Here is a 57,671-nt window from a genome sequence, read left to right as displayed (position 1 = left end):
GCCCAACATGAAATCCGCGCGCTGCCAGGTCAGCAGCGATGTCGCTAGCGCCCCGAGGTAGGCCGCGCTCGCGATTCCGACATGGCGCCGCGAGGGCATCGTCGCCAGATACCCGAAGAAGGCCACGTCGAGCACTGAGGCGAGGACCGCGATTGGAAGCGGAAGAGGCGACTGGTAGTTCAGTCGTACTTCGTAGAATCCGGAGCTTCCGACGAAGCTCGCGAGTGCCAGCGATTGCAGCGCGTAGCTCGGCACCGCGAAAGCGAGAAGGACGATCGCCGTGGTTCGGAGAGGTCGGATCCGTGCCGGATCATCTCGACTCATCGTGGTCTTGGGCGCGCGGGCGAGAAGTGCGACCGCCATTGCACCGAGCATCATCCCCAGACACGCGACGAAGATCGCTGCAATCGAGTAGGACACAATCGCTGGGTCCCGAAAGTTGGTCCCGAGTATCCCGACTGCCCGCCCTTCGCTTCCGAATACTGCGGCGATGACCATTCTCCCGACGAGGAAGACGACCATACATGCGACGAAAGCCCCGAGCGCGTATCGCGTGTCCAGACCTGACAGAACCCAGATGCCGATGGACAGAATGAGTGCCAGCAGCGCTCCGAGTAATGGGAGTGGCTCGTTCGCCATCCATGCGAACGCCGCAGCGACACTCGCTAGCAGAACGAGCAGCCACACCACCGCGTTCGATACCATCCGGGAGTTGCTGACAGGGCTAGCCCCGCTCGATGGCACGAGCGCAGCCCTCATGTCATTCCCGCGATCTCATGCGCAAAGCTCCGATAGTTGGAATCTGCGTTCCAGTTTTCCTCCCATGCCGCCCGCGACGCGTGCGCCACCGCCGCATACTGAGAATCAGTGAGCGCGAAGAGCGCGAGAAGACGGTCAGCCAATACGGATCCGTCAGCGCCCGCCGCGACGAGCCCCTGGAACATGTCGGCCGTGATCAATTCGCGTGTCCCACCTACATCGGTGGCCACGACCGGGAGGCCAACGCTCATCGCCTCCATAATCGAGACAGGCACGCCCTCGCTCGAAGACGCATTGACGAACACCGTCGCACGATTACCGGCGTACCATTGGCGGACCTCGATATTGCTCAGATGTCCGAGGAACGCGCAAAACTCCTGAAGCTTGAGCCTCTCCACATGTCGAGTGAGGCGGTCAACGTCGGACTGCTTTCCACCTCCGATGTGAGTCCATACCACGTCGTGCCCCGCGGAACGCAGGATCCCAACGGCATCGGCGATGACGTCGAGGCGCTTGAGCCCGCGGACCGTCGAACAGGTGACGATCCTCAACTGCTCACGGGAGGCACGCACGCTCGCAGTGACCGCTGGCGATCCGAGGCGTCGAGTCTGGACCTTTCGCGCGAATGCGGGATATCGGGCTCGAAGGTAGTTCGAAGCGGAATCGGCGACTGGGTAGACGTGGTCCGCCCCCTCGAGCAGACTCTCGCGCATCGGCAGGTAGTTCAACCTCGAGGCGGAGACATTGACGTCGTACCCGTGAGCCCTCGAGACGAGGATGGCGCGCCCGCGGAATGTCTGGTTCTTGAGTGCGACCCCGATTCGCGCGGTCACGTAGAACCAGTAGCTGTAGATGACGATCGAAGAGCCCACCGGAATTCGACCAGCCATCAACGCGCGCTCGATCTGCTCGAAAGCACCGAGAGCACGCCCCTCGAAGTACCGGTCGTACGCCGAGCGCAGAGGATGTCGTACCGGCCCAAAGCGTCGATCACGATGCCGCGGAGCAGAGTCGGGCCGGAGAAGCGCGCGCATCTTCGCGGTTCGCGACAATCCGAGATCAAGATCTAGGACATCCACTCCGACCGGGAGCGAACGCGTTGTCGTCATCCCCGCCGTCTTCATCGTCGGCACTACGACCACCTGGTCGAAGTGCTCGGCGAGTACTTCGATCTCCGCCTCCAGGTATTCCTCGCCCTTGAAGTAGGGAAAGTAGTTCGTGAGAAGGATCAGTGTAGAAGACATTTCGCCTATCAGTTCTGGTTGACGTTCTCCGCGCGCGCCACAGTCTTGATCGTCGTGAACACGATCTGCAGATCAAGCTTCAGAGATACATTCTCGACGTAGTAGGTGTCGAGTCGGATTCTGTCGTCACGAGTCGCTCGGTTCCTCAGCTTGGCTTGACTCAGACCGGTGAGTCCGGGTCGGACCCTGAACTTTTGGCGGAAGGCATCGGAGTATGTGTGTTCGTTCCCCAGTGGGCTTGGCCTCGGACCGATGAAACTCATCTCGCCTCGGAGAACGTTGATGATCTGAGGAAGCTCATCGAGGCTGCTGCCGCGAAGGAATCTGCCGAGGCGAGTGACACGTGAATCTGTTGAGGCGTTGAACGTCGATCCATCGGGATTCCGGATGTCGGGCGCCGCGACGTGCATCGTGCGGAACTTGAACATGCTGAACTCGCGCATGTGCAGACCGAGCCGATTCGACCTGTAGAAGACCGGTCCTCGGTCATCCAATTTGATCGCGATTGCGATAACTGCCGCAGCGACACCGAGCAATGGCAAGAGCGCGATGGCAAGCAGCACGTCCGCCGCGCGCTTAATAATCGATCGGTACATCCCCGCCCCTTCGACGCATACCCTCGGAGATCGCGCTCATCGCCTCGAGCATGGAAATCCTCGAGACGAAGTCGATCTCCGAGGCGGCCCTTGCAACGTTCATCACAGAACTCTTTATTCCTTCAGTCGCCGTAGAGTCAGCCATGACAGTCCCGGCCCGGCTACGGAATCCTTCATTGACTGCCATCGCGACATCGAGATTCGTCAATCCCACGCCCGATCCGATGTTCAACGTACCGCGAACGCGCCGCTGCGCGAGGCTGAGCCTGATCGCCCTGGCCGCCTCGCCTGCGTAGAGGAAGTCGCGCTCGGCGATGGCCGGTGCGTTCAACGGCAGTGGCAGCTTGTTGTACGCCAAGCGCATAAAGCGGTTGATCATGTAGTTGTTGTGTTCGCCCTCGCCGAACAAGTGAGCAAGCCTCAGGTTAACGCAGGCGTCAAAATCGACCGCGCGTCTCTCGACGAGAAACTCCCCGGCGAGCTTCATGATTCCGTAGTACGAGTTCGGATGAGGCTTGACGGATTCAGGCCAAGGCAACGATCCACCCGTGCCGTAGACCGAAATGGACGACGCGTTGACAAACGCCCGAACTCCGGCATCCGCCGCGGCGTCGAGCACTTTCGAGACGAGCAACGTATTCGCCAACTGCGGTTCCACTCCGCCCATCGGGCTTCGCTGCGCAGCGAGGTTGACCACCGCGTCGCATGCGGAGAAGGTCCGGGTCAGGTCGGCGGGATCGTCAGGTAAGCGAAGCCAATCAGAGTTCGTGGTCTCGGGTCGATTCCGCGAGAGCACAATCATGTCCAGGCCATGCCTCGAAAGCTCGGATTGGAGGTGGCGCCCGAGGAGCCCGGTCCCTCCGACGATCGCAATCAGAGGTGAGCTCATTCCGGCACCGCGGATATCGAGTAACCGATCTTCTCGAAGCGCCCGTTCACCGAACGGATCTCGTCGCCCTGATTGTAGTAGGTGCCTCCGAGCGGCCCTCCCACCCAACCTGAATAGTCGGCGCTCCCCCCGGTCGGTTGACAGATGAAGTCGAGCCGGTGCGGGTGTGCTTTGGTCGGCTCGAAATCTCGCACGGACGGCTGCCGTCCATCGATGGTGTGCTCGATCGCGATCGAAAGCAGGTCGACGCCCGTAGCCGCCCGGATCAGTCTCCAAAGGTGGCAGCCGTCGAGTCGCGGCGCCACTTCCACGAGACGAGGGCGCCCGCCTGAGAGCTTGACCTGCGCGTAGACCGAGCCATGTTCGATGTTCATTCGATCAACGACCGTCTGCAGCAGAGCATGGACTTCCGACTCAAGTTCGGAAGATGCCCACACCGACGGCCACCGATGCGCGCTCACCAATCCGACGAACGCCGGCCACGTCTCCCTGTCTGACACTGCAGTGAACACGACACGCCCATCGACGACATAGCCGTTGGCAGACAGTTCTGGTCCGTCGAGGTATTCCTCCAGAATCGCGTGCCCGTCTCGGCTCGCCGCTTGGGCGGCAGCCACCGATTCTCGCAGGGACTCTCTGTCCTCAGCCAGCGCGATCGCGCGCTGCCCCTGCGCAGATGCGGGTTTCACGAAGACCGGCAACTGGGCCGTTTCGAGCCGTGCCAGATCCCCCGGACCGATCACCTCGAATCCGACCCCAGCCTGCGACGACGCAAGCCTCTCACGCATCCGCCCTTTCGAATTGCAAAGCTCAGCGGTGATCGAACTCACCAGTGTCGGCAGCTCCAATTGTTCGCTCACGTCGGCAGCAACGATCCCGGCGATATCTGAACCGACTGAGACAACGGCGTCGGCCTCGACCGATCTCGCAAGCCCTACGACCGCCTCTCGATCCGAGAAATCGAGAATGCAAGAGTCGGTGGCCAGCCTCATCGCAGGCCCTTCCGATGCCGCGCAAACCACTGTCCGGTGGCCCAATCGGCTCGCTTCCCGCACGAGATCCGACTGCACGGCCGAAGCGCCGAGTACAAGTAGCGTCTTCACGAGATCTGGTTTATCGCGTTGCGGAAGGACTCGATCACATGGTCGACCTGTTCGTCGGCCATCGCTGAGAACAACGGCAGCGTCACCTCATTCGAGTATCGTTCGTGGGCCTTTGGAAAGTCCGCGATATCGAACCCCATGCGCCGATACGCGGTGAGCGTCGGCAGAGGTTTGTAGTGAACATTCGATGAAACGCCTCGTTCGGCAAGCAGTGATATCAACTCGTTCCTTTGCTCTACGCCGCGACCGGCCAGGTCGATCATGTAGAGGTGCAGGCTGGATTCACCGTCCGCCGTGGAGTGCGGGAGCGGCGCCACATCGAGATCCGCGAAGCCCGAGTCGTACGACAGGGCGACTGCACGTCGCCGTTCGAGCATCTCGGGATAGCGTCTCAGTTGCGACCGTCCGAGCGCAGCCATTATGTCCGTCATGTTGGCCTTATACCCGGGCAACTCGACGTCGTACTCCCAACCTCCGTTCCTCGCCTTCGCGAAGGCATCCTTCGATTGCCCATGGAGCGAGAGCAGCATGAAGTCACGGTACAGGGCTTCATTGTCGAGGCCGAGATCCGCTCGCCATGTGACGGCGCCGCCTTCTGCGGTAATCAAGTTCTTCACGGCGTGGAAGGAGAAACTCGTGAAATCCGCGACCGCTCCGCTCGTCTGCCCGCGCCGTGTCGCGCCGAACGAGTGCGCACCATCTGCGATGATCGCTATCCGCCCCAGAACTTCCTGCACTCGACCTTTGGGCAGGAACGATCGACGAGCGGATTCGGCGACACTGCGCAGACGGTCGTAGTCGCTGACGACACCGCCGACGTCGACGCCGATTACCGCCTTGGTGCTGGGCGTGATGGCCCGAGCCACGGCATCGGCATCGATGCCGTACCCGTCCGCCGCGATATCCACGAGGACGATGCGCGCACCGACGTGGTGGATGACGCTCGCAGTGGCCGTATAGGTGTATGCAGTGGTGATCACGTCGTCGCCCGGCCCAACTCCGAGCACTCGCAGCGTGAGTTCAAGAGCGGCAGTCGCAGAGTTCAGCACGACGGCGCGGTCGGTGCCGCACGCCCCAGCAATCTCCTGCTCGAACATCTTCGCTTGCGGGCCGGTTGTGACCCACCCGGACCGAAGAACTGCACTTACCGCGGCGATATCCTCTTCATTGATGTCTGGCGGCGAAAACGGGACATTGATCACTTTCGTTCCTCTCCCCGACGAACCTCGATAACGGCGGTCTGGTTATCGCGTGGGCTGCCTGCCATGCGTGCCATCCAACCGTCGAAGTCGAGCCGGTCGGGAGGGATGCTGTCGACTCGAGCGTGTGAGATCTTCGGGTGCAGCGGACGGGCGGTCGCCTCCGACGCGCCGATGAGCTCTTCGTGGAGCTTCTCGCCTTCCCTCAAGCCCGTGAACACGATATCGATGTCTCGTCCCGACATCTGGATCATCCGTTTGGCAACATCGAGGATGCGCACCGGCTCGCCCATGTCGAGAATGAGGACCTCTCCGGGCGAACCGATCCCACCTGCCTGGACGACAAGCTGGCACGCCTCCGGGATGGTCATGAAGTAGCGGGTCACATCCGGGTGCGTCACGGTCACGGGTCGACCGGCTTGAATCAGCGCGGTGAAGGTAGGCAGCATCGAGCCACGGCTCCCGATCACATTCCCGAAACGCACGGAGAGATAGCGGAGCGAAGTCTCAGCTGACATCCACGCGGTGAGCTTCTCAGCGACTCGCTTGGAGTGGCCCAACACGCTGGTCGGGTTGGCCGCCTTGTCCGTCGAGATGTTGACGAAGGTCGCCACGCCAACAGATCTCGCCGCCTTCAGGACGTTGAGGGTACCGAGCACGTTGGTCTTCCAAGCTTCCTCCGGATACTGCTCCAGCATGGGGAGATGCTTGAGCGCAGCGGCGTGGAATACGACCTCCGGCGTTCGCTCCTCGAAAACGGCATTCAGCGCCACTACGTCACGGATGTCCGCAAGCACGACGTCTCGCGTGTCGAGCAGCCCATGACCGAATGCACCCAACTGTGCGGCCTGCAAACCGGTCTCGTCGCGATCGAGCATGATGAGTTCCGCGGGCTCATACTTGACGATCTGTCGGCAGAGCTCAGAGCCGATCGATCCTCCTGCGCCTGTGACAAGCACGCACTTGCCCCGGAGATATCCGGCGATCGAGGCGACATCGGTGTCGACAGGGTGACGGCCGATCAGATCCTCGATCGAGAGATCCCGCAGGTCAGCGACGCTGCGTTCCCCCGAGAGGATCTCGTCGAGGCGCGGCAACACCTTGACTCGGAGGCCGAGGCGCTGTCCCTCGAAGTTGACGCGCTGCATGAGCTCCGTGTCCGCGCGACCGATCGCCACCACGAGAACCGAGGCATTCGTCGATTCCACCGCGCTCTGGAGGTCTTCGAATCTGCCTCTCACCGACACGCCCGAACGGCGGGTATTTCGCAAACCGGGTGCATCGTCGAGGTAGGCGACCGGAAGATACCGCGACTCGGTATCCGTCAGCATCCGCCGTGCGATGGTAGTGCCGAGGTAGCCCGCTCCATAAATGATCACCCGCTCGGCGTCGGCTCCTGGTCGCTGCCTGTGCTCGACGTACAGCCGCTTCAGGTATCTCACAGCGAACATGAGAACGAGCGCGATCGGTGCCGCGATGAGAATCGTGCTGCGAGGCAGGCCCAACGCCTCCCCGAATATCAGCACAGGTACCGCGAGTATCAGGGAGACGACGAGTACTGCACCGCTCAATGCCCGTACTTCGTCGAACGTCGTATACGTGAACCGCCCGTGGTAGAGCGAGAACATCCAGCCGATCACCCATTGCAGCACGACCGCGCCGGAAATGAAGAGCAGCGTCGAGACGATGGCGATCGAGTCGACTCTGAACTCATAGCGAAAGACCTGTGCGAGAAGGATCGCGACCGCCCACGCTGCGGCATCCAAGCCATACTGCGTGCCGAATCGTACGGACTTCATCTCGTAGCCACTTTCCATCAGCCTTCGATCCTTGCTGCTGATCACAGCCACGAACCCCCACCATCATCACTCCGTGCGAGCACATCGCCCACCCACATCCACACCGAGCCGTCGTCGCCCGACGCCACGGCCACTCCCCCGGCGCTGACGGAGGACTCGAGGCACGCCCCGCCGGCGCCCGCGGCGAGTGAGCCGCCATCCGCCGCCAACTCGACGAGTTGGGCCCCGGCGCATCCGTCGACATTCGCGACCGCGACCCGGTAGCCCGCGCCGCCGGCGGTGATCGCAACCGCGCCCGACACCGGCACCGCAGCGCCCCAGCTCGCCCCGGCGTCAGCCGTCGCGTGCACGGTCGCGTCGTCGCAGAGCACGGCCGCGGATGTCTCGTCGATCGCCGCGAGCTGAACGACGACGCCGCACGGGGCGGCGACGTCGCCGGCGGGCGAGTGCACGACGGCGCGGTCGGCCGGGTCGACGTACCACGACGCGACGAGCTCGTCGGGCGCGGGCTCCCAGGCCTCGCCGCCGGTGAACGTGCGCTCGTACTGAGGCGCGCACCCCTCTGCCGCGAGGCCGATCAGACCGATGAACGCGTCGCCGCCGGGCACGATGCGCTGCACAGCCGAGACGCCGGGCGCCTCGAACGCCTCCCAGTTCGCGCCACCGTCTTCGGTGACCTCGATCGTCGTCGGGTCGGGGCAGGTCGTGCTCGCCGCACGCACCGCCAGAGCGCCGTCGAGGGCGCCGAGCACGCGAGCGGGCACCGCGACCTTCGGCGCGGCCTCGGCAGGTTCGAATGCGGGCGTCTCGACCGGCGGTGTCGACGGGGCGGTCGCCGACGTGCTCGCCCCGGGCGTGCTCCCGGCGTTCTCGACGCCGCGGTTCTCACCGAGCGCGAACAGCACGAGCGCGAACACCACGACGCCGAGTGCGACGAGGCCGACGACCGACCACACCCGTCGCCCACTGCGCCCGTGGTGGTCGGGTCGTCGTGCTGATTTCGCCATGATGACCGCCTACCCGCGCTGCGCCGCTCGCACGAACAGGTCGACCGTCGCCTGCACGGCCGGCACGAGCTGCGATGCGGAGGTCTCGTAGACCGCGTCTGACTGGCGGTACGGGTCGATCACGTCGGCGTCGTCGGGGTTGTCGAGGGGCGCGACGACACCGCGGAGGGATGCGGCGGCGATGACGGCGGCACGGAGGCGGGCGTCGACCGCGGCAGATTCGGTTTCGACAGGCATGGTTTCGACGGGATCGACCAGCGGGAGCAGCGAGAGCGCGTCGTCGAGATCTTCGTCGGTCACGGCCGCCGCGAGGTGCGCGAACTCGCGCAGCGTGAACGCCTTGCGCGTCGCGGCAGGCACGTGCTCGACGATCGCACGTCGGTGCTCGCGGGCGAGACCGAGCACGAGATCGGCCCCGCGGATCAGCTGCTCATCGAGCTGGCGGGCGCGGTGCGCCGAGGCATCCGTCGCACCGAAGCGTGCCGAGAGCGCAGCGGCCTGGGCAGGCATGCCCGAGTCGACCATCGCGATCGTGCCGGCGCTCGACACCTCGACGCCCGGAATCTGCGCGAGCCCGGCGCGCAGCAACTGCTCGGCCAGCGGCGAGCGGCAGATATTGCCAGAGCAGACAGTGAGGATGCGGAAGGTCACGCGCTTCTCCTGCCGCGGTCGCGGGTGGCCTCGTCGATCTCTTCGAGGTCGTGGGTCATGCCGTACGTGTACGCGCCGTAGCCGTAGCTGTCGGGCCCCTTCGTCGGCAGCATCGTGACGATGACGCCGAGCAGGCGGCTGCCGATCGCCTCGAGCGAGCGCACCGCACCCGCGAGCTCCTGCTTCTTCGTGGCACCCGATGCCGCGACGAGGATCGCACCGCCGGTGAGCTTCGAGACCACCGCAGCGTCGGTGACGAGCAGCAGGGGCGGTGCGTCGATGAGCACGTAGTCGAACTGCGCGGTCAGCTGCTCGAGCAGGCGCGCCATCGCCGCAGAGCCGAGCAGCTCGCTCGGATTCGGCGGAATGCGGCCGGCGGGCAGCACGAAGAGCTTTCCGCGACCCCACTTCTGCAGCACGTCGACGATCTCGGCGCGGCCGATGAGCACATCGGTGAGGCCGACACCGCCCTCGATGCCCATGTAGTCGGCCACCTTCGGCAGGCGCAGGTCGCCGTCGATGAGGGCAACCTTCGCGCCCGTCTCGGAGAGCGAGATCGCGAGGTTCGCCGTCGTGGTCGATTTGCCCTCGCCGGGCCCCGCGCTCGAGATGACGAAGCTGCGCGGGCCGCCCTCGACGTTCACGAACTGGAGGTTCGTGCGAAGGCTGCGGAACGACTCGGCGCGCGGGTTGCGCGGGTCGGCGTGCACGATGAGCGGGCGCTTCTTGGCCTCGGGGTCGAGCGCGATGCCGCCGAGCAGCGGCTTGTCGGTCACCTGCGCGATGTCGTGCAGCGAGTGGATGCGGGTGTCGAGCACACTGCGCAGCACCGCGATGCCGATACCGAGGGCCAGGCCGATGAGCGCGCCGAGCGCGATGTTCAGCGGCACGTTCGGGCTCGACGGCTTCGCCGGTACGACGGCCGGCTGGATCGTCTCGATCTTGACGAGGCTCGCCCCCTCGCCTTCGGGCTTCTCGAGGTCGTTCACGACGACGTCGGCGAAATGCGCGCCGACCGCGTTCGCGATCTCGGCGGCCTGCTCGGGGTCGTTCTCGGTCACGGTGATGTCGATCAGCACGGTGTTGAGCGGCGAACTGGCGACGACATGCGGCGCGAGCTCACCGGCTGTCATGTCGAGACCGAGCTCGGCGATCACCGGGTCGAGCACGATCGCGCTGTTCACGACATCGACGTAGCTGGTCACCGCCTGACGGGCGAACGTCGTGCCCTGCACGAGTTCACCGGTCGCCGACCCTTCGCCGGCGCGCACCGAGACGTAGAGCTCGGTCGTGGCCTCGTACTTCGGCGCCACCACGATCGAGTAGGCGGCCGCAGCGCCGACGCCGAGGAGCAGACAGACGAGGATGAGCACCCAGCTCTTGTGCAGAATGCGCACATAGTCTCGTAGCTCCACGACGGCCTTTCATTCGATGAAGGGTCGCGGTGCGCCCCCTGGCAATTCAGTGTTGCATGCGGGCACATCGATTCTGGCCCGTCACGACACGCGAGTGAGCGACTCCCCCGAGATTGCACGGCTGAGCCGAATCGCTGCGCCCCCAAACTGGGGTAATTCTAGCCGCCCCGAGGTCGACGCTCCACGCACGGACTCGCCCACGAGACATCCGGTCAGTGACGCCCGTTGAGCACGCCGCCCGACTCCTGCAGGTAGCAGACACCGCAGAGCGACTCGTACTCGACCTCGACGCCGTCGATCGCGACCTGCTCGCCGTCGAAGATGTACCGCCCGTCGACGCTGCGTCCGTTGAAGATCGCCTTGCGCCCGCACCGGCAGATCGTCTTCAGCTCTTCGAGCGAGTGCGAGACCTCGAGGAGGCGTCGGCTGCCGGGGAACGCGACGGTCTGGAAGTCGGTGCGAATACCGTACGCGAGCACCGGGATGCCGTCGATCAGCGCGATGCGGAGGAGGTCGTCGACCTGCTCGGACGAGAGGAATTGCGCCTCGTCGACGAGCAGGCAGCTCACGTCACGGCCCGACTCCTCGAGCACGTGCGTGCGCAGCCCCTCGAACCTGAGCCGCACCGGGGCATCCGGTTCGATGACGAAGTCGACCGCGCGCACGACGCCGAGGCGCGAGACGATGCCGTGGTCGCCCTTCGTGTCGACCGCGGGCTTCGCGAGAAGCACCCGGTGCCCGCGCTCTTCATAGTTGAACGCCGCCTGGAGCAATGCCGTCGACTTGCCGGAGTTCATCGCGCCGTAGCGGAAGTACAGTTTCGCCATCTACTCGAGGAACCCGTCTTCGGCAGCGCGACGAATCAGCTCGGCCTTGCGGCTCGCAGGCCGGCCGACCTTCGCGTACTTCTCGCGCACCCGGCGCAGGTAGGTCTTCGCGGTCTCGTAGCCGACGTCCATGCGCTGGGCGACCTCGAGGGTGCTGAGCCCCTGGGCGTAGTAGCGCAGCGCCTTCTCTTCGGCGGGGCTGAGGTGCACGCCCGACATCGTCGCGACCGCGCCGTCCGCGCCGGGTTCACCGGCGCGGCGGGCACCGAGTCGGGATGCCTGCCGCGGCAGCCGCTCGCCGCGCATGACGCGGCGCGCATAGTCGACGAGCACCTCGGCGGGGAGGGTCTTCGAGACGAAGCCGGCCGCCCCCGCAGCCATGCTGCGCTCACGCGAGTCGTCGTCGTCGAGCGCGGTCACCACGATCACCCGCGCTCGTGCGGCACGGCACGCCCTGATGCGCGACTCGATCGACACCCCGTCGGGGAGCTGGAGGTCCATCAGGACGATGTCGACCGGAAACTCGGGGCTGCGCACGAGATCCATCCACGAGGTCGCGGTGACGACCACGTCGAAATCGGCCGCGCGGTCGACGAACCACCGCGCGAGACTGTCGACGATCAGACTGTGGTCGTCGAGGATCGCGAGCCGGTGTCGATGCACCGGGAGTGCGTCAGTCGATGACATATCTCAGCTCCACACGTACATTCTCTCGCGTCGAAACCGATTCGGCACCCAAGGAAACTGCGCGCGCCACGGCGATGAACCGATCGAGGTCGCGCTTGGCGGGTGGACGCTCGGCCGGGACGGCCGAAATCACGATGCGACCGCCGTCGAGGTCGGTCCGGAGCGAGACCCCGACTCGTTCGGAGCGCGACGGTTCGGCCAGCCAGGTGATGAGCGCCGTGAGCGCCGAACGCTGGTCGTCGGCGAGCAGGTCTGCGGCTCCGGAGGGGTCGTCGACGAAGGTCTCGATTCCGCGCGCCAGCCGGAGACTGGTCGCGAGATCGTCGAGCCAGGTCGATTCGAGCCCGGCCCGCAGGGCGCGGCGCAGTTCTTCTGCGAGCTCGCGGGCCCGGTCGGCCTCGGCGACCGAGATGCGTTCGGCGGTCATGACCCCGGCGAGGAACGGGAGCACCTCGCGCCCGAGCACCGAGACCCGGCTCTGCTGCACCGAGCGCGCGATCCCGGCGCGCAGCTCCGTGTCGCGCTGGAGTGCCGCGCGGTTCGCCTCCCGCTGCCAGCCGAGGGTCTCGGCGATGATCGCATGCGCGTAGCCGGCCGCGGCCGCGGAGAGCGCGACGACCGGCGCCGCGTTCACCGCGACCAGGGCACCGACCGGCGCATCCGCCGCGACGTAGCTCGACGCGCCGACGACGAGGATCGACAGCACGATGGAGGCGAGCACTCCGGCGAGGGCGAGCGACACCCAGGTGCAGTACGGCGCCACCGAGAGGATGAGCATACCGATCACGACGGGCCCGAAGTCGTCGTAGAGGTAGCGGTTGGCGCCTACGGTGCTGGTGTATTCGGCGATCGCAGCGCCGACGGCGAGGGTGACCACGATCCAGAGACGCTCGGCGGTGAACGGTGCCCGCGACGGCGCCGCCGAGATCGCGGCGACGACACCCGCCGCCGCCACGAGCAGGATCGCGATGATCGCCGCGAGGGGCGAGACGACCTCGCCGCGATGAACCCAGGTGAGCGCGACCGCGCTGCCCACGGCGAGCGCGGCTCCGATGACGACGATCGGGGCCGCCGTGATGCCGCCGATCGGGTCGGCCTCCTGCTGCGTCAGTCGCATCATGCTCCACCCTCGGGCACCGTGAGCACGATGGTGGTGCCGATGCCCTTCGTCGACCACAGGCGAACGGTGCCGTCCTGCTGGTCGATGCGGGCACGGATCGAGGTGCGCAGCCCGATGCGGTCGTCGGGCACCTCGCGTTCGTCGAATCCGACCCCGCTGTCCATCACCGCGATCGTGACCTCGCCACCGCCGAGCCCGAGCGCGAGTTCGGCCTCGTCGACACCGGCGTGGCGAGCGACGTTGATGAGGCACTGGGCGACGGCTGCGTCGAGCGCTTCGGCACGACCCGGGCCGAGCACGTGCAGGATGTCGGGGTCACCGGTGACGCGCACGTCGAGGCCGGCATTCGCCGCCGCGGCGAATGCCTGCGCGAGCATCGTCGCTCCGTCGGGGCGCGGCTCCGCCGGCACGGGAACCGTCCGTGAACGGGTCGCCCCGCCGACGACGCCACGCCGCCCGAACCGCCCCTTCCCGGCCGCGCCGTTCGGAGCGGATTCGTCGACGGCAGCGGCTCGGCGGAGGCCGCCGCGATCACTCGCCGTCGCCTGCCCGGCGTGGTCGATCGCCCAGTCCCTGCCCACGATGAGTCCGAGATCCTGGCGGATGCCGGCGCGCAGCCGATCGTCGACCGTGCCCGACCCGGCCGCGGCGATCGCGATGAGGTGGCTCAGCGCGGTGTCGTGCAGCCTCGCGGTCGCCCGCAGCTCGTAATCGTGTCGGATGGCGAGTTCGCGGGTCTGCTGGCTCGCACGATGCAGCCCGGTCTCCTGCCGGGGGTCGGAACGACGAGAGACGCCGTCGAAGATGCGGACCACGAGCAGGATGCCGAACGCCGCAGCCGCCGCAGTGCTCGGTGCGTAGGCGCCGCCGACCAGCGCGACCCCGAGGAACGCCGCCGCCTCGCCGAGCGCGTAGCCGAGCGAGGCCCAGACGATCGCGATGAGCGATCCGCTGCCGGCGCCCCCGACGAGCAGGAGCGCGATCCTCGGGAGCGCGAGCAGCGCATTGTTGGTCGATTCGAAACCCCCGGGCTCCATGACGAGCATCGTGAAGGCGATCGTCACCCCGGTGCCGACGACGAGCGCGAGCACCGTCAGCGTGACGGAGGGGAACAGTGCGACGGCCCCGAACGCGAGCGCCATCACCGTGGCGAGCGCAGCGCCCGTCCACCCGGCGGGCTGGTCGCCGACGGTCGCGACGATGATGCTCACGACGATCATGATCGCCAGGCAGGCGAACGCGGCGCAGTGCCCGGCGAACGCGAGTGCTCGACTCAGGCTGTCGCGCGCGAGGTGCCCCGGCAACCCCAGGCTCATCGTGAACCTCCACTCGCGAGCAATGCCCGATCTTCGCGAGCCGATCGGACTCAGCGAATTATCTCAGTCCGGCGGGATCTCGCGCATCTTCATGCACCGAGGACGCGACGTTTCGCTCTCGACGGCTCAGAAGAGGGTCGCCGGGTCGGAGGGTGCGCCGAGCGAACCGAGTTCGGGAGCGATCTCTCTCGCGCCCGGCCTCGTCCACCGACCCCGCGACTCGGCCGTCGACCGGATTCCGCCGGTGACCGGGTCTTCGCGGCCCCGTTCGAGCCCGTGGGCCCGGATCAGCGGATGGACCCGCTGCGCCAGCCAGCGCCGATACTCTTTCGGCGGGTAGGCGTTGTTGCCGTAGTACATCGACCGGTACTTCGGTACCAGCTCGGGGTGCTCGCGTTCGAGCCACTGCATGAACCACGGCTTCACCGAGCCGCGGAGGTGGAGCGCCGAGTACAGCACGCTCGTCGCCCCGGCGGCCTTCACCTGGCGCAGCGCCTCGTCGAGGTGAGCCCGCGTGTCGGTGAGGAAGGGCAGCACGGGCATGAGGAATACGGCGCAGTCGAGCCCGGCCTCGCGCACGGCCGCCACGGTCGCGAGTCTCGCCTTCGTCGACGGCGTACCGGGTTCGAGCGACTGCTGGAGGTCGTGGTCGTGGATCGCGATCGACATCGCGACATCGACCGGCACGTGCTCGGCGGCGACCGCGACGAGCGGGAGGTCGCGGCGCAGCAGCGTGCCCTTCGTGAGGATGCTGAACGGGGTGCCGCTCGTCGCGAGCGCATCGATGATGCCCGGCATGAGCTCGTACCGCCCCTCGGCCCGCTGGTACGGGTCGGTGTTCGTGCCGAGCGCGACCGGCTCGTGCCGCCACGAAGGCCGCGCGAGCTCACGTCGCAGCACCTCGGCGACGTTCACCTTCACGATGATCTGCCGGTCGAAGTCATCGCCCGCGTCGAGGTCGAGGTAGCTGTGCGTCGGCCGAGCGAAGCAATAGACGCATGCGTGGCTGCAGCCCCGATACGGGTTGATCGTCCACCCGAAGGGCATCATCGATTGGCCGGGCACCCGGTTCAGCGCCGACTTCGCGAGCACTTCGTGGAAGGTGACGCCGGCGAACTCGGGCGTCTGCACCGAGCGCACGAGGTTGTTGAGCTTCGCGAGCCCGGGCAACGCGTCGGCCTGGTCGACCCCCAGTTCTTGCCCGCTCCACCGCACACATTCATTCGAACATATCTTCGAAGATCGCGCAAGCAGCACACCGGCCGCGACCCGGCGACGGGGATGCCTCGAGGCGCGCCCCGAGGCATCCCCGCCCTACCCGGCGACCGCTGCGGGCACTGCAGCGCCCGCATGCAACTCGAGCCGCTCGCCCGCCCAGCGCCGGCGCAGCCAGCGGTCGTGACTCGCGATGACCACCGCGCCGGGGTAGCCGCCGAGCGCCTCCTCGAGTTCGGTTGCGAGCGCGAGCGACAGGTGGTTCGTCGGCTCGTCGAGGAGGAACACGTGCGGGGGCCGCGCGAGCACGAGTGCGAGTGCGAGCCGGCGCTGCTGCCCCACCGAGAGCGCGCCGACGGGCCGCTCTAGGTCGCGCGGTGCGAGGAGCCCGAGGCCCGAGAGCGGCACCTGCTCGGCGCGACGTTCACCGAGGACGCGCTCGTACGTCGCCCGCGGCGTCGCCGTGGGATCGACGAACCTGACGTCCTGTTCGAGCAGTTGCACCCGCAGGCCCTTGCGCCGGTGCACCACGCCGCGGTCGGCCGCGAGCGAACCCGCGAGCACGCCGAGCAGCGTCGACTTGCCCGCGCCGTTCGCCCCCGTCACGAGCAGTCGCGAGACCGGCTCGATTTGGAGCCGTTCGAGCCTCAGGCGTCCCGCGACCTCGAGGTCGTCGAGCTGCACGAGGAGCCCGGCCGACTCCTCGAGCGCGTGCGACCCCGAGGGGATTCCGGCGAACTCGAGCGGCGACGGCGGCTTGCGCAGCTGTTCGCGCTCGAGCGTCGCGAGCCGCTGCTCGGCGTTGCGCAGCCGGCGCGCGACCGTGCGAGCGACGTTCTCGCCCTTGAAGTGCCTGATGAACTTGTCGTTGTCCGTCGCCGCACGCCCGTGCGCGACACTGCGCGCCGACCCGCCGAGCGAAGCACGCAACTGCCGGAGCTCCTCCTGCTCGTCGTCGTACCGGCGCTGCCAGCGCACCCGCTCCTCGGCCTTCACCTCGAGGAACTCGCTGAAACCGCCGCCGAAGACCGTGCCGCCGAGGGTGGCGCCCGAGCGGGCACCGTCACCCGACGCGGCGCCAGCCGACGCCGACGCCGCGAGCGCCCCCTGGCGCCCGGGGTCGAGGTCGATGAGGCCCGTCGCCGCGCGATCGAGGAACGCGCGGTCGTGGCTCGCGAACACGACCGGCCCGGCGAACGCGCGCAGGCGAGCCTCGAGGAACTCGGCCGCTGCGTCGTCGAGGTGGTTGGTCGGCTCATCGAGGAGCAACGCATCGGGAGCCGAGAGCAGCAGCGCCGCGAGCGCGAATCGCGAACGCTGCCCGCCCGAGAGCTCGTCGATGCGGCGCCCGCGGCCGAGCCCGGCGACGCCGAGCCCGTCGAGCAGCTCGTCGCGGCGAGCCTCTGCGGTCCAGATCTCGGCGCGCTCGGCGGCGTCGAGGGCGGCCGCGAAGCGGGTCGCCGCCGCGTCCTGCGCCTCGGCGGCCGGCCGGTCGCCGGCATCGGCACCCGCGGCACCTGCCCCGAGCGCCGCAGCCGCTGCGTCGAATTCGCGTTCGATGGCGCGCACCTCGGCGAGGGCGGCCTCGAGCACGAGGTCGACGCGGTCGTCGGGCGCGAACGGCAGCTCCTGCGCGAGCAGGCCGGTTCGCCGGGGGCGGGAGATCCGCCCCGCGACGGTCGCGCCGGCGAGCGGCTCGTCGGTCGAGGCATCCGTGTCGTGGGCCGCGGCGAGGAGCCGCAGCAGCGTCGACTTGCCGACGCCGTTCTCGCCGATGAGGCCCAGGCGGTCGCCCGGGGCGACCGCGAAGCCGAGCTCGGCGAAGATGCGCCGGTCGGGGTAGGCGACGGAGAGCCCGTCGGCCCGAAGATGGTTGGAGTAGGAGAGGTGTACGGCCAAGGGGTCCGCCCTTCGCGAGTGCTCCCGAACGGCCGCCGGATGCCACGGCGACGACGCGGTCCGATCGGTGCACCGTCGGTGCCGGGGCGACGTCGAATTCGACCCGGCCCGCGTGTTCGCTGCGGATGCGGCGACCGTTCGGGAGCGGAGTGGATCCCACCGGGCATTGCCGGGCGTGGGTGCACAAGAGCGCTGTCGCGATCAGCACGGGTCGATCAGGACCGTGTGCACACCCGACGTCAACGGCGCCTCAGGCGCGGGACGAGGGGGTGTACTCACTTCATAGCGTGTACGACCGTAGCAGGGCCCGGCCCGAGAGCGCAAGCCGCCGCCCGTGCGCGCCCGCCCGCGCCCGCCCGCCGCTCCCGCTCGATCGCGCGTCAGGCGGTGAGCCCGAGGACCCCCGCGGTCGCCTTCAGCGAGGCCTCGGCGGCGGCCGGGTCGGCCGAGAGCGCGGTGCCGTAGCTCGGGATCATCTCGCGGAGCTTCGGTTCCCACTCGGCGAAGCGATCGGGGAAGCAGCGCGAGAGCACGTCGAGCATGATCGGCGCCGCGGTCGACGCACCGGGCGAGGCTCCGAGCAGGCCGGCGATCGTGCCGTCGGCGCCCGTGATCACCTCGGTGCCGAACTGCAGGATGCCGCCCTTCTCAGGGTCTTTCTTCATGACCTGCACGCGCTGACCGGCGGTGATGAGCTCCCAGTCCTCGGTCTTGGCCGTGGGCATGAACTCGCGCAGCGCCTGCATCTTCTTCTCGCGGTTCGCCATGAGCTCGCCGACCAGGTACTTCACGAGGTCGAAGTTCTTGAGGCCGACCTGGATCATCGGCCCGAGGTTGTGCAGGCGGATCGAGAAGGGCAGGTCGAACCAGGTGCTCGTCTTCAGGAACTTCGGTGTGAAACCGGCGTACGGGCCGAACAGCAGCGCCGTCTCGCCGTCGACGACGCGCGTGTCGAGGTGCGGCACCGACATCGGGGGCGCCCCGACCGCGGCCTTGCCGTAGACCTTCGCCTGGTGCTGGGCGACGACCTTCGGGTTCGTGGTGCGCAGGAACTGGCCCGAGATCGGGAAGCCGCCGAACCCCTTGATCTCGGGGATGCCCGAGTGCTGCAGCAGGGCGAGCGCGCCGCCGCCGGCGCCGACGAACACGAAACGCGCGCGCACCGTCTTCGGCGTGTTGCCGACGGTGTGGCGCAGCTTCAGCCGCCAACTGCCGTTCTTCAGGCGCTTGAGGCCGGTCACGTGGTGGTTCGTCTGGATCGATGCGCCGCGGTCGGCCATGTCGGCCATCAGGTACTTCGTGAGGGCGCCGAAGTCGACGTCGGTGCCCGCGGCGATGCGGGTCGCGGCGACGCGCGCCTTCGGATGCCGCTTCTTCGCGAGGAGCGGGGTCCACTCGGCGATGCGCTCGAGGTCTTCGGTGTACTCGAGGTCTGGGAAGAGCGGCTCGTCCTTCAGCACGGCGACCCGCTTGCGCAGGTATTCGATGTTCGCCTTGCCGCGTACGAAGGTCATGTGCGGGGTCGAGTTGATGAAGTTGTGCGGTTCGGGGAGGGCGCCGTGCTCGACGAGGTACGCCCAGTACTGCCGGCTGATCTGGAACTGCTCGTTGATGGAGACCGCCTTGGCGGCGCTCACGGTGCCGTCGGCGTTCTCGGGCATGTAGTTCAGCTCGCAGAGCGCGGCGTGGCCCGTGCCCGCGTTGTTCCAGGCGTTCGAGGACTCCTGCGCGACCTCGCCCAGGCGTTCGTAGACTCGGATCGACCAGTCGGGCTGCAACTGGGAGATGAGGGAGCCGAGCGTCGCGCTCATGATGCCCCCGCCGATCAGAACGACGTCGACGGTTTCCTCTGAATTCACGGGTTCCAGTGTAGATGGGCTTCGAGGGTGCCCTTGACCGGGCCGTTTTCGCGGATGCCTCGGGGCAGCCCGGCTCGATCAGCCCAGCTGCGGAAGACCGCGCTCGTCGAGCGGCCAGCCGGGGTTGTGCGCCAGCTCCCAGAGGTTGCCGTCGGGGTCGGCGACGTAGCCGCTGTACCCGCCCCACTCGGTCGCCGCGGCCGCCTTCGCGATCGAACCGCCCGCGAGCACCCAGTCGCCGACGGCGTCGTCGACCTCGTCGCGCGAGGCGAGGTTGATCGCCAGGGCGACCGCCCTGAACGCGGGCGCATTCGCATGGAACGTCGGCAGCGCCGCGTCCTTCGCGAGCTCGGCCGTCTCCCAGAGGGCGATGACGCCGCCCGGCGTGGCGAAGAAGGTGACCTCGCCGGCGACCGAGGAACGCGCCTCGCGCCAGCCCAGACGATGGTAGAACGCGGTGGCCGTCTCGACGTCGGCGACGCCGAGTGTCACGAGTGAGAACCGCTGCGGGATGACCATGATGTGAGCGTACGCCCACCCGCCGACGCCGTGGCCTCGACTTCGGCGCGCGCCCGCGCGAGCGCGGTCGCCCCGGCACCCACCGCGTCGAGCGCGAGCAGCGCCGCGCCGACCACCGGAGCGGCCTCGACGATCGAGAGTCGCGCGAGCGGGGCAGCATCCGCGAGACGCTCCCGGATGCCACGGAGCAGGCGTTCGTCGCCTGCACGGGCGATTCCGCCGCCGAGCACGACGGGCACCTCGCGGTCGAGCAGTTCGAGCCGGGTGAGGCTCGCTCTGGCGAACGCCGCGAGCTCCTCGGCCTGCCGGTCGACGAGCGAGACGGCGACGGCGTCGCCCTCCGCGGCCGCCGCGAAGATCGCCGGGGCGAACGAGGTCAGCTCCGAGGCATCCCGCCGGCCGAAGTGGATCGCCTCGATCAGTTCACCGACCGAGGCGACGCCGAGCCGGCGCACGATCTCGTCGACGAGCAGCGTCGCCGGCCCGCGACCGTCGACGGCGCGCGCGGCGTGCCAGAGCGCCGCCTCGCCGAGGCCCGCGCCGCCGCCCCAATCGCCCGAGAGCGGGCCGAGCGAGGGGAAGCGCACGGTCGTGCCGTCGGCGCGGAGGCCGATCGCGTTGACGCCGGTGCCGCAGACGATCGCGACCGCGTCGGGCGCGTCGGTGCCGGCACGGAGGAGCGCGTAGAGGTCGTTGGCGACGACGGCGCCCGTCGACCACGCGAAGCCCGAGATCGCCGCGATGTACTGCTCGATCTCGACGGCGAGGTCGAGTCCTGAGAGGTAGAGGCCGGCGTGCATCACCGCGTGCTCCCCCGCGACCTCGCGTACGATCCCGTCGACGAGCGCGACGGAGGCGTCGAGTCCCTCGAAGTGCGGGCTGGCCCCCGACGCACGTGCATACGCGACGAGTTCGCCGTCGAGGGTCAGGGCGACGGCGTCGGTCTTCGAACCGCCGCCGTCGACCGCCACCACCACAGGGCTCGCCGAGGAGACCTGCGCGCGCGTACCGGGGATGCCGGGCGCGAGGGGCGGACCGGGGGCGCCGGGCAGATCGTTCAGCTCGGCCGCCTCGATCGCGCCGGTCACGCCCACTCCAGGAAGCGCGCGTTCTCGGCCATCAGCAGATCGGTCAGGCGCTCGGCCCGCTCGTGCTGCAGCACGAGCGGGTGCGCGCGCATCGCCCGCAGCACCCGGTCGCGACCGCCGTGCACCGCCGCGTCGAGGGCGAGCCGCTCGTACCCGGCGACCGCCGCGATGAGCCCAGCCAGCTCGCTCGCGAGCGGTGCGACCGGTTCCGCGACGAATCCCCCGTCGCGGAACACGGCCGGCACCTCGATGACGTGGTCGTCCGGGAGGAACGGCAGCACGCCATCGTTTCGGAGGTTGACCACGCGAGCCCGGTCGACGCCGCCCTGCATGGCGGCGAGCAACTCGATGGCCGCCTCCGAGTAGAACGCCCCGCCGCGGCCGTCGAGCGCCGCGGGCTTCTCGTGCCGAGACTCGTCGGCGTAGACGTCGAGCAGCTCGCGCTCGATCGCGCGCACCGCCTCGGCGCGGCTCGGCTCGGCGAGCTGCTCGCGCAGCACCTCGTCGTGGGCGTAGTAGTAGCGCAGGTAGTACGAGGGCACGACGCCGAGCTGCATGAGCAGTTCGGGCGCGAGGTGCACCTCGCCCGCGAGGGTGTCGAGATGGTCGGCGAGGAGGCCCGGCAGCTTGTCTTCGCCGCCGACCGTCACGCTGCGCTCCCACGTCAGGTGGTTGAGGCCGACATGACCGAGCTGCACCTCGTCGTGCCCGACGCCGAAGAGCTTCGCGTAGCGCCGCTGGAACCCGATGGCGACGTTGCACAGCCCGACCGCGCGATGCCCGTGTTCGAGGAGGGCCCGCGTCACGATGCCGACGGGGTTCGTGAAGTCGACGATCCAGGCGTCGGGCTTCGCATGCTCGCGCACGGCCTCGGCGATGCGCAGCGCGACCGGCACGGTGCGCAGGGCCTTCGCGAGGCCACCGGGGCCGGTCGTCTCCTGCCCGATGCACTGCACCTCGTGCGGCCAGGTCTCGTCGGCGTGCCGGGCGTCCTGCCCGCCGACGCGCAGCTGGATGAGCACCGCATCGACGTCGTCGACGCCCGCGACGAGCTCGGTCGTGCCGATGACCCGGGCCGGGTGGCCGGCGTGCGCGAGCATGCGCCGGGCCATGCCGCCGACGAGGGTGAGCCGCTCGGCGTCGGGGTCGACGAGACGGATCTCCTCGAGCGGGAGCGTGTCGCGGAGGCGCGCGAAGCCGTCGATGAGTTCGGGCGTGTAGGTCGATCCACCGCCGACGATGGCGAGCTTCATGGGTCCTCATTTCGTGTGGTGCATTGTGCGTGGTGCGTGCGTCTTCGGGCGCGGTCGAGCCGCGCGGTCGAGCGCCGCGGGCGGGCGCGCGCGGGTTCGGCCGAATGGCCCGGGCGGCCGGTGTCCGTCGGAGTGGGACGGGCGGTCGGGATGCCTCGGCCGGCCCCACCCCGGCCGGTGCGACGGCTTACGCAGCCGGGGTGATGCCGGCCTCGAGTCGCGTGCGGATCTGCTCGACGAGCAGTTGTCGGGCGCCGAGCAGCACCGGTTGCTCACCGGTGCCGCTCGTGGCGACGACGAGCTTCGGGTGTGCGCCGGTGTCGACCCGCTCGCCGACGAGGGCGGCGAGCCGCTCGCCGCCGGCGACGCCCGTCGGCCCGCCGAGCACGACCAGCGCCGGGTCGAGCACGGTCAGCAGCGGCTCGATCGCGAGCGCCGTGCGTGCCGCCACGGCGTCGAGCGCGGCTTCGTCTCCCGCGAGGCGCGGGAGCACCTCGGCCAGGCGCTCGCCGGGCTCGGCGCCGAGCAGCTCGGCGACGGCGCACCCCCCGAGGAGCTCGGTGAGGTCGTGCGCCGCTGGATCGAGCCGTGCGGCGCTGCGCGCGACCTCGAGGTAGCCGATCTCACCGGCGCCGCCCGAGGCGCCGCGGTGCACGACACCGCCGAGCACGATGCCGACGCCGAGTCCCTCGCCGATCCAGAACTGCACGAAGCTCGACGCGCCCTGGGCGACACCGGTGGCGCGCTCGGCCATCGCGGCGAGGTTGACGTCGTTGTCGAGCACGACGTCGAGACCGAGCGCTTCCTCGATGCGTCGGCGGGCACCGACCGCGGGCCAGCCGGGCAGGGTGTCGGTGTGCGACAGCTCGTCGCCCTCGACGAACACGGCGGCCTGCACGCCGACGGCGGCGAGCGTGACCGAGCCGAAATCGACCCCGGCCGCCTCGCACGCCGCTCCGACGGCCCGCTCGACGTCGCCCTCGGGACTGCGCCCGTCGACCCCCGCGGGGAGTTCGACGATGGGGTGGTCGGTGTCGGCGGCGTCGACCAAGACCGAGTGGATCGCCCTGCCCGAGATGCTCACGGCGACGCCGGTCAGCCGATCGGTGCGCACGCCGTAGCTCATGGCGTTCGGGCCCCGCCCACCCGAGACGACGCCCGCCTCGCCGATCAACCCCACCCGTTCGAGCCGGGTGATCATCTGGCCCGCGGTGGGCTTCGAGACCCCCGATTGCGCGCCGAGCTGGCTGCGGGTGAGCGGGCCGTGCTCGAGCAGCAGGCGGAACGCCGCACGGTCGTTGTGCGCGGCCAACCAGGTCGGCGTGCCGGCATCGCTCTGGTTCATCGTGACTCCCTCCACGCCTCAGCCTATCTGAAAAGGTTATTTACCAAAAAGATCCTGCTCATTCGGCGCGCCGCACCTCGTCGCGCAGCGCACCGTGCCGTTCCGGGTCGGCGGCGGCCTCGAGCAGCCGCATGGTGTATTCGTGCTGCGGGTTCAGGATGACTTCATCGGCCGGCCCGCGCTCGACGATGTCACCCCGGTACATCACCAGGATCTCGTCGGAGAAGTGCCGTGCCGTCGCGAGGTCGTGCGTGATGTAGAGCACCCCGAGCTGCGCCTCGCGCTGGAGCTCGGCGAGCAGGTTCAGCACGCCCAGCCGGATCGAGACGTCGAGCATCGACACCGGCTCGTCGGCGATGATGAACCGCGCCCCCGGCGCGAGGGCGCGGGCGATCGCGACACGCTGCCGCTGGCCGCCCGAGAGCTCGTGCGGGCGTCGCTCGAGGTACCGGGTCGCGGGTTCGAGCTGCACGCGCTCGAGCAGCTCCTCGACGCGGGAGGCGACCTCGGCTCGACCGAGCCCCGGGTGGTGCAGGCGGATCGGCCGCTCGAGGTGGTGCGAGATCGAGTGGAACGGGTTCAACGAGGCGAACGGGTCCTGGAAGACCATCTGCACCTCGCTGCGATACCGCTCGAGGGCCCGGCCCCTGCTGCCGCTCGGCGCCCCGTCGATGAAGACGCCGCCGGAGCTCGGCGCCTCGAGCTTGGCCAGCATCCGCGCGATGGTCGACTTGCCCGAGCCCGACTCGCCCACCAGGGCGATCGTCCTGCCCGCCTCGACGGTGAACGAGATGTCCTTCACCGCGTGCAGCATGCTGACCTTCAGCCCGCTGCGCAGGCGGAAGTCCTTCACGAGGTTCCGCGCCTCGAGCGACCCGCCCTGCCCCTGCGCGCGGGCCTCGCCCGTGGCATCCGCCGACGGCATGATCGTAGCGCTCATGACGCGACCTCCTGGTTCGCACCGGTGCCGCGGAGGAACCCGCCGCGGTCACCGCGCAGGCTGGGGAAGCTCGACAGCAGCCGCTTCGTGTACTCGTGCTGCGGGTCGCGGTAGACCGATTCGGCGGTGCCGAGCTCGACGATCTCGCCACGGAGCATCACCGCGATGCGGTCGCTGATCTCGATCAGCAGCGGCAGGTCGTGCGTGATGAAGATCACCGCGAAGCCCAGGCGTTCGCGCAGCCGCATGATCTCGCGGATGATGCCGCGCTGCACGACCACGTCGAGCGCCGTCGTCGGCTCGTCCATGATCATGACCTGCGGGTCGAGCGCCAGCGCCATCGCGATCATCACGCGCTGGCGCATGCCGCCGGAGAGCTCGTGCGGGAAGCTCGAGATGCGATCGGGATCGACGCCGACGAGCTCGAGGAGCTCGCGGCTGCGGGCGAGCCGCTCGGCCTTCTTCATGCCGGGCCGATGCGTGCGGAGCACGTCGTCGAGCTGCGCCCGCACGTTGAGCACCGGGTTCAGCGAGTTCATCGCCCCCTGGAACACCATCGACACCTTGCTCCAGCGGAACGCGCGGAGCCGTTCGTCGGAGAGCGAGACCACGTCGATGTCGTCGCCGTCGCGATCGTGGAAGACGATCTCGCCCGAGGTCTGCAGCGCCGGGGGCTTCAGCAGACGGTTGAGCCCGTACGCGAGGGTCGTCTTGCCGCAGCCCGACTCCCCCGCGAGACCGAGGATCTCGCCGCGGTGGAGCGTCAGCGTGACGTCGCGCACGGCCTGCACCGGCGGGTCGACCTCGTACTCGATCGAGACGCCGCGTGCGGTGAGCACCGGCTCGCCGAATCGGGCGGATGCCTCGGGCGCGGTCATGCGCTGATCCCCTCTGCGGTGGTGGTGGTGGCGGTCGGGAGCCCCGGGCCGGCGATGCCCCGCCCGGCCTTCGCGGCCTTGCGCTGACGACGCGCGTTCTCGGGGGCGATGCGGAGCTTCGGATTGATGATCTCGTCGATCGAGAAGTTGATGAGCGCGAGCCCGCAGCCGAGCAGCGCGATCAGGAGCCCCGGCGGCACGAACCACCACCAGGCGCCCGTGCCGAGGGCCTGCCCGGTCTGCGCGTCGTTCAGGATGGTGCCCCAGGTGATCGAGTCGGTCGCGCCGAGCCCCAGGTAGGAGAGCCCCGCCTCGCCGAGGATCGCGAAGATGATCGCGAAGAGGAACTGGGCTGCGAGCAGCGGCAGCAGGTTCGGCAGCACCTCGACGAGGATGACGCGGGGTGCGCGCTCACCCGCGACGCGGGCCGCCGAGACGTAGTCGCGCGAGCGGAGCGACCGGGTCTGCGCCCGCAGCACCACCGCCGACCCGGCCCAGCTCGTGATGCCGAGCACGAAGGCCACGAGCAGCCAGCTGCGCGCCGGGAAGTAGGTCGCGATGACCATGACGAGCGGCAGCCCCGGGATCACGAGCATGATGTTCGTGACGAGCGACAGCGTCTCGTCGCCCCACCCGCCGAGATAGCCCGCGAGGATGCCGAACACGATCGAGAGCCCGAGCGCGATGAGCCCCGCGATCACCCCCACCATGAGGGAGCCCTGGGTGCCCTGCGCGAGCTGCGCGAGCACGTCGTAGCCGAGCTTCGTCGTGCCGAGCAGGTGCTCGGGCGACGGCGGCTGAAGTGAGGGGTTGTCGCTGTCGCGCGGGTCCTGGGTGAACCAGGGGCCGGCGACGCCGAAGGCGACGATCGCGGTGAGCAGGCCGAGGCCGATCGCGAGCTTTCCCGACCAGCGCGGCATCAGCGCGCGGATTCCCCGGCGCGAGGACTGCCGTGGCATCCGCTGCCCCGCCCCTTCGACGGCGGCGCTCGCGACCGTCAGCGGCGTGATGACCTCCGCGACCTGCACGTCGTGCAGTTCGCGCTCGGTGAGTTCGGTTTCAGACATTGTGACGTGCCCTCGGGTCGATGAACCCGTAGACGAGGTCCATGATGAAGTTGGCGGCCAGCACCGTGATCGTGATGACGAGGAACACGCCCTGCATGAGCGCGTAGTCGTTGTTCTGCACGGCCTGGAACATGAGCTTGCCGACGCCCGGGTAGGTGAACACCTGCTCCATGACGATGGATCCGGCGACGACGAAGCCGAGCGTGATCGAGAAGCCGGCGATCGAGGGGATCGCGGCGTTGCGGGCGGCGTACGCGGTGAGGATGCGGCGCGGGCGCAGGCCCTTCGCCTCGGCGGTGACGATGTGGTCCTCGCTGAGCGTCGACACCATCATGTTGCGCATGCCGAAGAGCCAGCCGCCGACCGAGCTCAGCACGATCGTGATCGCGGGCAGCGTGGCGTGCTCGACGGCGTCGACGAAGAACGCCCAGCTCCACTCTGGGCCGGCCGGGAAGTCGAAGACGTCGTAGCCGCCGACGATCGGGAACCAGCGCAGGTTCACGGCGAAGATCGCGACGAGCACCAGCGCGAGCCAGAAGTACGGGATCGACTGCAGCACCGTGGTCGACGGCACCAGGTGATCGACCCAGGTACCGCGCTTCCACCCCACCCATGCGCCGATGAGGATTCCGAGCACGAAGGAGATGACGGTCGCGACGCCCACGAGGATGATCGTCCATGGCAGAGCGCTCGCGATGAGCTCGGCGACCGGCGCCGGGTACTTCGTCACCGAGATGCCGAGGTCGCCGTGCAGGAGGCGGCCCCAGTACGCGAAGTACTGCTCCAACAGGGGCTCGTCGCCGCCCGTGCCGAGCATGAGCTGGATGTTTCTGATCGTGGTGTCGGAGACCTCTCCCTGGCGCTGCATCTTCGCGATGATGATGTCGGCCGGGTTGCCGGGCATGAGCCTCGGCAGGAGGAAGTTGAGCGAGATCGTCGCCCACAGGGTCACGAGGTAGAACGTGATCCGTCGTGCATAGAACTTCATGGCGATTCGGCGGCTTCCCTGATTCTGCTCGGGTAGGTCGGGTCGTCGGTCGAGTAGGGAGCGGAGCGACCGTATCGAGACCACGGGGACGGGCCTCGATACGGTGCTGCGCGCCTACTCGACCGACTGCGGGCTCGGCCCTACTTCACCGGCTCGAGTTTCGCGAGCACGAAGCCGGCGGCCGAGGCCCCCCAGGCGGGCGGGAAGGCGTACAGGTCGTCCTCGGTCGGCCAACCCGTGAAGTCCTTCGAGTTGTAGAAGGTCTGGGTGGCGTTGATCACGAGCGGGATGTACGGCAGGTCGCGCACGATCTCGGTCTGGATGGTGCCGTACGCGGCCTGCTTCGCGGCGACGTCGTTCGTCGCGGCGGCCGCGGCGACCGCCTCGTCGACGACGGGGTTGCTGTAGCGCGAGAAGTTCCACGTGCCTGGGTTCAGCTCGGAGCCGACCGCCACCGTCGAGCCGCCCGCGAACCAGTCCTTGTAGATCTGGTACGGGTCGGCGACCGAGGTGCCGACGACGCCGCCCATGATGAGCTCGAACTGACCGGTCTGGCGGGCGTCCGAGAACTCCTGCCACTGCACGGTGGTCGCGTTGACCTTGATGCCGGCTTCGGCCGCCTGTTCGGCGATGAGCTTGGCCGCGTCGTTGTAGTCGGTCCAGCCGTCGACCGAGATGAGGTCGAGCTCGATGGTCGCCCCGCCCTTGCCGTAGAAGCCGTCGGCATTCTTCGTGTAGCCGGCCGCCTCGAGGATCGAGGCCGCGCCCGCGACATCCGCAGACTGGGGGCTGACCGCGTTCTCCGGGTCGGCGAGCCACTTCTCGTCGCGAGGCAGGAGCGCGAACGTGGGCGAGATGTCGCCCGTGAGGTTCACGAACGCCTTCTCCTTGATGGTCGACCGGTCGATCGCCACGTTCAGCGCCTGACGCACCGCGACGTCGGTCTGCTCGCCGACGCAGCCGAGCTCGGTGTTCGCGCAGGTGTAGAGCACCGTCGGATCCTGCGGGGTGTTGATGGTGGAGATGATGCCGTTCGACGTGACGTCGTCGGGGTTCGGCACGAACATGCCCGCCCAGTCGAGCTCGCCCGCGGTGAGCAGGTCTTGCGCCGACTGGTTGGCGTCGAGGCCGACGTACTGCACCTTCTTGACGGCCGGCACGCCCTCGTCGCGGAAGTTCTCGTTCGCGACGACGGTGTACGAGGCGTCGGTCACCGAGTCGACGACGTACGGGCCGGTGCCCACGGGCTCCTCGTCGGTGAAGGTGAGGAAGTCGTCGACCTCGCTCCAGATGTGCTCGGGGATGATCCAGGTGGCGCCGAGGATGCGGAACTCGTTCGTGAACTGCGGCGACGAGAAGGTGAGCACGACCGTGGTGTCGTCGCTCGCCTCGGCGCTGACCAGCCCGAGGGTGTTCGCGAAGTCGTTGGCCTCGTAGTTGAACGAGAAGGCGACGTCGGAGGCGGTGAAGTCTTCACCGTCGTTCCACTTCACGCCCTCTTTCAGCGTGATCGTGAGCTCGGTGCCGTCGTCGCTGAACTCGTAGCTGTCGCCGACGAGCCCGGTCGGGGGCTCGTCGGCGGTCTTGTTGAAGAAGAACAGCGTCTCGTAGATCGGGCCGAGGGCTGCGTGCAGCACCGTCGGTGCGTACGGGTTGAAGTTCGCCACGATCGGCGTCTGGCTGCCGGCCCAGACGCGCAGCGCCGCGCTGGAGTCGCCGCCTCCGTCCGAACCGGTCGAGGGCGCGCAGCCCGTCAGGCCGAGGGCGAGCGCTGCCGCTCCTGCGGCGAGTGCCACCGCGATGCGGCGCTTGGATCGAATCATCGTTCCGACATTCCTCTCGTGCTTCGTTGCGTGGGAAGAGCAGTGACGCCGCGTGCAGGAACTCGGTGCGAGCGTTACTGGAAGTGACCCTAACAGAAAACGAACTAACCGGAAACAACTATTTCAATTCGTCGTGGATGCCTCGTCTCGAGCCCGCGCCGACGGCGCAACCCCGGCAGGAAGACACCTGCCGGGGCCGTGCGGAGACGCGTCTCAGCGCGCGAGGAGTGCCGCGAGCGCCGGCAGCTGCGCCGGGTCCTCGAGGGCCGAGCCGACCGCGACCGTACGCACCCCGCGGGCGAGGAACTCGCCCGCGTTCGAGGCATCCATGCCACCGGTCGCGACGAAGCGCGCCCCCGGGAACGGGCCGGCCATCGCGCCGAACCACGCCGGACCGAGCAGGGAGGCGGGAAACGCCTTCAGCCACGTCAGGCCGAGCGACATCGCCCGCTGCACCTCGCTCGCCGTCGCGACGCCCGGCAGCGACGGCAGACCCGCCTCGAACGAGGCGCGCACGACGGCCTCGTCGAACCCGGGGCTGACGGTGAACGCCGCCCCTGCGGCGAGGGCCTGCTCGACGTGCCGCACCGAGACCACGGTGCCGGCACCGACGACCCGGCCCTCGGCGCGACCGGCTTCGGCGACGGCGGCGAGCGCCTCGACGTCGTCGCCCGACTGGATCGGAAGCTCGACCACGTCGATGCCGAGCTCCCACGCCCGTCGCGCCAGCGCGACGCTTCGGTCGACCCCGAGGCCGCGGAAGATCGCCATCAGCGGGCGACCCGCGAGCAGCGTGTCGAATGCGGCGTTGTCGATCGTGGTCATCACGGGGCCTTTCGCTGGGGACGGGTCAGGGGAGCGCGAAGTTCCCGCGGGAAGTCGCTGGTCTCGCCGAGCACGAGCACCGCACGGTCATGGCCGGCGCGCAGCCGCTCGGCCGAGTCGCGACCGTCGAGGAGGGCACCGAGGTATCCGGCGGCGAACGCGTCGCCGGCGCCGACCACCTCGACGACCTCGACCCGGTGCGCGGCGACCTGCTCGACCGCGTCGACGCCGCCCGGGCCGCGCACGAACTCGGTCGCGCCGACGTCGCCGTCCTTCACGACGAGACGTTCGGGCCCCGGCAGGAACGCGCGCACCTCCGCCGGGGTCACGGTGCCCCACAGCCGGTCGGCCTCATCGAGTCCGACGAAGACGAGGTCGGCGCGGGAGGCGAACTCGAGGAGGCGCACCGTGGCGAGCTCGAGCGCATCGGCCGGCTCGCCCGGCCAGAGCGCCGCCCGGTGGTTCACATCGAAGCTGAGCAGCGCATCGCTCGAACGGACGCGCAGTGCGGCGGCGTCGAGCATCGCGTCGCACGAGCGCGAGAGCGCCGCGGTGATGCCGCTGAGGTGCACGATGCGCACGCCGTCGAGCGGGAGGGCATCGAAGAACTCGGGCGACATCTTGGAGGCAGCGGAGCCGGCGCGGAAGTACTGCACGCCGCTGCCCGGGTCTTTGACGTAGAGCCCCGTCGGCGCCTCGGGGTCGCGCTCGACGTAGCGGGTGTCGACCCCGCGTTCGGCGATCTGCGCGACGAGCCGCCGGCCGAGCGCATCGTCGCCGACCCGGCCCGCCCAGGCTGCGGCATGACCGAGTGCGGCCAGGTGCGAGGCGACGTTCGACTCGGCGCCGCCGGCGTCGAGGTGGAAGTCGACGGCCCCGGCGAGCGGTTCGGCGAGCGCGGGCACCACGAGTGCCATCGTCTCGCCGACGGCGATGATCTCGGGCAGCGGGGCGGTGGTCACCCGCCCTATGCTGTCTGGTGTGCAACTGCTGCGCAACCGCGTTGCAGAATACGCAACAAGTGAAAGTGAGCTTCGGATGTCACGCCTCGCCCCGCTCGCCGAGACCGCCGACACCCGCCTCAGCGAGGGCGACAAGGGGCTGCCCGCGCGTGCGGCCGGGCTCACCGTCCGCGAGTTCCTCGACACCGCGCCGCGGCTCGGCGAGTTCTGGACCCCGCTCCTCGCCCTCGATCGCGAGGCCCTCGAGCACAACGCCGAGACGATCCAACACTGGTGCGACGAACGCGGGCTCGAGCTCATGCCGCACGGCAAGACGACGATGGCCCCGGCGCTCTGGCGCCTCCAGCTCGGCGGCGGCGCGACCGGTCTCACCCTCGCGACCCCCGGCCAGGTGCGCACCGCGCGCGGCTTCGGCGTGCGCACGATCATGCTCGCGAACGCCCTCGTCGCCCCCGACGCGCTCGCGTGGATCGCCGGCGAACACGCCGACCCCGAGTTCGAGTTCTGGTCGTGGGCCGACTCGATCGAGACGATCGAGGCGATGGAGCGCGGCCTCGCGACCGCGACCGCCTCCGGGGGCCCCGGCCTCCCCCGCCCGATCGCCGTGCTCGTCGAGCTCGGCGCCGGCGGCGGCCGAACCGGTGCTCGCGGGATCGATGAGGCCGTCGGCATCGCCCGGCGCATCGCCGACTCGCCCGTGCTGCGCCTGGCGGGCGTCGCCGGCTACGAGGGCAGCCTCGGGCACGACCGTTCCTCGGTCGCGGTCGCGGCCGTGCGCGACTACCTCGCCGACCTCGTCGAACTGCACGGCGCCGTTCGCACCCTCGCCGACCCCGCCGACGGCCCGCTCGTCGTGACCGCGGGCGGCAGCGCCTACCTCGACCTCGTCGCCGACGTCTTCGCCCCCGAGATCGAGAGCGGCGCCGGCCGCGGCGACACCCGCTGGGTGCTGCGCTCGGGCGCGTCGCTCGTGCACGACGACGGCTTCTACCGGGGCATCTCCCCCATCCACCGCCAACTCACCCCGGCGATGCGCGGCTACACCCGCGTCGTCTCGCACCCCGAGCCCGGGCTCGCCCTCCTCGACGGCGGCAAGCGCGACCTGCCGTACGACGAAGGGCTGCCGGTGCCGCTCGCCGTCGCGAGCGAACTCGGCGCCGACGGGCGGCCGCTCGCCGAGGCATCCGTGACCGCCGTGAACGACCAGCACGCCTACCTGCGTGCCGACGCCCCAGGAGCCGCCCTGCCCGTCGCCGTCGGCGAGGTGGTCGCGCTCGGACTCTCGCACCCCTGCACCGCGTTCGACAAATGGCGCTGGATCCCCGTCGTCGAGCACGCCGGGAGCGACCTCGTCGTCGACCTCGTGCACACGAGGTTCTGAGGCACCCCATGAACGTGCTGATCACGAACGCACGCATCGTCGACGAGACCGGCGAGCGGCCGGGCCGCCACGACGTCCGGCTCGACGCCGGGCGGATCTCACGGATCGCGCCGGCCGGTGGCGGCGGTTTCGAGACGCATCCTCCTTCGTCGGGTGCTCCTCAACCCGCACACGTGGTCGATGCCGGCGGGCGCCTGCTCATGCCCGGATTCATCGACGCCCACTCGCACGCCGACGCCGCCGTGTTCGACCCCGAGGTGCAGCTCGCGCTGCTGCGCCAGGGCGTCACGACCGTCATCGGCGGGCAGGACGGCGTGGGCTTCGCCCCCGGCGACGGCGGCTACGGCACCGAGTACTTCGCCGCGATCAACGGAACTCACCCGCACTACTCGGGCGGCGGCCTCGGCGCCCTCCTCGCCGGCTACGACGGCACCACACCGCTCAACGTCGCGACGCTCGTGCCCGCCGGAACCGTGCGCTTCGCCGTCATGGGTCGCTCGACCGACGCCCCGACCGAGGCCCAGCTCGACGAGATGCGCGGGCTCGTGGCATCCGGCCTCGAAGACGGCGCCGTCGGACTCTCGACGGGGCTCGACTACGTGCCCGGCGCCTTCGCCGACGCCGCAGAACTCGCGGCACTCGCTGCGCCCGTCGCCGCGGCCGGCGGCGTCTACGTGACTCACATGCGCGGCGGATACGAGCAGAACTCGGCCGCCGGCATCGATGAGATCGCGGCGATCGCCGCGGCGAGCGGGGTGCGCGTGCACGTGTCGCACTTCCACGCGACGCCCGCGATCGTGCGGGGCGAACTCGCCCGGCTCGCCCGTGCGGGGGTCGACGCGAGCTTCGACGCCTACCCGTACACCCGGGGCTGCTCGATCCTCGCGATGCCGATCCTGCCCGCCGCGCTCACGGTGCGCCCCGCCGCCGAGGTGCTCGCCGTGCTCGCCGATCCCGTCGAGCGGGAACGGCTGCGCACCGACTGGTTCCCGACGATCACGGGCTACGCCAGCCTGGGGCCCGACTGGCCCTCGATGCTGACCCTCGCGCACGTCGCCGCGCCCGAGTACGACTGGGCGCACGGGCTCACCCTGGCCGAGGGCGCCTCGCGCGCCGGGAGCGATGCGATCGACTTCGCCCTCGATGTGCTCGTCGGCTCGCGGCTCGAGGTCAACGTGGTGATGGCCGTGCAGCACGAGCGCAGCGACGCCGAGCTCGCGTCGATCCTGTCGGCGCCGGAGGCGATCGGCGGCTCCGACGGCATCTTCCTCGGCAGGCACCCGCACCCGCGGGCGCGCGGGACGTTCGCGAGATACCTCTCGCTCCTCGTCAGCGAGCAGCGCGCACTCGACTGGGCGAACGCCTCCGCGCTGGTCTCGGGACGCGCGGTGCGCCGGTTCGGGCTCGGCGACCGGGGCTTCGTGCGCGAAGGAGCCGTCGCCGACCTGGTGCTCGTCGACCCGGCGCGCGTCGGCCCTGGCGCGAGCTACGCATCGCCGCTCGGGCTCGCCGCCGGCATCGACGACGTGTTCGTCGCCGGCGTGCCGGTGCTCGCGGGCGGCACCCTCACCAGCGCGACGCCGGGCCGGGCCCTCCGGCGGGCAGCCTCGTTTCTCAGGGAGGGGGGCTCGGGCGGGGGTGGTTTCTCAGGACGATCGACGCCCGAAGACCGCTCGAACGCCTCTGCGCTCCCGAGAAACCACGATGCGGTCCTGAGAAGCGATGACGCCGTCCTGAGAAACGAAGGGGAGGGCTGAGATGTCGCAGAGTGTGACGCGCGCCGCGCACATCATCGACGCGATCGCGACCGACCCGCGCACCGTCGCCGAACTCGCCGAGGAGTTCGGCCTGCATCGCTCGACGATGTTCCGCGAACTCCAGGCGCTCGAACAGGTCGGCTGGGTGCGCAAGCGCGGCTCGGGCCGGTACACCCTCGGCACCCGGCTCGCCGCCCTCTCGAAGCAGGCCCTCGACTCGCTCGACCTGCGCGAGGCGGGCGCCGAGCATGTGCGCCGACTGCAGCGACGCACGGGCAACACCGTGCACCTCGCCGCGCTCATGGACCGCTCGATCGTCTACGTGGACAAGGCCGACGACGAGGCCGGCGTCCGCATGTACTCCCGCATCGGCCGGGCCGTGATCCCCTACTGCTCCGCGGTCGGCAAGGCGATCCTCGCCGACCTCGACCGGGCAGGTCGCGACGCGGTGCTCGACGGCGTCGTCTGGCAGCGCTACACCGAGCTCACGATCGACTCGCGCGAACGACTCGACCGCGAACTCGCGCTGACCGCGGCCCGCGGCTACGCCACCGACGACCGCGAGTTCGAGGCCTTCGTCAACTGCATCGCCGTGCCGATCCGCAGTTCGATGGGCGTCGTCGGCGCGCTCTCCGTCACGGCGATCCGCATGGTCGCCGACCTCGATCGGCTCAAGGCCGAGCTGCCCGCCATGCGCGAGACCGCCGACCTCATCTCCCGCGAACTCGGCTGAGCGGATGCCTCGTGGCGGGCGCCGAGGCATCCAGGAGACCGCAGACGATTCGACCACCTCGACCACCTCGACCACCTCGACCCACCTCGACCCACCGAAATGAACACCCAGGAGGAACCCATGTCCAAGACCGCCGTCACGCTCTCGAACGCGCCGAAGCCCGCAGGGCCCTACAGCCACGGCGTCGTCGCCAACGGATTCCTGTACACCGCGGGCTTCGGCCCGCAGGATCCCGCGACGGGCCTCGTCGTCGACGGCGGCGTGAAAGAGCAGACCCGCCAGGTGCTGCGCAACATCGGCGCCGTGCTCGCCGAGTACGGCCTCACCCACGACGACGTCGTGAAGGTCACCGCGCACCTCGAAGACCTCGCCGACTTCGCGGAGTACAACGAGGCCTACGCCGAGTTCTTCACCGAGCCGTACCCCGTGCGCACCACGGTCGGCTCGCGCCTCGCGAACATCCTCGTCGAGATCGACGTCGTCGCCGCGATCCCGCAGCCCTGAGACCTGCCCCGTGCCCCGTGCCCCCCTGCCCCGTGTCGTCACGACCTTTCGCCGGACCACGATAGTTCCCATCCGCCGGAGAACCGGCGTCGGCCCGCAAAAGGGCGTGGCGGCGGCGCGGGGTGCGCGCGGGGTGCGCGCGGGGTGCGCGCGGGGTGCGCGCGGGGTGCGCGCGGGGTGCGTGCGGGGTGCGCGCGGGGTGCGGCGCCTACGCGATGCCGCCGCCGTCGACGACGAGGGCCGAGCCCGTCACGTAGCTCGACTCGTCGCTCGCGAGCCACACGACCGCCGCTGCGATCTCGCGGGGCTCGCCCATGCGGCGCAGCGGCCGGTCGGCCGCCTCGGCGAGGAACCCGTCCTCGGCCTGGCCGAGCTGGCGGGCCTCGTCGCGCAGCATCCCCGTGTTCACATCGCCCGGGTTCACCGAGTTCACCCGGATGCCCTGCGGCCCGTGGTCGATCGCGAGCGCACGGGTCATGTTGACGACGGCGCCCTTCGACGCGCAGTACGAGATCGCCTGCCCTCCGCCCTTGAGGCCCTAGCCCGAGCCCGTGTTGACGATCGAGCCGCCGCCCGCCGCCTCCATGATCGGCACGACGTGCTTGCACATGAGGAAGATCGAGCGCACGTTCACGCCGAACACGCGGTCCCACTCCTCGACGGTCGTCTCGACCGCGGTCGTGCGACGGATGATGCCCGCATTGTTGAAGACGACGTTCACGCCCCCGAACTCGGTGACGACGGTCTGCACGACGCGTTCGATGTCGGGCTCGCTCGCGACATCCGCCCCGATCGCGATGGCGGTGCCGCCCGCCTCGCGAATCTCTGAGGCGATCCGCTCGGCGGCCTCGGCGTTCAGGTCGACGACCGCGACGGCGGCGCCCTCGGCAGCGAGTGCGAGCGAGGTCGCGCGGCCGATGCCGCCCGCCCCGCCGGTGACGATGGCCTGCTTGTTCTCAAGGCGCATGGCTTTCTCCTTCGGCATTTTGTATACAGTACTTGAGACCGCGCTCGAGCCGGTCACGGCCCACTCGTCCTAGGCTTGCCGCGACGGCCGAACGGCCGAACCCTCCGGAGGGCGAATACATGGCGATCGAACGCAGGAACCTGCGCTCACAGGTCCGCGAAGAGCTGCTCGCACGCATGCGCACTGGCGCAGTACAACCCGGCGAGGGCATCAACGAGGTGCAGCTCGCCGCCGAGCTCGGCGTCAGCCGCACCCCCTTGCGCGAGGCCCTCATCGCCCTCGAGAGCGAAGGCCAGATCGAGAGCGAGAACGGCAAGGGGTTCAGGTTCGTCCCGCTCAGCGCGAGCGAGTTCGAAGACCTCGCGCCGGTGATGGCGAACCTGGAAGGCCTCGCCCTCGAGCTCAGTCCAATCGACGAACTCCGTGACATCGGTGCGCGGCTCGTCACCATCGCTGCCGACTTCCAGCAAGAACTCGTCGAGCACGCCCTCGTCGTGACGAAGGACGACGAGTGGCACGGAATCATGCTCTCGGCGTGCCCGAATCGGCGGCTGCTCGACGTGATCGCGAGTCTGCGCGGATCGTTCCACCGCTACGAATCGCTGCTCGTGCCGAACGACGTGATGATCGAACGCGTCGCGGCCGAGCACGCCGCGATCGCCGAATTCCTGGAGGCCGGCGACGTTCCGGGCGCACAGATCGCGCTCAAGGCCAACTGGATGCAGGGCATGCGGCGCATCCTCGACAACGCGTCGAGCCCGTACTTCTCGGCCTGATCCGACGGGCCATGGCGACGGGCGCCGCGCCACGGCGTCAGCGACCGCACCCCGGCCCGACTCGCGCCGAACGAGACAGCATGCCCCGTGACCGACCGGCCACGGGGCATCCGTGTGATTCTGAGCGACGGGCGCCGCGCTACGCGCGCGCCGGCACCTTCGCGGCGACGAGCTCGGCGATCTGCACGGCGTTCAGCGCCGCACCCTTGCGCAGGTTGTCGTTCGAGACGAAGAGCACGAGGCCCTTGCCCTCGGGCGCCGACTGGTCCTGACGGATCCGGCCGACGTAGCTCGGATCGGTGCCGGCGGCCTGGAGCGGGGTCGGCACGTCGCTGAGCTCGACGCCCGGCGCCTTCGCGAGCAGCTCGGCGGCGCGCTCGGGCGTGATCGGGTTCGCGAACTCGGCGTGGATCGAGAGCGAGTGACCGGTGAACACCGGCACGCGCACGCAGGTGCCCGCCACGAGCAGGCCGGGCAGCTCGAGGATCTTGCGGCTCTCGTTGCGGAGCTTCTTCTCTTCATCGGTCTCGAGGTCGCCGTCATCGACGATCGAGCCCGCGAGCGGGATCACGTCGAACGCGATCGGCCGCGGGAACTTCTCAGGCGCAGGGAATGCGACGGCGGAACCGTCGTGCACGAGCTCGATCGGGTTCTGCGCGACGGCGGCGCGCGCCTGTTCGAGCAGCTCCTCGCCGCCCGCGAGACCGGCACCCGACACTGCCTGGTACGTCGAGACGATGAGCCGCTCGAGGCCGGCCTCGTCGTGCAGCACCTTCAGCACCGGCATCGCGGCCATGGTCGTGCAGTTCGGGTTCGCGATGATGCCCTTCACGGCCTCGTCGATCGCGTGGGGGTTCACCTCGCTCACGACGAGCGGAACCTCGGGGTCCATGCGCCAGCCGCTCGAGTTGTCGATGACGGTCACGCCGGCGGCGGCGAAGCGGGGGGCCTGCGCCTTCGAGAGCGTCGCGCCGGCCGAGAAGATCGCGAGGTCGAGGCCCGTGGGATCGGCCGTCGAGGCGTCCTCGACGACGATGTCCTCGCCCTTGAACGGCAGCGTCGTACCGGCCGAACGCGCCGAGGCGAAGAAGCGGATCTGCGCGACCGGGAAGTCGCGCTCCTCGAGGAGCTTCCGTACGACCGCGCCGACCTGACCGGTCGCGCCGACGACGCCGATGTTCACAGCAGTGCTCATGATCGTGTGTTCCTCACTTACGTCAGCATCCAGTTTGCAGGACAATCCGGGTTCGACAGGACGTGTGAACGTTCCCATGTCCTGCAAAGGCGGGAATGTCCTGTAAACCGGCAGGGATTCGAGGTTCGGCTCAGCGGCCGGTGCCCGCGTGCACGATCGCGTCCTCGTCGCCGTCGAGCTCGAACGCCGTGTGCACCGCCTGAGCCGCGGCATGCACGCTGTCGGCGCGCGTGACGACGGAGATGCGGATCTCGCTCGTCGAGATCATCTCGATGTTGATGCCCGCCTCGTAGAGCGCCTCGAACAGCCGCGCCGAGACGCCCGTCGCCGAGCGCATCGCATTGCCGACGAGCGAGAGCTTGCCGATCTGGTCGTCGTACTGCAGCGATTCGAAGCCGACGGCCTCCTGCGCGCTCGCGAGCGCGGTGAGCGCCCGCTCGCCGTCGGCCTTCGGCAGGGTGAACGAGATGTCGGTGCGACCGGTCGCCGCCGCGGAGACGTTCTGCACGATGACGTCGACGTTCGCGTTCGTGCCGGCGACGATCTTGAAGATCTTCGCGGCGACGCCCGGCCGATCGGGCACACCGACGACCGTGATCTTCGCCTCGGACAGGTCGATCGCGACACCGGCGATGACGGACTCTTCCACAGCTGCTCCTTCGGGAAGACGCGAGGGGTCGTAGACGATCGTCCCCTCGCTGTTGTTGAACGACGAACGGACGTGCAGGGTGACGCCGTGACGACGTGCGTACTCGACGGCGCGGATGTGCAGGACCTTCGCGCCGGAGGCGGCGAGCTCGAGCATCTCCTCACTGGTCACCCGATCGAGCTTGCGGGCCTTCTTCACGACGCGGGGGTCTGAGGTGAAGACGCCGTCGACGTCGGTGTAGATCTCGCAGACGTCGGCCTCGAGGGCGGCCGCGAGCGCCACCGCGGTCGTGTCGCTGCCACCACGGCCGAGGGTCGTAATGTCGCGGGTGTCGCGGTTGAAACCCTGGAAGCCGGCGACGATCACGATCGCACCCTCGTCGAGGGCCTCACGCAGGCGCACCGGGGTGACGTCGACGATGCGCGCCGCGCCGTGCTGGGCGTCGGTGATCATGCCGGCCTGGCTGCCGGTGAAGCTGCGGGCTTCGTGCCCCATGCTCTTGATCGCCATCGCGAGCAGCGCCATCGAGATGCGTTCGCCCGCCGACAGCAGCATGTCGAGCTCGCGGGGCGCCGGGATCGGTGACACCTCGTTCGCGAGGTCGAGCAGCTCGTCGGTCGAGTCGCCCATGGCCGAGATGGCCACGACGACGTCATTGCCCGCCTTGCGGGTCTCGACGATGCGCTTCGCGACCCGTTTGATGCTCTCGGCATCGGCGACGGACGAGCCGCCGAACTTCTGCACGATCAAGCTCACGTGGCCTCCCGGGGATTCTGGGCGCGCACGGGCCGACGGGCCCGTCGTCGGAGTCTTCATCATACGGCGGCGTGCATGCGGGGCCCGCCATGTGACGTCGCGGGGCCGCGGTGGGATCACCCCTCGTGGTCGCGCGGCATGTACCACTCGGTGAACTCGCCCGCCCGCCCGTCGGGTGCGAAGCGGATCACCCACAGGTTCAGATAGTCGCGATCGGCCGGGTACTCGGTTCGCCCCTGAACGACGGCGAGCTCGGATGTCTCGTGCACGACGTGCCAGTCGAAGCTCCACTCCCCCGGGGTGTCTGCGTCGCCGATCCAGCCCGACACGATCTCGGCCCGTCCTCGGCGCGGCTCGACGTCGGGGGCGGTGAGGTATCGGGCGTCGTCGGTGAAGAGCGCGCCGATGGCCTCGGGGTCGTTCGTGCTCCACGCGCGCAGGTACCCCGCGATCCAGCGCGCGGTTCGTGCGGATGCCGGTGCGGGCGCGGAGGCGGAGGCGGATGCGGCCATGCCCCCGGTCTACGCGCCGGGCGACGATACGTCAAGCGAGCTTCCGACGCGGCGCGGTGTCGCGGCATCCCGCCGTGTTCATCAGAGGGATGCCGCGACCCTTGCCCGTCAGCGAAGGTCGACCTCGATCACCGACCCGCCGCCCGCCGAGACCGAGTCGACGGTCAGGAAGGCGGAGTTGCCGCGGATCGCCACACCGTACGGGGCCGACAGGTTCGCGATGACCGCCTCGTGCACGGAGCCGCCCGCAGTGACCTTGCGCAAGGACCCGACATGGCCGTCGAAGAAGTTGCCGTCGTCGAGCTGCACGGCGTAGAGCGCGTCGCCCTTCCAGGCGAGGCTCGTCACCATCGTGAGCCCGGTCGCGAACGCCGACACCTGCCCGTCGACCGTGACCCGCCAGATCGTTGAACCGCCGGTCGGGAAGGGGAAGCCCGTCAGTTGCGACACGTAGAACGCCCCGTCGGGGCCGACCGCGACGTCGGTCGGGACCGCCTGCGGCGGGATCAGGCCCGGACCGAAAGGGTTGGGCACCGGGGGTCCGTTCGGGAACACGCCGACGGTGCTCTCGCCGCCTTCGTCGACCGCCAGCAGGGTGTTGCCTCCGGCGTCGGCGACCGCCCAGCTCTCGGCGCTCAACGCGGTGAACCCGACTGCATTGCTGTCGGGTGGGATGTTGCCGTCGGGGTTGTTCGCGACCTCGTGGGCGTTGAGGTCGGCGACGGGGGTCAGGTCGGCACCGGTGAGCGGCGCGGACTTCAGCCGCGCAGTTCGCAGCGTGCCGAAGGCGGAGTACTGGTCGGGCAGGCTGTCGCGGGCCGTCGCGGCGCCGGCCAGTCCACCGATCAGCACGATGATCTCGCCACCGCGAACCGCGACGTCGGATGCCCCGACGATCTCGCCGAGGAAGTCCATCGTCGGCAGCCCGGTCACGACCCGCCGCTGGTGGGTGCCGCTGACCTCGGTCACCGATCCGGTGAGGCCGCACACCTGGAACTCCGGCCCGGCACCGGGAATGGGGTCGCAGGAATCGGCGGTGCCGGCCTCTGCGACGTAGAGGCGCTGGCCTGGGCCGACCGAGAGTTGCCGGGGGTTGTTCAGCCCCGTCGCCACGGTGACCGGGCCGGAGCCGGGCGGAGCCGCAGTGGCCGGCGACGCGGTGACGGCGATGAGGCCGAGGCCGACGATCGCGATGACCGCGGCGGGAATCGAACGAAGTCTGCGAGACATTGACACTCCTCGGGAGGGAGAGCTCGGCGCGACGGATGCCGCAGCTCTCAGCCTTCCGAAGACGCGATGCCGCGACAAGCCTTATTCCGAGGAATCCTCACCCCACTTGGGGGGTGTCGGTCCACCACGGGTGGCCGAGCACCCGACGCTCGGGGCGCACAGCGCCGCCGGTCAGCCGACGACGCCAGGCCGGTCAGCAGACGCAGCGCCACCGGTCAGCCGACGACGCGACGCCCCTCGAAGGCGCGCCCGAGGGTGACCTCGTCGGCATACTCGAGGTCGCCGCCGACGGGCAGGCCGGAGGCGAGGCGGGTGACCTTGATCTCGAGGGTCGTGAGCAGGCGGCTGAGGTAGGTCGCCGTCGCCTCGCCCTCGAGGTTGGGGTCGGTCGCGATGATGACCTCGACGACGGTGCCGTCGGCGAGCCGCTGCATGAGCTGGCGGATTCGCAGCTCGTCGGGCCCAATGCCGTCGATCGGACTGATCGCGCCGCCGAGCACGTGGTACAGCCCGCGGAACTCACGGGTTCGCTCGATCGCGACGACGTCTTTGGCCTCTTCGACGACGCAGATGAGCGAGGGATCGCGGCGGGGGTCGCGGCAGATCGAGCACGTCGACTGCTCACTGACGTTGCCGCAGATCTCGCAGAAACGCACCTTGTCGCGCACGGTCGTCAGGATCTCGGCGAGCCGGGAGACGTCGAAGTGCTCGGTCTGCACGATGTGGAACGCGATGCGCTGCGCCGACTTCGGCCCGATGCCGGGCAGCCGACCGAGCTCGTCGATCAGTTCTTGGACGATGCCTTCGTACACGGGCTACCCTCGCTCCCCGAAGCCGCGCGCAGGCGCTTCGACTTCTTCGAGGAAGGTCGCGCCGAGCACCTCGCGCACGACGGCCTCGCCGTACCGCTGGATTCCGCCGTCGGTCGTCGAGGCCACCGGGCGCGACGGCGCCCGACGGTTCGGGGCGGCACGCGATGCGGAGCGGTTCGGCGCAGGGCGGTTCGGGGTCGACGCCCGAGCGGAGTCGGTCGGCGGCGGAGGCGCGTCGAACGGCTCGGGCTCGGGGCCGGGGTCGAACGGCGGTTCGTCGTCTGCGGGCGGCGCATCGGCGTCGTCGGGCGGGAACTCGGGGATGCCGTGCCCCGTCGCGACCGCGCGCGTCGCCGCCGGCGCGGGTGTCTCGGCCACCTCGGGCTCGGGTTCGGGCGGCGTCGCACCGGGTGCGGGCCGTTCGGCGAGCGCGGTCGCGGTGCGCGCGGACGGCGCGGCCCGGGCAGTGCCAACGGGCTCGATCTCGGGTGCGGGATCGCGCGGGATCGCGACCGTCGCCCACGAGTCGACCGGCCCGGTCGGCAGCGCACCCGTGGACCCCGGTGCGGCGGACCTCGACGTCGCGGGGCCGACCGCGCCCGAGCGGACCGGCGCTGAGGCTGTGCCGCTTGCCGCAGTGCCGTCGCCCCGTGCAGGGGCCGCCGCTCCGCCGCTCGGACGAACCGGGTCGGGGCCGTCGGGGGTCGCGGGCGGGGGCGCCACCCCGCCGCCGGAACCGGCCGCCGGCGCGGCCTGACCGCCACCGCCGCCGATCACGCGCGGCACGAACTTGACCGTCACCCCGAGCACCTCGGCGATCGCCGTACGGAGCAGGTCGGCGGCGGTCTGCGTGCCGCTGCCCGCACGCAGGCCCTCGAGGTCGCCGGGGCTCGCGAAGCCGAGCACGAGCACGGCCTCATCGGTGCGGTACTCGAGCACCTGCGCGGCGAGCGCCGCCATCCACGCGGTGCGCTTGGTGCGCTGGAGCACGTTGAGCACCTCGGGCCAGGCATCGCGCACCTGCTGCACCGTGACGGGCCCGCTCTGGCGGGGCCGAGCGGCCTGCGTCTCCTGCTCGGGCGCCGGCGCCTCGGATGACGACGCCACGGGGCCGGGTGCCGCCGCCGCGGTCGGCTCGACGGCCTTCGGCGAGCGCTCGGCCTCGGCGACGGGGACCTTCGGCGTGCTCGGCGCAGGCGCGGCGGGCGGCGCAGGCGCGGCGGGCGGCGCAGGCGCGGCGGGCGGCGCAACGGCGGCTCGCGGCACCGGCTCGGCCGCACCGGCTGCCGCCGGCACGAGGCCCCCCGGTGCCGCACCACCGGAGGCGGCACCGCCCGGCGCGACCGCGACGGCGCCGCCCTCGACGGCGCGTTCGAGCCGCTCGACGCGCGCGAGGGCGCCGCGTGCGGAGTCGTCGCTCGCGGGCACGAGCACGCGCGCGAGCATGAGCTCGAGGTGCAGGCGCGGCGAAGTCGCGCCGGTCATCTCGGTGAGGGTCTGGCTCACGAGGTCGGCCACGCGCGACAGCTCGGCCGAGCCGAACGCGCGCGACTGGGTCGCCATGCGGGCGAGCTCGTCTTCGGGCACGCCGCGCAGCACGGCCGCGGCGGCCTCGGGCGTCGACGCGGCGACGACGATGAGGTCGCGAAGCCGCTCGAGCAGGTCTTCGACGAAACGGCGCGGGTCTTGCCCGGTCTGCACGACGCGGTCGGCCGCGGCGAACGCGCCCGCCGCGTCGTGCGAGCCGATCGCGTCGACGACCTCGTCGAGCAGGGCGCCGTGGGTGTAGCCGAGCAGCGCGACGGCCCGGGCGTAGTCGATGGTCGACCCCTCTGAGCCGGCGATCAGCTGGTCGAGAAGGGAGAGCGTGTCACGGGGCGAGCCGCCGCCCGCGCGCACCACGAGTGCGAGCACGCCGGGCTCGACCGAGATGCCCTCTTCGGTGCAGAGCTGCTGCACGTACTCGAGCATCGGTGCGGGCGGCACGAGCCGGAAGGGATAGTGGTGGGTTCGCGAACGGATCGTGCCGAGCACCTTGTCGGGCTCGGTCGTCGCGAAGATGAACTTGATGTGCTCCGGCGGCTCTTCGACGATCTTCAGCAGCGCGTTGAAGCCGCCCGACGTGACCATGTGCGCCTCGTCGATGATGAAGATCTTGTAGCGATCGCGTGCGGGAGCGAAGATCGCCCGCTCACGCAGGTCGCGCGCGTCGTCGACGCCGCCGTGGCTCGCGGCGTCGATCTCGACGACGTCGAGCGAGCCCCCGCCGCCGCGCGAGAGCTCGACGCAGCTGGGGCACACGCCGCATGGCGCGTCGGTCGGGCCCTCTGCGCAGTTGAGGCAGCGCGCGAGGATGCGCGCCGACGTCGTCTTGCCGCAGCCACGCGGGCCGCTGAACAGGTAGGCATGATTGACCCGATCGGTGCGGAGCGCCGTCATCAGCGGCTCCGTCACCTGGGACTGGCCGATCATCTCGGCGAACGTCTCTGGCCGGTAGCGGCGATATAGGGCGGTGACCACGATTCAATCGTAGTTGCCGCGTCCGACACGGCATCCGGATGCCTCTGGCGTACGATGCACGGACGGAAGGAGCGTGATGACGGTGACGACGATGACTCCGGCTCAGCTCGAACGATTCGAGGTGCGCTTGCGCGCAGAGCGTGCGGAAGCCGCCCAACGCGAAGCCGAGTTCGACGACGTGATGGGCGAGGTTCGCGCCGCGAGGTCGGGCGCCAGCGCCGACGACGAGCACGACCCCGAAGGGCCGACGATGACCCAGGAGTGGTCTCAGCGCACCGCGGTGCTCGCCGACGTGCAGCACGAACTCGCCGAGATCGACCGAGCGCTCGCCCGCATCGCCGACGGCAGCTACGGCTTCTGCGCGCGCTGCGGCAAGCGCATCACGGTCGCCCGGCTCGACGCGCGACCGACGGCGACGCTCTGCATCGACTGCGCACGCCTCGAGCGCTGAACGCGCCGAACGCGCCGAACGCGCCGAACGACCCGTGACCGCCCGGCTCAGTCGCGCCGGCGGTACCCCTGGATCATCGGGCAGTCGAAGGGATCGCGTGCGGCGAGCCCGACCCGGTTGAGGTAGGCGATGACGATGCCGTACGACTCGATCAGCCCGGTCTCGGTGTAGCGGATGTCGTTCTCCCGGCAGTACTCGCGCACGATCTGCTGCGTGCGCTTGAGGGCCGGCCGAGCCATGCTCGGGAAGAGGTGGTGCTCGATCTGGTAATTGAGGCCGCCCATGAGCGAGTCCATGAGGCGCCCGCCGCGGATGTTGCGGCTCGTGAGCACCTGGCGCTCGAGGAAGTCGACGCGGACCCCGCGCGGGATGAGCGGCATGCCCTTGTGGTTCGGCGCGAACGACGCGCCCATGTAGACGCCGAAGACGCCGAGCTGCACGAAGAGGAACACGGCCGCGAGCAGCGGCGGGAACGCCCAGAACACGAGCGCCGTGACGCCGACGAGTCGCGCGCCGATGAAGGCGAGTTCGAGACCGCGACGCTTCACGTTGTTGCGGCGGTCGACGACGTGCCTGATGCCGTGCACGTGCAGGTTGAGGCCCTCGAGCAGCAGCAGAGGGAAGAAGAGATAGCCCTGCTTGCGCGTGATCAGCCTGACGAGCCCGCGGCTCTTCGCGGCATCCTCTTCGAGGAACGAGATCGTGTCCTTCGCGATGTCGGGGTCACGGCCGATCACGTTCGGGTTGCCGTGGTGGCGGGTGTGCTTGTTCATCCACCAGCTGTAGCTGATGCCGACGACGAGGTCGGCGAGCACGAGGCCTGCCCAGTCGTTGACCGGCCCGGAGCGGAAGATCTGACGGTGCGAGGCCTCGTGCGCCATGAAGGCGAACTGGGTGAAGACGACACCGAGCACCGCCGCGATGACGAGCTGCCACCACGAGTCTCCGAGCATGACGGATGCCGCGACCGCGGCGACGAGCACGACGGCCCAGAACACGGCCTTGCGCACGTAGAAGCCGACGAATCGGTCGAGCAGCCCCTCGGCCTTGATCTGGCGCGACAGCCGGGCGAAGCCGCTCTGCGCCGGATCGACGGCATCCTCGCGGCGGCGACCCGCAGTCAGGATGACGGGCGACATGGTGCCCAGGGCACCGTCGGGGCGGGTGGCGACCTGGAGGCTCAAGGGGGCTCTTCTCGTCGTCCGAAGGTGCGCATGAGACTCAGACGAACGATTCGGGTGCATCCGCGGCCGGGTTCGACCACGACGTGAGCCTAAGCAGGCGGTTCAACGCGTCGCATCACACGGCTGAGCCATTCGCACCCCCTACCGCGGTAGGGGTTCGGATGACTCGGCCGCCGCGGTCGCCGTCGCCGTGCGCAGGCCGGTGAAGGCGCGCAGGTAGAGCGGGCTCGAGGCGAGCACCAGGTAGAGCGCCGCGCACGCCACGAGCGTCGGCACGAGCCCCACCTGCTCGGCCGCGAGGCCGCCGAGGAAGGCGCCGAGCGGCATGGTCGCGGCGACGCCCGCCGACGTCACACCGAACACCCGGGCACGCATGCCGTCGGGGATGAGCGCGTACATCGCCGTGGCGATCATCGGGTTGATCGCGCCCGCCGCGAGGCCGGAGAGCGCGAGCACGGGCAGCAGCACGGGCACGGGTGCGCCGAGCGCCATCGTCGCGTACGGCACGGTGCCCGCGACCATGAAGCACAGCGCGAACATGAGCCGTCCTGAGAAACGGTGGCCGATCGCCCCGAACAGCACCGAGCCGGTCAGCGCGCCGGCCGCGAAGCATCCGAACATGAAACCCAGCTGCGCCGGATCGCCGAGCACCTCGGTCGCGTACAGGGGCTTCAGCACGGTCATGCCCGCCGCGTCGATCGCGTTCGTGAGGGTCACGAGCAGCACGATCGCGCGCAGCAACGGCGAGGATGCCACGAAGCGCAGCCCCTCCATGAACCCGCCGCCCGGGGCCGCGGCATCGGTGGCATCGGGCTCGCCGGCCTCGTCGACGGCGCCGAGCCGGCGGGGCACGAAGCAGAGCACGAGCAGCGCCGACACGAGGAACCCGCCCGCATCGACGAGGAGCGCGGGCATCGGCCCGAGGAACGCGACGAGCGCGCCTGCGGCACCCGCGCCGAGCATCATCGCCGAACGTTCGACCGCCGACTGAGCCCCCGCCGCACGCGCGATCGGGGTGCGCGCGAGCGCCGCCAGATCGGGCGTCATCGACGTCTTCGCGGTGTCGCCCGGCGGGTCGAGCAGGCCGCCGAGGAACACGAGGGCCAGCAGCGCGCCGAACGGCAGCCCGACGGTCGCATGCAGCACCGGGATGAGGAGCACGGTGACGGCGCTGGCCAGATCGGCGACGATCGATGAGAGCCGGTACCCGAACCGGTCGACGAGCACGCCGCCGAGCGCCCCGCCGATGATGAGCGGCACCGTCGCGAACACGCCGACGACGCCGGCCGCGAGCGCCGAGCCGGTCTGCGTCAGGGCGATGATCGGTAGCGCCACGAGCGCGATCGCGTTGCCGCCGCGCGAGAACAGCGCGGCCGCGAGATTCGCGACGAGCGGCAGGCGCTGTCGCGCGCCTGCACCGCTCTCGGCCGTCCGAGGAGGCGCCCCGGCGCCGTCACGAGACTCCGCCGTGTCCACGAGCTCGCTCATGCCTCGCTCCTCGGAAAGGTGTGCGTGATCCAGCGAACGGCTCGAGTACCCTCGCGGGGCTCGCGCCCGACGGCCCACCACTTGTCGCGCACCGCGGCGAGCTCGGCGGTGAGTTCGCGGAACTCGTCGAGGGTGAGCTGCGCGGCGCCGTCGCTCGAGTCGCTGGCGGCGATCCACTCGGGCTCGAGCCCGAGTTCGGCGTCGAGCGCATCGAGCAGCTCGCGGTGGTACGAGTCGATGACCGTGCGGCGCATCGCCTCGGCCGCCTCGCGGCGCTCGGGGTCGTCGAGGTAGCTGTCGGCACTCAGGCTCGTCATGTCGTGCGCGGAGCGCCACCAGCGCTCGCGACCGTCGCGCTCGAGCTCGGGGGCGGGCTCGACGAAGCCGTGCTTGGCGAGCGTCGACAGGTGGTAGCTGATCGACCCCGACGCCGCCCCCGTCGCCGCGGCGAGCATGCCGACCGAGTGCGGGCCGTGCATGCGCAGCAGGCCGAGGAGGCGCAGCCGGAGCGGGTGCGCCATGGCGCGCATGGCTCCTGCGTCGCGCAGGTCGATGGAGTTCTGGTTCTCGCTCACCCCGCCAGACTACTTCTGCAAGAACTGTTGCGCAACAGTTCTTGCAAATCTCGGGGCCTCGACTCGTGAGCACGCCCGCCGCAGATTCGGAGATCGCCACAGGATCGGAGAATCAGGGCGCAGGCATCCGAGGTGGTGGCGATCCCCGAGATCGTGGCGGCCCGCGCGTGGGAGCGACGCGCATTCGGGTCGAGCGCGGTCAGACGGAGACGGCCTCGAGGGTCTGGCGGGCGATCTCGAGCTCCTCGTCGGTCGGCACGACGAGCAACGTGACAGGCGACGAGTCGGTCGAGATCACGCGGGTCTCGCCGGGGCGCGCGGCGTTGCGCTTCGCGTCGAGCTCGATGCCGAGCCGTTCGAGTCCGGCGAGCGCGAGCGCGCGCACCGGCGCCGAGTTCTCGCCGACGCCCGCGGTGAACGAGATCACATCGACGCCGCCGAGCTGGGCCAGATACGCGCCGATGTAGCCGCGAAGCCGGTGCGCGTACACCTCGAGGGCGAGCACGGCGCGCTCCTCCCCCGCCTCGGCCGCGTCGACGAGGTCGCGCATGTCGGCGTGCCCGCCGAGCCCGAGGATGCCGCTGCGGCGGTTGAGCAGTTCATCGACTCCGTCGACGTCGAGGCCCGCCCGACGCTGCAGGTGCAGCAGGATCGCCGGGTCGAGGTCGCCCGAGCGGGTGCCCATCACGAGCCCCTCGAGCGGCGTCATGCCCATGCTCGTGTCGACCGAGCGGCCGCCCGCGACCGCGCACGCCGACGCACCGTTGCCGAGGTGCAGGACGATCTGGTCGAGCTCCTCGACGGGCCGCCCCACGAACTCGGCCGCAGCCCGCGACACGTAGCGGTGCGAGGTGCCGTGGAACCCGTAGCGCCGGATGCGGTGCTTCGTCGCGACCTCGCGGTCGATCGCGTACGTGTACGCCGCCGGCGGCATCGTCTGGTGGAACGCCGTGTCGAACACGGCGACGTGCGGCACATCGGGGAACGCCCGCTGCGCCGCGTCGATGCCCTCGAGATTCGCGGGGTTGTGCAAGGGTGCGAGGCGCGACAGCTCGTCGATGTTGATCTTCACGAGCGGCGTGACCACCGTCGGCTCGAAGAATCGGGCACCGCCCTGCACCACCCGGTGCCCGACCGCGACCGGCGGGTGCTCATCGAGCGACGGCCCGTGCGCACCGAACCCCGCGAGCATCACCTCGAAGGCGGCGAAGTGGTCGGGGACGTCGATGTCGACATCGACATCGACATCGATCTTCTCGGATGTCTCCCCCGCCGCCGTGAGCGGGCGGACGTGCCTGGCGTGCCCGCCCTCACGCCCGATGCGCTCGACCAGCCCGCTCGCGAGCGCCTCGCCGCGCTCCGCGTCGACGAGCTGGTACTTCAGCGACGACGAACCCGAGTTGACGACGAGGACGAGGCTCACGAGGCATCCGCCGCCTGTATCGCCGTGATCGCCACGGTGTTCACGATGTCCTGCACGAGCGCGCCGCGCGAGAGGTCGTTGATGGGCTTGCGCAACCCCTGGAGCACCGGTCCGATCGCGACGGCTCCCGCCGAACGCTGAACCGCCTTGTACGTGTTGTTGCCGGTGTTGAGATCGGGGAAGACGAAGACCGTCGCCCGCCCCGCGACATCCGACTCGGGGAGTTTCGTGCGCGCCACCGCCGCGTCGGCCGCCGCGTCGTATTGGATCGGCCCCTCGACCGCGAGCTCGGGGGCGCGCTCGCGCACGAGCTCGGTCGCCCGCCGCACCTTGTCGACGTCGGCCCCCGAGCCCGACTCGCCGGTCGAGTACGAGAGCATCGCGATGCGCGGCTCGATGCCGAACTGCGCCGCGGTCTGCGCCGACGAGATCGCGATGTCGGCGAGTTGCTCGGCCGTCGGATCGGGCACGATCGCGCAGTCGCCGTAGACGAGCACGCGATCGGCGAGCGCCATCAGGAACACGCTCGAGACCACCTCGACCTCCGGCTTCGTCTTGATGATCTCGAAGGAGGGGCGGATCGTGTGCGCGGTCGTGTGCGCCGCCCCCGACACCATGCCGTCGGCCATGCCGAGCTCGACCATCATGGTGCCGAAGTACGAGACGTCCTGCACGCGCTCGCGCGCCTGCTCGAGCGTGACGCCCTTGTGCGCGCGGCGCTTCTGGTACTCCTCCGCGAAGCGGGTGACATAGACGAAGTCGTGGTTCGAGAGCACGGTCGCCCGCGACAGGTCGAGACCGAGTCCGATCGCGCGCGAGCGGATCTCGATCTCCTCGCCGAGGATGGTGAGCTCGGCGACGTCGCGCGCGAGCAGCGTGGCCGCGGCGCGCAGAATGCGATCGTCGTAGCCCTCGGGCAGCACGATGTGCTTGCGCTCGCCGCGCGCCCGCTCGAGCAGGCCGTACTCGAACATGAGCGGGGTGACGACCTCGGGACGGGCGATCTCGAGCCGATCGAGCAGCGCCTGGCCGTCGACGTGCTGTTCGAACAGCGACAGCGCGGTGTCGCGCTTGCGCTGCGACTCGGCGGCGAGCCGGCCGCGCGTGTGGGTGATCGCGAGCGCCGTCTCGTAGCTCGACAGCTCGGTGCGGATGATCGGCAGCCCGGCCTTCAGCCCGTCGACGAGCCGCTCGACGTGCTCGGAGAGCGGGAACCCGCCGTTCAGCAGGACGCCCGACACCGACGGGAACGTCGCCGAGGAGTGCGCGGTGAGCACGCCGAGCAGCACCTCGCTGCGGTCGCCGGGCACGATCACGACCGAGCCCTCGATGAGGCGGGTGAGCACGTTCTCCATCGACATCGCCGCGATCACCACGCCGAGCGCCTCACGGTCGAGCAGGTCGGCGTCGCCCGCGTAGAGCTCGCCGTCGACGGCGTGCATGATCGAGCGCATCGAGGGCGCGACGAGGAACTGGTCTTCTGGGATCGCCCACACCGCAGCGGTCGCCTCGCCCGACGTCGCAGCCACGCGGGCGCCGTGCTCCGACAGCGACGCGCGCCGCACGGCGCCGACGATCTCGGCGAGCTCTTCGGGGTCGGCACGGTTGACGACGATGCCGAGGAGGGAGGCGTGCTCGCGCTCGAGCTCCTCGACGGCCAGCTCGGTGAGCTGCGCGAGCTCATCGGCGGTGCGGGCCTCGGTGTCTCCGAGGTGTTCGCTGCGCCCGCGCCCCTGGCCCTCGCCGACGCGACCGCCGAGCACGAGCAGCACGGGGGTGCCCAGGTTCGCGGCGATGCGGGCGTTGTAGGCGAGCTCGGTCGGGCTTCCGACGTCGGTGTAGTCGGAGCCGATGATCACGACCGCGTCGCAACGCCCCTCGATCGCCTTGAACCGGCGCACGATCGTCGCGAGCGCCGCGTCGGGGTTCGCGTGCACCTCCTCGTAGGAGACGCCGATCGCCTCGTCGTAGTCGATCGGCACCACCCCGTCGTGCGCGAGGAGGAGCTCGAGCACGTAGTCGCGCTCGGCAGTCGATCGGGCGATCGGCCGGAAGACGCCGACGCGGGTCGCCCGGTGGGTCAGTGTGTCGAGCGTGCCGAGCGCGACGGTGGACTTGCCGGTGTTGCCCTCGGCCGAGCAGATGTAGATGCTGTGCGCCACCCGTCCAGCCTATTCGGCGTGTGCGCTGCCGACTCTGGGAGTCTCCGGTCAACCGACGGGCCCGTCACGAGGCGGTGCTGCGTCAGCCACGACAGGGCGGCGAGCCAGAGCAGCGCCGCCGTCGTCGCGACGAGTTCGAGCCAGCCGCCGAGCGAGGTCGCGACTCCGGCGAGCGAGAGGATGCCGCCGGCGGCCGAGGTCGCGATGACGAGCAGGATGCTCGGTGCGGCGAGGATCGCGTACGCCCGCCCGAGCCGGAGGGTCTGGACGATCGCCACGCCCGCAAGGGCGAACCCGGTGACCGCGGCGATGGTGTGCACGGCGTCCTGCGGGGCGGCGGCGGCGCTGAACGGGATCGGACAGCCCGTCGTGCAGGGCACCGCCGCACCGACGGCGAACATCGCGCTGGCACCCATGAGGCTCGTGCTCACCGCCCACGCGCCGAACAGTCCGCGCCCGCTGCGCATCCCCCAGAGCCCGATCGCCGAGGCGGCACCGCCGAGCGCCACCAGGCCGAGCGAGAGGTTGAACGCGGTCGAGGTGATCTCGCCGGCGGCGCCGAGCCCGCTCACGTAGGTGTTGCCGTCGAAGATGATGCGCGCCGCCCACATCATGCCGAGCGCGAGCAGGACGAGGCCGGGGCCGACGAGGCGCAACACCATCGCGGTCGGGCCGCGGAGCCAGCGGGCGGTGGACGGGGAGACGTTCGAATGGGGCATCATTCCACGCTAGGAACGCGGCCTCAGGGTGTCGTCGACACCGGGTGCCGTCGTCGTGGCACCCTGGGCCCATCCTCGTGACCGCGCCATCCGTCGAGAGGATGACGTGCGCGACGCGAGAGAGCGCGACCACGCCGGATCTCGGGCGAAGTCGGAACCCGAGCGTCATTCGCCTATGCTGATCGGGCACATCGACGTGCCGTGCCGTCCCCCTGCGGCGCGACCCGAACAGAGACACCCACCTGTGAACCCCATCGCCCTCATCGGAGCGGGCCCCTCGGGCCTCGCCGGCGCGCGCGCACTCAGCCGCGCCGGGCTCCCCTTCCACGGTTTCGAGGCCGGCGCCGACGTCGGCGGCCTCTGGAACATCGACAACCCGCGAAGCACCATGTACGAGTCGGCGCACCTCATCTCGAGCCGCACGACGACCGAGTTCGCCGAGTTCCCGATGCGTTCGACGGCCGACTACCCGAGTCACCGTGAACTCCTCGGCTACTTCCGCGACTACGCCGACGCGTTCGGACTGCGCGAGCACTTCCGCTTCGGCACCCGGGTCACCGCGGTCGAGCCACTGCCGGTCGAGGGCGGCGAGACGCCCGGCGCGAACGGCTGGCGGCTCACCGCGGTCACCGACGACGGCGAGACGATCACCGGCGACTACTCCTCCGTGATCCTCGCGAACGGCACTCTCGCCGAGCCGAACGTCCCGACGTTCCGCGGCGAGTTCACGGGCGAGCTCATGCACACGAGCGCCTACAAGTCGGCGAAGGTGTTCGACGGCGAGCGGGTGCTCATCATCGGCGCGGGCAATTCGGGCTGCGACATCGCCGTCGACGCGGTGCACCACGCGGCATCCGTCGACCTGTCGGTGCGCCGCGGCTACTACTTCGTGCCCCGCTACCTGTTCGGCAGGCCCTCCGACACGCTCAACCAGGGCCGCCCCCTTCCGGCGCCGATCAAGCAGTTCATCGACGCCCGGGTGCTGAAGGCGTTCACCGGCGACCCGGTGCGCTTCGGCTTCCCGAAGCCCGACTACAAGATCTACGAGTCGCACCCCATCGTGAACACGATGGTGCTGAACCACCTCGGCCAGGGCGACCTCCGCATCGTGCCCGATATCGACCGCTTCGACGGGCGCACCGTGCACTTCGCCGACGGCTCCTCGGCCGAGTACGACCGCGTCGTGCTGGCGACCGGCTACACGCTCGACTACCCGTTCGTCGCGCGCGAGCACCTCGACTGGTCGAAGGCCTCGCCCTCGCTGTTCCTGAACATCTTCCCGCCGAGCTTCAACGGCCTGTACGTGCTCGGCATGATCGAGGCCTCGGGCATCGGCTGGCAGGGCCGCGCCGAGCAGGCCGAGCTCATCGCCGCGTACCTGGCCGCCACGTCGAGCGCATCCGAGCAGGCGGCGCGGTTCAGGGCACGTGCGGATGCCCCGTGGCCCGACCTCACCGGCGGATACGACTACCTCGGGCTCGACCGCATGTCGTACTACGTCAACAAAGACGCCTACCGGCGCACCGTGAAGCGGCTGCGCCGCACGCTGCCCGAGGCATCCGGAACCTTCGCTCGTCGAGGAGAGCGCGCAGCGCCCGTCTCGAGACCCGAGCCCTCGACCGACGGAGCACACGCATGAACATCGACGACGTCGTCCTGAACTTCACGCCGGGCTCGATGCTCGCGCTGAACGTCGTGCTCGGGTTCATCATGTTCGGCATCGCGCTCGACACCGCACCGAGCGACTTCAGGGCCGTGCTCTCCGCCCCGAAGGCCATGATCATCGCAATGCTCGCGCAGATCATCCTGCTGCCGGCGGTCACCTTCGGGCTGACGCTGCTGCTGAACGTGCAGGCATCGATCGCGCTCGGCATGATCCTCGTGGCGTGCTGCCCACCGGGCAACATCTCGCAGGTGCTCACGTACCGCGCCCGCGGCAATGTCGCGCTCTCGGTCTCGATGACGGCGGTCGCGAACGCGCTCTACATCTTCGTGCTGCCGATCAGCGTCGTGTTCTGGGGAAGCCTCCACCCGACCGCGTCCGAGCTCGTGCGCGCGGTGAGCCTCAACGGCTGGCAGATGCTGCTCGAGATCTTCCTCATCATCGGGCTGCCGTTCTTCGCGGGGCTCCTGCTCCGCGCGAGATGGCCTCGCTTCGCCGCCCGGGTGCAGCCCTACGCCCGCTGGATCAGCCTCGCCGCCCTCGTCGGGTTCATCGTCATCGCGCTCGTCGGCAATTGGACGATCTTCATGGCGTACATCGGGGTGGTGCTCGTCGCGGTGTTCCTGCACGACGCCGTCGCGCTCGGCCTCGGCTACGCGAGCGCCCGCATCGGCGGGCTCGGCGTGCGCGACCGCAAGGCGATCACCTTCGAGGTCGGCATCCGCAACGCGGGCCTCGGTCTCGGTCTCGTCTTCGCCTTCTTCGACGGCCTCGGCGGCATGGCGATCGTCGCCGGCTGGTGGGGCATCTGGGACATCATCGCGGGCCTCGCGGTCGCGACGCTGTGGGCCGGGCATTCGGCGAAGCGATCGGATGCCGCAGCGCCGACGCATGCGGTCGCGACGGGCAGCGAGCCCGCCGCATGAGGCGCGTGCTCGTCACCGGCGGCTCCGGATTCCTCGGATCCTCCGCGGTCCGCGTGCTGGCGGGGCATCCGCTCGTCGAACTCGTCGTCTCTGGCGACGTGCGCTCCCCGGCGACCGCGCCCGACGGGGTGATCGTCGCCGACTGCGACGTGACCGACGCGCAGGCCGTCGCCGACGTCGTGCGGGAGCACCGCATCGACACGATCGTGCACCTCGCCGCGATCGTGAACCCCGGCGCCCTCGACGAGGAGGTCGAGTACCGGGTCGACGTCGGGGGCACCCGCAACGTGCTCGACGCCGCCGTCGCCTACGGGGTCTCGCGCATCGTCGTGTCGTCGTCGGGCGCCGCATACGGCTATCACGCAGACAACGCCGAGTGGCTCGTCGAGAGCGACCCGATCCGCGGCAACGAGGAGTTCAGCTACTCGCGGCACAAGCGCCTCGTCGAGGAGATGCTCGCCGACTACCGGGAGGCCCACCCCGCGCTCGAGCAGGTGGTGCTGCGCATCGGCACCGTTCTCGGTCCGACCGTCGCGAATCAGATCACCGCCCTCTGGGACGGCCCGCGGATCCTCGCGATCCGCGGCTCCGACAGCCCCTTCGTGTTCGTCTGGGTCGATGACGTCGTCGGCGCGATCGCGGCGGGCGCGACCGGCGAGGCGACCGGGGCGTTCAACGTCGCCGGCGACGGCAAGGTGAGCGTGCACGAGATCGCCGCAGCGCTCGACAAGCGCACGCTGACCCTGTCGCCCGGGCTCCTCGCGTTCGCGCTGCGCGCCGGGCGTGCCCTGCGGCTCACCGTGCACGGGCCAGAACGCGTCGGGTTCCTGCAGTACCGGCCGGTGCTCGCGAACGACCGGCTGAAGTCGGTGCTGGGCTACACCCCGGCGAAGACGAGCCGCGAGGCGTTCGAGGCGTATCTCGCGGCGCGGGCCGCGCGCGGGTAGGGCGGCGGCACTCCTCCGGCGGCGTCACTCCTCCGTCGGGCATGTGCAGAACTCAGGATGCTTCGCGCGACACGCCGCACAGGGCATCCCGGTCGCCGGCGTGGCGGGCCCCGCATCCTGAGTTCTGCACGCGCCGGCGCGCGGCTCAGCGCGCGTCGACGATGAGGTGCGCGTGATCGCGCGGGCGGAATCGTTCGGCGAAGTCGCGCTCGTTGGGCACCCAGACCTCGTCCCAGAGCCGATCGTGGCGACGGCCGAGCGCCTCGTCGCGCGCCTTGCCGCGCCGTGCGGCGGTCTCGAGATCGAGGTCGACCCAGATGCGGACGTCGAGCAGCCCGACCGTGTCGGGGTGGAAGAGCCCGATGAGGTCGACGACGAGCACCTCGGCGCTCGGCAACGGGCGTGGCTCCCCGAGGCGTCCCGCACCCCAGTCGTACGGGCGGAACTCGCTCGCACGGCCCTCGCGGAACGGGCGCAGCACCTCATCGGCGAGGCGCTCGCGCTCGACGCCGCTCCAATCGCCCGACCGCCGATGTGAACGAGCCGGGTCGAGGAAGTCGTCGCCTCGAATCCGCACGATGCCGTCGGCGCGCTCCACGAGGGCCCGCGCGAGCGTCGACTTGCCCGCACCGCAGAAGCCCGAGATGCCCACGACGATCGGCCCCTCCGCGGCAGCCCGGGCGGCCATCACGTGCTCGAACACCGCATCGACGTCGGTCTGGGACATTCCCTCAACGTAGTGCCCCGCCACCCGTGCGGAGGCTGGTTCATCGACCCGGCTCGGCTCGGGTAGACTTGCCTGCGGCTCCCCACGTGGCGTCATCCAGGCCAACTCCCCCAGGGCGGAAACGCAGCAAGGGTAACCGGGCTCTGGCGGGTGCGTGGGGGGTCACTGGAGGATTCGCCTAGTGGCCTATGGCGCACGCTTGGAAAGCGTGTTGGGTGAAAGCCCTCAGGGGTTCGAATCCCCTATCCTCCGCCAGAAACCGACCCGCCGCCGGGTGCGCGCACAGCACCCGCACACGGGGTTCGACCCCGACCCTCCGCCAGAAACCGACCCGCCGCCGG

50 protein-coding genes, 1 tRNA gene, 1 other RNA gene and 1 pseudogene (1 of these 53 running past the window's edge) are annotated in these 57,671 nt (G+C 69.9%); 11 read left to right on the top strand and 42 right to left on the bottom strand.

Annotation, left to right across the window (positions count from 1 at the left end; genetic code table 11):
* From H516_RS0116140 to H516_RS20640, 28 genes are all read right to left on the bottom strand, one after another.
* Window positions 1–705, bottom strand: the start of a protein-coding gene (locus H516_RS0116140; RefSeq protein WP_022890745.1) for an O-antigen polysaccharide polymerase Wzy family protein. The gene continues 756 nt to the left of window position 1, outside the view; only the first 705 of its 1,461 coding nucleotides appear in the window; its start codon is at window positions 703–705; its stop codon lies beyond the left edge, outside the window.
* A 50-nt stretch (window positions 706–755) separates the two neighbouring features.
* A complete protein-coding gene (locus H516_RS0116135) occupies window positions 756–2,003 on the bottom strand; it encodes a glycosyltransferase (RefSeq protein WP_022890744.1) in 1,248 nt (415 codons plus the stop codon).
* Between the two features lie 8 nt (window positions 2,004–2,011).
* Window positions 2,012–2,599: a sugar transferase gene (locus H516_RS0116130; protein WP_022890743.1), complete on the bottom strand. Its 588-nt coding sequence runs from the start codon at window positions 2,597–2,599 to the stop codon at window positions 2,012–2,014.
* A complete protein-coding gene (locus tag H516_RS0116125) occupies window positions 2,580–3,488 on the bottom strand; it encodes an NAD-dependent epimerase/dehydratase family protein (protein ID WP_022890742.1) in 909 nt (302 codons plus the stop codon). Before H516_RS0116125 ends, H516_RS0116130 begins: the two co-directional genes overlap by 20 nt.
* Window positions 3,485–4,480 (bottom strand): ATP-grasp domain-containing protein, encoded by a 996-nt coding sequence (locus H516_RS20670; protein WP_022890741.1) that lies wholly within the window; start codon window positions 4,478–4,480, stop codon window positions 3,485–3,487. The genes H516_RS0116125 and H516_RS20670 overlap by 4 nt, the downstream gene beginning before the upstream one ends.
* A gap of 107 nt (window positions 4,481–4,587) precedes the next feature.
* Window positions 4,588–5,793: a DegT/DnrJ/EryC1/StrS family aminotransferase gene (locus tag H516_RS0116120; RefSeq protein WP_157432297.1), complete on the bottom strand. Its 1,206-nt coding sequence runs from the start codon at window positions 5,791–5,793 to the stop codon at window positions 4,588–4,590.
* Window positions 5,790–7,640: a polysaccharide biosynthesis protein gene (locus H516_RS20665; RefSeq protein ID WP_245561862.1), complete on the bottom strand. Its 1,851-nt coding sequence runs from the start codon at window positions 7,638–7,640 to the stop codon at window positions 5,790–5,792. The genes H516_RS0116120 and H516_RS20665 overlap by 4 nt, the downstream gene beginning before the upstream one ends.
* Window positions 7,631–8,596 (bottom strand): hypothetical protein, encoded by a 966-nt coding sequence (locus tag H516_RS0116110; protein WP_157432296.1) that lies wholly within the window; start codon window positions 8,594–8,596, stop codon window positions 7,631–7,633. The genes H516_RS20665 and H516_RS0116110 overlap by 10 nt, the downstream gene beginning before the upstream one ends.
* Before the next feature lie 9 nt (window positions 8,597–8,605).
* Window positions 8,606–9,247: an arsenate reductase/protein-tyrosine-phosphatase family protein gene (locus H516_RS20660; RefSeq protein ID WP_022890737.1), complete on the bottom strand. Its 642-nt coding sequence runs from the start codon at window positions 9,245–9,247 to the stop codon at window positions 8,606–8,608.
* Window positions 9,244–10,662: a tyrosine-protein kinase domain-containing protein gene (locus H516_RS0116100; protein WP_022890736.1), complete on the bottom strand. Its 1,419-nt coding sequence runs from the start codon at window positions 10,660–10,662 to the stop codon at window positions 9,244–9,246. Before H516_RS0116100 ends, H516_RS20660 begins: the two co-directional genes overlap by 4 nt.
* 212 nt (window positions 10,663–10,874) lie before the next feature.
* On the bottom strand, window positions 10,875–11,489 hold the full coding sequence (locus H516_RS0116095; protein ID WP_022890735.1) for a thymidine kinase: 615 nt from the start codon (window positions 11,487–11,489) through the stop codon (window positions 10,875–10,877).
* Window positions 11,490–12,176: a response regulator transcription factor gene (locus H516_RS0116090; protein ID WP_022890734.1), complete on the bottom strand. Its 687-nt coding sequence runs from the start codon at window positions 12,174–12,176 to the stop codon at window positions 11,490–11,492.
* On the bottom strand, window positions 12,163–13,296 hold the full coding sequence (locus tag H516_RS0116085) for a hypothetical protein (protein ID WP_157432295.1): 1,134 nt from the start codon (window positions 13,294–13,296) through the stop codon (window positions 12,163–12,165). The genes H516_RS0116090 and H516_RS0116085 overlap by 14 nt, the downstream gene beginning before the upstream one ends.
* Complete coding sequence (locus H516_RS0116080) at window positions 13,293–14,612, bottom strand: sensor histidine kinase (RefSeq protein ID WP_157432294.1); 1,320 nt, start codon at window positions 14,610–14,612, stop codon at window positions 13,293–13,295. The genes H516_RS0116085 and H516_RS0116080 overlap by 4 nt, the downstream gene beginning before the upstream one ends.
* Before the next feature lie 126 nt (window positions 14,613–14,738).
* Entirely contained in the window at window positions 14,739–15,827 is a 1,089-nt protein-coding gene (locus H516_RS20655; RefSeq protein WP_022890731.1) for an Rv2578c family radical SAM protein, read from the bottom strand.
* 99 nt (window positions 15,828–15,926) lie between these two features.
* On the bottom strand, window positions 15,927–17,726 hold the full coding sequence (locus tag H516_RS22845) for an ATP-binding cassette domain-containing protein (protein ID WP_022890730.1): 1,800 nt from the start codon (window positions 17,724–17,726) through the stop codon (window positions 15,927–15,929).
* A 380-nt stretch (window positions 17,727–18,106) separates the two neighbouring features.
* Window positions 18,107–19,585 carry a malate:quinone oxidoreductase gene (locus H516_RS0116065; protein WP_022890729.1) on the bottom strand — a complete coding sequence of 493 codons (1,479 nt, stop codon included), beginning with the start codon at window positions 19,583–19,585 and terminating at the stop codon, window positions 18,107–18,109.
* Between the two features lie 78 nt (window positions 19,586–19,663).
* Window positions 19,664–20,104 carry a VOC family protein gene (locus tag H516_RS0116060; protein ID WP_022890728.1) on the bottom strand — a complete coding sequence of 147 codons (441 nt, stop codon included), beginning with the start codon at window positions 20,102–20,104 and terminating at the stop codon, window positions 19,664–19,666.
* Window positions 20,074–21,192, bottom strand: a complete 1,119-nt coding sequence (locus H516_RS20650; RefSeq protein ID WP_245561860.1) for an N-acetylglucosamine kinase — start codon at window positions 21,190–21,192, stop codon at window positions 20,074–20,076. The genes H516_RS0116060 and H516_RS20650 overlap by 31 nt, the downstream gene beginning before the upstream one ends.
* Window positions 21,189–22,445 carry a family 4 glycosyl hydrolase gene (locus tag H516_RS0116050; RefSeq protein ID WP_022890726.1) on the bottom strand — a complete coding sequence of 419 codons (1,257 nt, stop codon included), beginning with the start codon at window positions 22,443–22,445 and terminating at the stop codon, window positions 21,189–21,191. Before H516_RS0116050 ends, H516_RS20650 begins: the two co-directional genes overlap by 4 nt.
* 187 nt (window positions 22,446–22,632) lie before the next feature.
* Complete coding sequence (locus H516_RS0116045) at window positions 22,633–23,790, bottom strand: ROK family transcriptional regulator (protein ID WP_026378905.1); 1,158 nt, start codon at window positions 23,788–23,790, stop codon at window positions 22,633–22,635.
* Window positions 23,791–23,848: 58 nt separating this feature from the next.
* The gene (locus H516_RS0116040) at window positions 23,849–24,715 is read right to left on the bottom strand and encodes an ABC transporter ATP-binding protein (protein WP_051138878.1); all 867 of its coding nucleotides are present in this window, start codon (window positions 24,713–24,715) and stop codon (window positions 23,849–23,851) included.
* 11 nt (window positions 24,716–24,726) lie between these two features.
* Window positions 24,727–25,608: an ABC transporter ATP-binding protein gene (locus H516_RS0116035; RefSeq protein ID WP_026378904.1), complete on the bottom strand. Its 882-nt coding sequence runs from the start codon at window positions 25,606–25,608 to the stop codon at window positions 24,727–24,729.
* A complete protein-coding gene (locus H516_RS20645) occupies window positions 25,605–26,675 on the bottom strand; it encodes an ABC transporter permease (protein WP_157432293.1) in 1,071 nt (356 codons plus the stop codon). The genes H516_RS0116035 and H516_RS20645 overlap by 4 nt, the downstream gene beginning before the upstream one ends.
* Complete coding sequence (locus H516_RS0116025; RefSeq protein WP_022890723.1) at window positions 26,668–27,663, bottom strand: ABC transporter permease; 996 nt, start codon at window positions 27,661–27,663, stop codon at window positions 26,668–26,670. Before H516_RS0116025 ends, H516_RS20645 begins: the two co-directional genes overlap by 8 nt.
* Before the next feature lie 140 nt (window positions 27,664–27,803).
* On the bottom strand, window positions 27,804–29,486 hold the full coding sequence (locus H516_RS0116020; RefSeq protein ID WP_022890722.1) for an ABC transporter substrate-binding protein: 1,683 nt from the start codon (window positions 29,484–29,486) through the stop codon (window positions 27,804–27,806).
* A 213-nt stretch (window positions 29,487–29,699) separates the two neighbouring features.
* Window positions 29,700–30,311 (bottom strand): bifunctional 4-hydroxy-2-oxoglutarate aldolase/2-dehydro-3-deoxy-phosphogluconate aldolase, encoded by a 612-nt coding sequence (locus H516_RS0116015; protein WP_022890721.1) that lies wholly within the window; start codon window positions 30,309–30,311, stop codon window positions 29,700–29,702.
* Window positions 30,311–31,273 carry a sugar kinase gene (locus H516_RS20640; RefSeq protein ID WP_022890720.1) on the bottom strand — a complete coding sequence of 321 codons (963 nt, stop codon included), beginning with the start codon at window positions 31,271–31,273 and terminating at the stop codon, window positions 30,311–30,313. The genes H516_RS0116015 and H516_RS20640 overlap by 1 nt, the downstream gene beginning before the upstream one ends.
* A 76-nt stretch (window positions 31,274–31,349) precedes the next feature.
* On the opposite strand from H516_RS20640, the gene H516_RS0116005 reads away from it, so the two are divergent.
* From H516_RS0116005 to H516_RS0115990, 4 genes are all read left to right on the top strand, one after another.
* Entirely contained in the window at window positions 31,350–32,654 is a 1,305-nt protein-coding gene (locus H516_RS0116005) for a type III PLP-dependent enzyme domain-containing protein (RefSeq protein ID WP_022890719.1), read from the top strand.
* Window positions 32,655–32,662: 8 nt separating this feature from the next.
* Complete coding sequence (locus H516_RS20635; RefSeq protein ID WP_051138873.1) at window positions 32,663–34,411, top strand: N-acyl-D-amino-acid deacylase family protein; 1,749 nt, start codon at window positions 32,663–32,665, stop codon at window positions 34,409–34,411.
* Between the two features lies 1 nt (window position 34,412).
* Entirely contained in the window at window positions 34,413–35,144 is a 732-nt protein-coding gene (locus H516_RS0115995) for an IclR family transcriptional regulator (RefSeq protein WP_022890717.1), read from the top strand.
* A gap of 120 nt (window positions 35,145–35,264) precedes the next feature.
* A complete protein-coding gene (locus H516_RS0115990; RefSeq protein ID WP_026378903.1) occupies window positions 35,265–35,648 on the top strand; it encodes a RidA family protein in 384 nt (127 codons plus the stop codon).
* A gap of 208 nt (window positions 35,649–35,856) precedes the next feature.
* Here the strand turns inward: H516_RS0115990 and H516_RS22770 are convergent.
* Window positions 35,857–36,615 (bottom strand): annotated as a pseudogene (locus H516_RS22770) (SDR family NAD(P)-dependent oxidoreductase).
* A gap of 119 nt (window positions 36,616–36,734) precedes the next feature.
* Between H516_RS22770 and H516_RS0115980 the strand changes: the two are divergent.
* Window positions 36,735–37,391 (top strand): GntR family transcriptional regulator, encoded by a 657-nt coding sequence (locus H516_RS0115980; protein WP_022890715.1) that lies wholly within the window; start codon window positions 36,735–36,737, stop codon window positions 37,389–37,391.
* 139 nt (window positions 37,392–37,530) lie between these two features.
* Here the strand turns inward: H516_RS0115980 and H516_RS0115975 are convergent, their stop codons facing one another.
* The 6 genes from H516_RS0115975 to H516_RS0115950 all read right to left on the bottom strand — a co-directional run bounded on the left by H516_RS0115975 (window position 37,531) and on the right by H516_RS0115950 (window position 45,065).
* Window positions 37,531–38,586, bottom strand: coding sequence for an aspartate-semialdehyde dehydrogenase (locus tag H516_RS0115975; RefSeq protein ID WP_033197315.1), 1,056 nt, complete (start codon window positions 38,584–38,586; stop codon window positions 37,531–37,533).
* 130 nt (window positions 38,587–38,716) lie between these two features.
* Window positions 38,717–39,991 carry an aspartate kinase gene (locus H516_RS0115970; protein ID WP_022890713.1) on the bottom strand — a complete coding sequence of 425 codons (1,275 nt, stop codon included), beginning with the start codon at window positions 39,989–39,991 and terminating at the stop codon, window positions 38,717–38,719.
* 116 nt (window positions 39,992–40,107) lie between these two features.
* Window positions 40,108–40,503, bottom strand: coding sequence for a YybH family protein (locus tag H516_RS0115965; protein WP_022890712.1), 396 nt, complete (start codon window positions 40,501–40,503; stop codon window positions 40,108–40,110).
* 108 nt (window positions 40,504–40,611) lie between these two features.
* The gene (locus tag H516_RS0115960) at window positions 40,612–41,733 is read right to left on the bottom strand and encodes a ScyD/ScyE family protein (RefSeq protein WP_022890711.1); all 1,122 of its coding nucleotides are present in this window, start codon (window positions 41,731–41,733) and stop codon (window positions 40,612–40,614) included.
* 215 nt (window positions 41,734–41,948) lie between these two features.
* Window positions 41,949–42,545, bottom strand: coding sequence for a recombination mediator RecR (gene recR / locus H516_RS0115955; protein ID WP_022890710.1), 597 nt, complete (start codon window positions 42,543–42,545; stop codon window positions 41,949–41,951).
* A 3-nt stretch (window positions 42,546–42,548) separates the two neighbouring features.
* Window positions 42,549–45,065, bottom strand: a complete 2,517-nt coding sequence (locus H516_RS0115950; protein WP_022890709.1) for a DNA polymerase III subunit gamma and tau — start codon at window positions 45,063–45,065, stop codon at window positions 42,549–42,551.
* Between the two features lie 76 nt (window positions 45,066–45,141).
* Here H516_RS0115950 and H516_RS20625 point away from each other — a divergent pair, with 76 nt between their 5' ends.
* Window positions 45,142–45,516, top strand: a complete 375-nt coding sequence (locus tag H516_RS20625; RefSeq protein WP_022890708.1) for a TraR/DksA family transcriptional regulator — start codon at window positions 45,142–45,144, stop codon at window positions 45,514–45,516.
* 47 nt (window positions 45,517–45,563) lie between these two features.
* Here H516_RS20625 and H516_RS0115940 read toward each other — a convergent pair whose 3' ends face one another.
* The 6 genes from H516_RS0115940 to H516_RS0115915 form a co-directional block, all read right to left on the bottom strand.
* Window positions 45,564–46,655, bottom strand: coding sequence for a fatty acid desaturase family protein (locus tag H516_RS0115940; RefSeq protein WP_033197322.1), 1,092 nt, complete (start codon window positions 46,653–46,655; stop codon window positions 45,564–45,566).
* Between the two features lie 186 nt (window positions 46,656–46,841).
* Window positions 46,842–48,188, bottom strand: coding sequence for an MFS transporter (locus H516_RS20620; RefSeq protein WP_022890706.1), 1,347 nt, complete (start codon window positions 48,186–48,188; stop codon window positions 46,842–46,844).
* On the bottom strand, window positions 48,185–48,763 hold the full coding sequence (locus H516_RS20615; RefSeq protein ID WP_022890705.1) for a helix-turn-helix domain-containing protein: 579 nt from the start codon (window positions 48,761–48,763) through the stop codon (window positions 48,185–48,187). The genes H516_RS20620 and H516_RS20615 overlap by 4 nt, the downstream gene beginning before the upstream one ends.
* Window positions 48,764–48,962: 199 nt before the next feature.
* A complete protein-coding gene (locus H516_RS0115925; protein WP_022890704.1) occupies window positions 48,963–50,186 on the bottom strand; it encodes an acetate/propionate family kinase in 1,224 nt (407 codons plus the stop codon).
* On the bottom strand, window positions 50,183–52,348 hold the full coding sequence (gene pta / locus H516_RS0115920; protein ID WP_022890703.1) for a phosphate acetyltransferase: 2,166 nt from the start codon (window positions 52,346–52,348) through the stop codon (window positions 50,183–50,185). Before pta ends, H516_RS0115925 begins: the two co-directional genes overlap by 4 nt.
* Window positions 52,267–53,067 carry a hypothetical protein gene (locus tag H516_RS0115915; RefSeq protein WP_157432292.1) on the bottom strand — a complete coding sequence of 267 codons (801 nt, stop codon included), beginning with the start codon at window positions 53,065–53,067 and terminating at the stop codon, window positions 52,267–52,269. The genes pta and H516_RS0115915 overlap by 82 nt, the downstream gene beginning before the upstream one ends.
* 244 nt (window positions 53,068–53,311) lie before the next feature.
* Between H516_RS0115915 and H516_RS20610 the strand changes: the two genes are divergently transcribed.
* Genes H516_RS20610 through H516_RS0115900 form a run of 3 tightly spaced genes read left to right on the top strand, consistent with a single transcriptional unit; the run spans window position 53,312 to window position 56,603 of the window.
* Window positions 53,312–54,706, top strand: coding sequence for a flavin-containing monooxygenase (locus H516_RS20610; RefSeq protein WP_022890701.1), 1,395 nt, complete (start codon window positions 53,312–53,314; stop codon window positions 54,704–54,706).
* The gene (locus H516_RS0115905; RefSeq protein WP_022890700.1) at window positions 54,703–55,656 is read left to right on the top strand and encodes a bile acid:sodium symporter family protein; all 954 of its coding nucleotides are present in this window, start codon (window positions 54,703–54,705) and stop codon (window positions 55,654–55,656) included. The genes H516_RS20610 and H516_RS0115905 overlap by 4 nt, the downstream gene beginning before the upstream one ends.
* Window positions 55,653–56,603 (top strand): NAD-dependent epimerase/dehydratase family protein, encoded by a 951-nt coding sequence (locus H516_RS0115900; protein ID WP_026378899.1) that lies wholly within the window; start codon window positions 55,653–55,655, stop codon window positions 56,601–56,603. Before H516_RS0115905 ends, H516_RS0115900 begins: the two co-directional genes overlap by 4 nt.
* 145 nt (window positions 56,604–56,748) lie before the next feature.
* Here the strand turns inward: H516_RS0115900 and H516_RS0115895 are convergent, their stop codons facing one another.
* Window positions 56,749–57,330 (bottom strand): uridine kinase family protein, encoded by a 582-nt coding sequence (locus tag H516_RS0115895; RefSeq protein WP_022890698.1) that lies wholly within the window; start codon window positions 57,328–57,330, stop codon window positions 56,749–56,751.
* A gap of 73 nt (window positions 57,331–57,403) precedes the next feature.
* Here H516_RS0115895 and ffs point away from each other — a divergent pair.
* Both ffs and H516_RS0115890 read left to right on the top strand, forming a co-directional pair.
* Window positions 57,404–57,500, top strand: an RNA gene (gene ffs, locus H516_RS21905) — signal recognition particle sRNA small type.
* Window positions 57,498–57,585: transfer RNA gene (locus H516_RS0115890), tRNA-Ser, on the top strand. Before ffs ends, H516_RS0115890 begins: the two co-directional genes overlap by 3 nt.
* The last annotated feature ends 86 nt before the right edge of the window (window positions 57,586–57,671 follow it).

Source organism: Agromyces italicus DSM 16388, from assembly GCF_000421545.1.
In the GTDB taxonomy this organism is placed as follows: domain Bacteria; phylum Actinomycetota; class Actinomycetes; order Actinomycetales; family Microbacteriaceae; genus Agromyces; species Agromyces italicus.
Note: the sequence above shows the minus strand (reverse complement) of the source record. Positions and strands in the feature narration are given on the sequence as shown.

Bases quoted from the DNA above. Each gene is read 5' to 3' on its own strand.
- H516_RS20620 (WP_022890706.1), bottom strand. From the start codon at position 48,188: ATGAGCGAGCTCGTGGACACGGCGGAGTCTCGTGACGGCGCCGGGGCG.
- H516_RS0116050 (WP_022890726.1), bottom strand. From the start codon at position 22,445: ATGAAGCTCGCCATCGTCGGCGGTGGATCGACCTACACGCCCGAACTC.
- H516_RS0116130 (WP_022890743.1), bottom strand. From the start codon at position 2,599: ATGTACCGATCGATTATTAAGCGCGCGGCGGACGTGCTGCTTGCCATC.
- H516_RS0116025 (WP_022890723.1), bottom strand. From the start codon at position 27,663: ATGAAGTTCTATGCACGACGGATCACGTTCTACCTCGTGACCCTGTGG.
- H516_RS20670 (WP_022890741.1), bottom strand. From the start codon at position 4,480: ATGAGGCTGGCCACCGACTCTTGCATTCTCGATTTCTCGGATCGAGAG.
- H516_RS0116060 (WP_022890728.1), bottom strand. From the start codon at position 20,104: ATGGTCATCCCGCAGCGGTTCTCACTCGTGACACTCGGCGTCGCCGAC.
- H516_RS0116045 (WP_026378905.1), bottom strand. From the start codon at position 23,790: ATGAACCAGAGCGATGCCGGCACGCCGACCTGGTTGGCCGCGCACAAC.
- H516_RS0116135 (WP_022890744.1), bottom strand. From the start codon at position 2,003: ATGTCTTCTACACTGATCCTTCTCACGAACTACTTTCCCTACTTCAAG.
- H516_RS0116015 (WP_022890721.1), bottom strand. From the start codon at position 30,311: ATGACCACGATCGACAACGCCGCATTCGACACGCTGCTCGCGGGTCGC.
- H516_RS0116040 (WP_051138878.1), bottom strand. From the start codon at position 24,715: ATGCCGTCGGCGGATGCCACGGGCGAGGCCCGCGCGCAGGGGCAGGGC.
- H516_RS0115900 (WP_026378899.1), top strand. From the start codon at position 55,653: ATGAGGCGCGTGCTCGTCACCGGCGGCTCCGGATTCCTCGGATCCTCC.
- H516_RS20645 (WP_157432293.1), bottom strand. From the start codon at position 26,675: ATGTCTGAAACCGAACTCACCGAGCGCGAACTGCACGACGTGCAGGTC.
- H516_RS0115940 (WP_033197322.1), bottom strand. From the start codon at position 46,655: ATGTCGCCCGTCATCCTGACTGCGGGTCGCCGCCGCGAGGATGCCGTC.
- H516_RS0115965 (WP_022890712.1), bottom strand. From the start codon at position 40,503: ATGGCCGCATCCGCCTCCGCCTCCGCGCCCGCACCGGCATCCGCACGA.
- H516_RS0116020 (WP_022890722.1), bottom strand. From the start codon at position 29,486: ATGATTCGATCCAAGCGCCGCATCGCGGTGGCACTCGCCGCAGGAGCG.
- H516_RS0116125 (WP_022890742.1), bottom strand. From the start codon at position 3,488: ATGAGCTCACCTCTGATTGCGATCGTCGGAGGGACCGGGCTCCTCGGG.
- H516_RS0116085 (WP_157432295.1), bottom strand. From the start codon at position 13,296: ATGATGCGACTGACGCAGCAGGAGGCCGACCCGATCGGCGGCATCACG.
- H516_RS0115895 (WP_022890698.1), bottom strand. From the start codon at position 57,330: ATGTCCCAGACCGACGTCGATGCGGTGTTCGAGCACGTGATGGCCGCC.
- H516_RS0115915 (WP_157432292.1), bottom strand. From the start codon at position 53,067: ATGCCCCATTCGAACGTCTCCCCGTCCACCGCCCGCTGGCTCCGCGGC.
- H516_RS0116110 (WP_157432296.1), bottom strand. From the start codon at position 8,596: ATGGCGAAATCAGCACGACGACCCGACCACCACGGGCGCAGTGGGCGA.
- H516_RS0116095 (WP_022890735.1), bottom strand. From the start codon at position 11,489: ATGGCGAAACTGTACTTCCGCTACGGCGCGATGAACTCCGGCAAGTCG.
- H516_RS0116090 (WP_022890734.1), bottom strand. From the start codon at position 12,176: ATGTCATCGACTGACGCACTCCCGGTGCATCGACACCGGCTCGCGATC.
- H516_RS0115980 (WP_022890715.1), top strand. From the start codon at position 36,735: ATGGCGATCGAACGCAGGAACCTGCGCTCACAGGTCCGCGAAGAGCTG.
- H516_RS20625 (WP_022890708.1), top strand. From the start codon at position 45,142: ATGACGGTGACGACGATGACTCCGGCTCAGCTCGAACGATTCGAGGTG.
- H516_RS0115995 (WP_022890717.1), top strand. From the start codon at position 34,413: ATGTCGCAGAGTGTGACGCGCGCCGCGCACATCATCGACGCGATCGCG.
- H516_RS0115905 (WP_022890700.1), top strand. From the start codon at position 54,703: ATGAACATCGACGACGTCGTCCTGAACTTCACGCCGGGCTCGATGCTC.
- H516_RS0116035 (WP_026378904.1), bottom strand. From the start codon at position 25,608: ATGACCGCGCCCGAGGCATCCGCCCGATTCGGCGAGCCGGTGCTCACC.
- H516_RS0116005 (WP_022890719.1), top strand. From the start codon at position 31,350: ATGTCACGCCTCGCCCCGCTCGCCGAGACCGCCGACACCCGCCTCAGC.
- H516_RS0116080 (WP_157432294.1), bottom strand. From the start codon at position 14,612: ATGAGCCTGGGGTTGCCGGGGCACCTCGCGCGCGACAGCCTGAGTCGA.
- H516_RS0115990 (WP_026378903.1), top strand. From the start codon at position 35,265: ATGTCCAAGACCGCCGTCACGCTCTCGAACGCGCCGAAGCCCGCAGGG.
- H516_RS0115960 (WP_022890711.1), bottom strand. From the start codon at position 41,733: ATGTCTCGCAGACTTCGTTCGATTCCCGCCGCGGTCATCGCGATCGTC.
- H516_RS0115975 (WP_033197315.1), bottom strand. From the start codon at position 38,586: ATGAGCACTGCTGTGAACATCGGCGTCGTCGGCGCGACCGGTCAGGTC.
- H516_RS20635 (WP_051138873.1), top strand. From the start codon at position 32,663: ATGAACGTGCTGATCACGAACGCACGCATCGTCGACGAGACCGGCGAG.